This window comes from Agrobacterium sp., assembly GCF_032092815.1.
Classification (GTDB): Bacteria; Pseudomonadota; Alphaproteobacteria; order Rhizobiales; family Rhizobiaceae; genus Agrobacterium.
Map to the genome: position 1 here is coordinate 1 of NZ_DAMDBP010000027.1, position 56,286 is coordinate 56,286.

At 55.7% G+C, this 56,286-nt stretch carries 51 protein-coding genes; 22 read left to right on the forward strand and 29 right to left on the reverse strand.

The features are described 5' to 3' along the window. The first annotated feature begins 517 nt into the window (after nt 1-517). Complete coding sequence (locus RT613_RS15710) at nt 518-703, forward strand: DUF1059 domain-containing protein (RefSeq protein WP_313616795.1); 186 nt, start codon at nt 518-520, stop codon at nt 701-703. A 133-nt stretch (nt 704-836) separates the two neighbouring features. On the opposite strand, the gene RT613_RS15715 is transcribed toward RT613_RS15710, so the two are convergent. The 3 genes from RT613_RS15715 to RT613_RS15725 are packed head-to-tail and all read right to left on the reverse strand — an operon-like array spanning nt 837 to nt 3,342. Next, nucleotides 837-2,093, reverse strand: coding sequence for a CCA tRNA nucleotidyltransferase (locus RT613_RS15715; protein WP_313616797.1), 1,257 nt, complete (start codon nt 2,091-2,093; stop codon nt 837-839). Further along, the gene (locus RT613_RS15720; protein ID WP_313616799.1) at nt 2,090-2,722 is read right to left on the reverse strand and encodes a CoA pyrophosphatase; all 633 of its coding nucleotides are present in this window, start codon (nt 2,720-2,722) and stop codon (nt 2,090-2,092) included. The genes RT613_RS15715 and RT613_RS15720 overlap by 4 nt, the downstream gene beginning before the upstream one ends. Beyond that, nucleotides 2,719-3,342: a DUF1285 domain-containing protein gene (locus tag RT613_RS15725; RefSeq protein WP_313616876.1), complete on the reverse strand. Its 624-nt coding sequence runs from the start codon at nt 3,340-3,342 to the stop codon at nt 2,719-2,721. Before RT613_RS15725 ends, RT613_RS15720 begins: the two co-directional genes overlap by 4 nt. A gap of 179 nt (nt 3,343-3,521) precedes the next feature. On the opposite strand from RT613_RS15725, the gene RT613_RS15730 reads away from it, so the two are divergent. From RT613_RS15730 to RT613_RS15745, 4 genes are read left to right on the forward strand one after another with little or no spacing between them, the layout of a single operon-like run. Beyond that, nucleotides 3,522-4,532, forward strand: coding sequence for a MoxR family ATPase (locus RT613_RS15730; RefSeq protein WP_313616801.1), 1,011 nt, complete (start codon nt 3,522-3,524; stop codon nt 4,530-4,532). A 26-nt stretch (nt 4,533-4,558) separates the two neighbouring features. Further along, nucleotides 4,559-5,479, forward strand: coding sequence for a DUF58 domain-containing protein (locus RT613_RS15735; RefSeq protein WP_313616802.1), 921 nt, complete (start codon nt 4,559-4,561; stop codon nt 5,477-5,479). Beyond that, the gene (locus RT613_RS15740) at nt 5,476-8,286 is read left to right on the forward strand and encodes a DUF4159 domain-containing protein (RefSeq protein ID WP_313616804.1); all 2,811 of its coding nucleotides are present in this window, start codon (nt 5,476-5,478) and stop codon (nt 8,284-8,286) included. The genes RT613_RS15735 and RT613_RS15740 overlap by 4 nt, the downstream gene beginning before the upstream one ends. Before the next feature lies 1 nt (nt 8,287). Further along, entirely contained in the window at nt 8,288-10,357 is a 2,070-nt protein-coding gene (locus tag RT613_RS15745) for a hypothetical protein (protein ID WP_313616806.1), read from the forward strand. A gap of 92 nt (nt 10,358-10,449) precedes the next feature. On the opposite strand, the gene RT613_RS15750 is transcribed toward RT613_RS15745, so the two are convergent. After that, a complete protein-coding gene (locus tag RT613_RS15750) occupies nt 10,450-11,019 on the reverse strand; it encodes an N-acetyltransferase (protein ID WP_313616807.1) in 570 nt (189 codons plus the stop codon). 295 nt (nt 11,020-11,314) lie between these two features. On the opposite strand from RT613_RS15750, the gene RT613_RS15755 reads away from it, so the two are divergent. Continuing rightward, the gene (locus RT613_RS15755) at nt 11,315-12,307 is read left to right on the forward strand and encodes a glutathione S-transferase family protein (protein WP_313616809.1); all 993 of its coding nucleotides are present in this window, start codon (nt 11,315-11,317) and stop codon (nt 12,305-12,307) included. A 9-nt stretch (nt 12,308-12,316) separates the two neighbouring features. Here RT613_RS15755 and RT613_RS15760 read toward each other — a convergent pair whose 3' ends face one another. After that, complete coding sequence (locus RT613_RS15760) at nt 12,317-12,805, reverse strand: NUDIX domain-containing protein (RefSeq protein WP_313616811.1); 489 nt, start codon at nt 12,803-12,805, stop codon at nt 12,317-12,319. A gap of 65 nt (nt 12,806-12,870) precedes the next feature. On the opposite strand from RT613_RS15760, the gene RT613_RS15765 reads away from it, so the two are divergent. Then, nucleotides 12,871-13,821, forward strand: a complete 951-nt coding sequence (locus RT613_RS15765) for a metallophosphoesterase (RefSeq protein ID WP_313616878.1) — start codon at nt 12,871-12,873, stop codon at nt 13,819-13,821. Nucleotides 13,822-13,975: 154 nt separating this feature from the next. Here the strand turns inward: RT613_RS15765 and leuA are convergent, their stop codons facing one another. Continuing rightward, nucleotides 13,976-15,691 (reverse strand): 2-isopropylmalate synthase, encoded by a 1,716-nt coding sequence (gene leuA, locus RT613_RS15770; RefSeq protein ID WP_313616813.1) that lies wholly within the window; start codon nt 15,689-15,691, stop codon nt 13,976-13,978. A 302-nt stretch (nt 15,692-15,993) separates the two neighbouring features. Beyond that, on the reverse strand, nt 15,994-17,178 hold the full coding sequence (locus tag RT613_RS15775) for a benzoate/H(+) symporter BenE family transporter (RefSeq protein WP_313616815.1): 1,185 nt from the start codon (nt 17,176-17,178) through the stop codon (nt 15,994-15,996). 176 nt (nt 17,179-17,354) lie between these two features. On the opposite strand from RT613_RS15775, the gene RT613_RS15780 reads away from it, so the two are divergent. Next, a complete protein-coding gene (locus tag RT613_RS15780) occupies nt 17,355-17,699 on the forward strand; it encodes a hypothetical protein (RefSeq protein WP_313616816.1) in 345 nt (114 codons plus the stop codon). A 63-nt stretch (nt 17,700-17,762) separates the two neighbouring features. Here the strand turns inward: RT613_RS15780 and RT613_RS15785 are convergent, their stop codons facing one another. Both RT613_RS15785 and RT613_RS15790 read right to left on the reverse strand, forming a co-directional pair. Then, nucleotides 17,763-18,446 (reverse strand): TetR/AcrR family transcriptional regulator, encoded by a 684-nt coding sequence (locus RT613_RS15785; protein ID WP_313616817.1) that lies wholly within the window; start codon nt 18,444-18,446, stop codon nt 17,763-17,765. A gap of 152 nt (nt 18,447-18,598) precedes the next feature. Further along, nucleotides 18,599-19,180: an ATP-dependent Clp protease proteolytic subunit gene (locus RT613_RS15790; RefSeq protein WP_313616818.1), complete on the reverse strand. Its 582-nt coding sequence runs from the start codon at nt 19,178-19,180 to the stop codon at nt 18,599-18,601. 229 nt (nt 19,181-19,409) lie between these two features. Here RT613_RS15790 and RT613_RS15795 point away from each other — a divergent pair, with 229 nt between their 5' ends. Beyond that, nucleotides 19,410-19,985 carry a HupE/UreJ family protein gene (locus RT613_RS15795; RefSeq protein WP_313616820.1) on the forward strand — a complete coding sequence of 192 codons (576 nt, stop codon included), beginning with the start codon at nt 19,410-19,412 and terminating at the stop codon, nt 19,983-19,985. A 97-nt stretch (nt 19,986-20,082) separates the two neighbouring features. Next, on the forward strand, nt 20,083-20,835 hold the full coding sequence (locus RT613_RS15800) for a DUF2076 domain-containing protein (protein ID WP_313616822.1): 753 nt from the start codon (nt 20,083-20,085) through the stop codon (nt 20,833-20,835). 18 nt (nt 20,836-20,853) lie between these two features. On the opposite strand, the gene queF is transcribed toward RT613_RS15800, so the two are convergent. From queF to RT613_RS15825, 5 genes are all read right to left on the reverse strand, one after another. Beyond that, nucleotides 20,854-21,312, reverse strand: a complete 459-nt coding sequence (gene queF, locus RT613_RS15805) for a preQ(1) synthase (RefSeq protein ID WP_313616824.1) — start codon at nt 21,310-21,312, stop codon at nt 20,854-20,856. After that, a complete protein-coding gene (locus RT613_RS15810; protein ID WP_313616826.1) occupies nt 21,309-22,226 on the reverse strand; it encodes a cation diffusion facilitator family transporter in 918 nt (305 codons plus the stop codon). Before RT613_RS15810 ends, queF begins: the two co-directional genes overlap by 4 nt. 149 nt (nt 22,227-22,375) lie before the next feature. After that, the gene (locus RT613_RS15815; protein WP_313616828.1) at nt 22,376-22,771 is read right to left on the reverse strand and encodes a glyoxalase superfamily protein; all 396 of its coding nucleotides are present in this window, start codon (nt 22,769-22,771) and stop codon (nt 22,376-22,378) included. 59 nt (nt 22,772-22,830) lie between these two features. Continuing rightward, nucleotides 22,831-23,520, reverse strand: a complete 690-nt coding sequence (locus RT613_RS15820) for a TIGR02117 family protein (protein ID WP_409558835.1) — start codon at nt 23,518-23,520, stop codon at nt 22,831-22,833. A gap of 74 nt (nt 23,521-23,594) precedes the next feature. After that, on the reverse strand, nt 23,595-25,784 hold the full coding sequence (locus RT613_RS15825) for an anthranilate synthase (protein ID WP_313616829.1): 2,190 nt from the start codon (nt 25,782-25,784) through the stop codon (nt 23,595-23,597). 278 nt (nt 25,785-26,062) lie between these two features. On the opposite strand from RT613_RS15825, the gene RT613_RS15830 reads away from it, so the two are divergent. After that, nucleotides 26,063-26,935, forward strand: a complete 873-nt coding sequence (locus RT613_RS15830) for an extensin family protein (protein WP_313616831.1) — start codon at nt 26,063-26,065, stop codon at nt 26,933-26,935. A 98-nt stretch (nt 26,936-27,033) separates the two neighbouring features. Here the strand turns inward: RT613_RS15830 and RT613_RS15835 are convergent, their stop codons facing one another. Then, complete coding sequence (locus RT613_RS15835) at nt 27,034-29,235, reverse strand: TonB-dependent hemoglobin/transferrin/lactoferrin family receptor (protein WP_313616833.1); 2,202 nt, start codon at nt 29,233-29,235, stop codon at nt 27,034-27,036. 466 nt (nt 29,236-29,701) lie between these two features. On the opposite strand from RT613_RS15835, the gene RT613_RS15840 reads away from it, so the two are divergent. Together RT613_RS15840 and RT613_RS15845 are read left to right on the forward strand one after the other, a co-directional pair. After that, nucleotides 29,702-30,217 carry a TIGR00645 family protein gene (locus RT613_RS15840; RefSeq protein WP_313616834.1) on the forward strand — a complete coding sequence of 172 codons (516 nt, stop codon included), beginning with the start codon at nt 29,702-29,704 and terminating at the stop codon, nt 30,215-30,217. A gap of 274 nt (nt 30,218-30,491) precedes the next feature. After that, the gene (locus RT613_RS15845; protein WP_313616836.1) at nt 30,492-31,202 is read left to right on the forward strand and encodes a helix-turn-helix transcriptional regulator; all 711 of its coding nucleotides are present in this window, start codon (nt 30,492-30,494) and stop codon (nt 31,200-31,202) included. 153 nt (nt 31,203-31,355) lie between these two features. Here RT613_RS15845 and RT613_RS15850 read toward each other — a convergent pair whose 3' ends face one another. The 7 genes from RT613_RS15850 to RT613_RS15880 form a co-directional block, all read right to left on the reverse strand. Beyond that, nucleotides 31,356-32,474, reverse strand: a complete 1,119-nt coding sequence (locus RT613_RS15850) for a DUF2333 family protein (protein WP_313616838.1) — start codon at nt 32,472-32,474, stop codon at nt 31,356-31,358. Then, nucleotides 32,467-33,765, reverse strand: coding sequence for a DUF6638 family protein (locus tag RT613_RS15855; protein ID WP_313616840.1), 1,299 nt, complete (start codon nt 33,763-33,765; stop codon nt 32,467-32,469). Before RT613_RS15855 ends, RT613_RS15850 begins: the two co-directional genes overlap by 8 nt. Beyond that, the gene (locus RT613_RS15860; protein WP_313616842.1) at nt 33,762-35,684 is read right to left on the reverse strand and encodes an AAA family ATPase; all 1,923 of its coding nucleotides are present in this window, start codon (nt 35,682-35,684) and stop codon (nt 33,762-33,764) included. The genes RT613_RS15855 and RT613_RS15860 overlap by 4 nt, the downstream gene beginning before the upstream one ends. Nucleotides 35,685-35,688: 4 nt before the next feature. Continuing rightward, entirely contained in the window at nt 35,689-36,792 is a 1,104-nt protein-coding gene (locus tag RT613_RS15865; RefSeq protein ID WP_313616881.1) for a hypothetical protein, read from the reverse strand. Between the two features lie 69 nt (nt 36,793-36,861). Continuing rightward, nucleotides 36,862-37,950, reverse strand: a complete 1,089-nt coding sequence (locus RT613_RS15870) for a hypothetical protein (protein WP_313616844.1) — start codon at nt 37,948-37,950, stop codon at nt 36,862-36,864. 121 nt (nt 37,951-38,071) lie between these two features. Continuing rightward, nucleotides 38,072-38,524 (reverse strand): pseudoazurin, encoded by a 453-nt coding sequence (locus RT613_RS15875; protein ID WP_313616846.1) that lies wholly within the window; start codon nt 38,522-38,524, stop codon nt 38,072-38,074. Between the two features lie 109 nt (nt 38,525-38,633). Then, nucleotides 38,634-39,215, reverse strand: a complete 582-nt coding sequence (locus RT613_RS15880; RefSeq protein ID WP_313616848.1) for a thymidine kinase — start codon at nt 39,213-39,215, stop codon at nt 38,634-38,636. A 256-nt stretch (nt 39,216-39,471) separates the two neighbouring features. On the opposite strand from RT613_RS15880, the gene RT613_RS15885 reads away from it, so the two are divergent. The 4 genes from RT613_RS15885 to RT613_RS15900 all read left to right on the forward strand — a co-directional run bounded on the left by RT613_RS15885 (nt 39,472) and on the right by RT613_RS15900 (nt 43,154). Further along, complete coding sequence (locus RT613_RS15885) at nt 39,472-40,428, forward strand: choline ABC transporter substrate-binding protein (protein ID WP_313616850.1); 957 nt, start codon at nt 39,472-39,474, stop codon at nt 40,426-40,428. 48 nt (nt 40,429-40,476) lie between these two features. Then, entirely contained in the window at nt 40,477-41,376 is a 900-nt protein-coding gene (choW, locus tag RT613_RS15890) for a choline ABC transporter permease subunit (RefSeq protein WP_409558836.1), read from the forward strand. Then, nucleotides 41,373-42,419 (forward strand): choline ABC transporter ATP-binding protein, encoded by a 1,047-nt coding sequence (choV, locus tag RT613_RS15895; protein ID WP_313616854.1) that lies wholly within the window; start codon nt 41,373-41,375, stop codon nt 42,417-42,419. Before choW ends, choV begins: the two co-directional genes overlap by 4 nt. 417 nt (nt 42,420-42,836) lie before the next feature. Beyond that, entirely contained in the window at nt 42,837-43,154 is a 318-nt protein-coding gene (locus RT613_RS15900; RefSeq protein WP_313616856.1) for a metalloregulator ArsR/SmtB family transcription factor, read from the forward strand. Nucleotides 43,155-43,380: 226 nt separating this feature from the next. Here RT613_RS15900 and RT613_RS15905 read toward each other — a convergent pair whose 3' ends face one another. Beyond that, entirely contained in the window at nt 43,381-44,541 is a 1,161-nt protein-coding gene (locus tag RT613_RS15905) for a DUF3095 domain-containing protein (RefSeq protein WP_313616858.1), read from the reverse strand. Between the two features lie 263 nt (nt 44,542-44,804). Here RT613_RS15905 and RT613_RS15910 point away from each other — a divergent pair, with 263 nt between their 5' ends. Further along, nucleotides 44,805-45,911, forward strand: a complete 1,107-nt coding sequence (locus RT613_RS15910; RefSeq protein ID WP_313616860.1) for a branched-chain amino acid ABC transporter substrate-binding protein — start codon at nt 44,805-44,807, stop codon at nt 45,909-45,911. A 153-nt stretch (nt 45,912-46,064) separates the two neighbouring features. Next, nucleotides 46,065-47,759, forward strand: coding sequence for an adenine deaminase (gene ade / locus RT613_RS15915; RefSeq protein WP_313616861.1), 1,695 nt, complete (start codon nt 46,065-46,067; stop codon nt 47,757-47,759). 33 nt (nt 47,760-47,792) lie between these two features. On the opposite strand, the gene RT613_RS15920 is transcribed toward ade, so the two are convergent. Then, nucleotides 47,793-49,457, reverse strand: a complete 1,665-nt coding sequence (locus tag RT613_RS15920; RefSeq protein ID WP_313616862.1) for an alpha-glucosidase family protein — start codon at nt 49,455-49,457, stop codon at nt 47,793-47,795. Nucleotides 49,458-49,659: 202 nt separating this feature from the next. Between RT613_RS15920 and RT613_RS15925 the strand changes: the two genes are divergently transcribed. Beyond that, complete coding sequence (locus RT613_RS15925) at nt 49,660-50,580, forward strand: sugar kinase (RefSeq protein WP_313616864.1); 921 nt, start codon at nt 49,660-49,662, stop codon at nt 50,578-50,580. Nucleotides 50,581-50,688: 108 nt separating this feature from the next. Further along, entirely contained in the window at nt 50,689-51,738 is a 1,050-nt protein-coding gene (locus tag RT613_RS15930) for a bifunctional monoglucosyl/glucuronosyl diacylglycerol synthase (protein WP_313616866.1), read from the forward strand. Nucleotides 51,739-51,893: 155 nt separating this feature from the next. On the opposite strand, the gene RT613_RS15935 is transcribed toward RT613_RS15930, so the two are convergent. Next, the gene (locus tag RT613_RS15935; RefSeq protein WP_313616868.1) at nt 51,894-52,163 is read right to left on the reverse strand and encodes a hypothetical protein; all 270 of its coding nucleotides are present in this window, start codon (nt 52,161-52,163) and stop codon (nt 51,894-51,896) included. A 10-nt stretch (nt 52,164-52,173) separates the two neighbouring features. On the opposite strand from RT613_RS15935, the gene RT613_RS15940 reads away from it, so the two are divergent. After that, entirely contained in the window at nt 52,174-52,545 is a 372-nt protein-coding gene (locus RT613_RS15940; protein WP_313616870.1) for a hypothetical protein, read from the forward strand. Nucleotides 52,546-52,600: 55 nt separating this feature from the next. Here RT613_RS15940 and RT613_RS15945 read toward each other — a convergent pair whose 3' ends face one another. The 4 genes from RT613_RS15945 to RT613_RS15960 form a co-directional block, all read right to left on the reverse strand. After that, the gene (locus tag RT613_RS15945) at nt 52,601-53,209 is read right to left on the reverse strand and encodes a DUF2026 family protein (protein ID WP_313616883.1); all 609 of its coding nucleotides are present in this window, start codon (nt 53,207-53,209) and stop codon (nt 52,601-52,603) included. 168 nt (nt 53,210-53,377) lie between these two features. Beyond that, nucleotides 53,378-54,811 carry a ribosome biogenesis GTPase Der gene (der, locus tag RT613_RS15950; protein ID WP_313616872.1) on the reverse strand — a complete coding sequence of 478 codons (1,434 nt, stop codon included), beginning with the start codon at nt 54,809-54,811 and terminating at the stop codon, nt 53,378-53,380. A gap of 29 nt (nt 54,812-54,840) precedes the next feature. Further along, nucleotides 54,841-55,512: a tetratricopeptide repeat protein gene (locus tag RT613_RS15955; protein ID WP_313616874.1), complete on the reverse strand. Its 672-nt coding sequence runs from the start codon at nt 55,510-55,512 to the stop codon at nt 54,841-54,843. A gap of 191 nt (nt 55,513-55,703) precedes the next feature. Further along, entirely contained in the window at nt 55,704-56,282 is a 579-nt protein-coding gene (locus RT613_RS15960; RefSeq protein ID WP_313616884.1) for an NnrU family protein, read from the reverse strand. Nucleotides 56,283-56,286 lie beyond the last annotated feature (4 nt).

The following is a 56,286-nucleotide window of genomic DNA, read 5'->3' on the forward strand; positions in this document are numbered from 1 at the left end:
ATACGCCCATCTGAATCACAGCCGTCAGTTCAAATCAATGGGTCCTGACCCTAAAATTAGGACTTAATGAAATGCTTCAATGGTGCTAGTCTCCCTCCCAGACGTACTGGAGGAGCTATCGTCATGATTACTTCAAACAGCATGCCTTTATCCGCAGTCCCCGCAGGCCGACCGCATCCCATCGGATCTCCAGAATTGATTGATCGTCTCGCAACCGAGTTGCGTGCGAGCGGGGATCGTGACCTGCCTCATGCATTTTACGTTGAGCAGGTTAAACGGACTCTGTCAGGCGAAATCAGCCCCGAAGGCCTTATTGCCGCAAATGATGATGACGGGCATCCCCGCACCTCATCCATGTGCAGCTCTTCGGTTTTCCAGTGCTGGGCAATGCCAGAGTAAACTCGGCTAGAAAAAGCGGACCTAAATAAACCGGAACATTACCGGAGACACGTCGTTACATAACAGGCAGGGCTAAAAATCTGACATGCGTCCCTGCCTCATGAACAGGGAGGTTCAGATGCGACTATTCGAATGTGGCACACTGGTGCCGGGATGTGCATGGCACACACGTGCGGAAGACGACGCTGAAGTCGTTCGTCGTGCCGTGGAACATATGCGTGCTGCCCATGGTGAAACGGTGATCCGTGAAAACATGGTCGAAAACATCAAGACGCGCATTCGCAACGAAGCAAACGCCGCCTGATTGGCACCAAACGATTATTCGACATGCCAGATCAATGTCCCAAACCCATGTTGGTTTGGGACATAGCTTACGTCGTAACGATACTAGCGTGTCACGCTCATGCGCGAATGTCGGGGCAATTCGCTTATTCAGATTAGCCTTGCACCATGTCCTTCAATCGAGCGGTCAGCCCCGCCCGATCGAGTGCAAAGTTGCCCTCGACCCATTTGTCCTCAAGCGCGGAAAGCACCTCTCCGACCTTTGGTCCGGCCGGAACACCCTCTGCCAGCACATCGGCACCGCTCAGCGGAAACGACGGTTTGACGAAGGCATTGGCACGCGCATTGAGCGTCGACAGACGCGCAATCTTGCGCATCGCGTCTTCACCAGCAGAAACATCAGCACGGGCCGATGCCAGCGCCAACTTGAGCCGCATCAACACACCTTCCTTGCCCTGACGATAAAGCAAACGATCAAGCGCCGTTTCCGCCATGGCAGCGTCCGGGGTCGCTGCGTCAGCCCACTGGATCAGGCGATTTGTTTCGTTTTTCGACATACGCAACCGGGTTGCCAGAGCCTCTACTCTGCCCGCATCCGTCGGAATGATTGCCGCGAGGCGCAGCAGCGGGTCGATCGGCCACTGCAATGCCTGTTCGACAGCCACCAGCCCGTGAATGGCATCAATGCCCCACTTTTCGGTTTCCGGCAGCACCTGCGCCAACACGCCGGACTGGCGCATCCACAACAGCGAACGTGATGGATCAGGCGCTGACAGCAGTTTTTTCAACTCGCTCCAAACACGCTCGGCCGACAATGTGGACAGCTTATCCTTAGCCCGGGCACTTGCCCTCAGCCCATCGGCATCCGGACGTCCCGAACCGTACCAGGCAAAAAACCGGAAAAAGCGCAAAACGCGCAGATAATCTTCCGCGACACGGGTCGCCGCATCACCGATAAAACGCACGGTACGGGTTTCAATGTCAGGCAAGCCATTGATCAGATCAACAACATTGCCGTCACCATCGGCATAAAGTCCGTTGATCGTCAGGTCACGGCGTTCCGCATCAGCCTGCCAGTCGGTCCCGAAGGCAACTTCGGCGCGGCGCCCATCGGTCGTCACATCACGGCGCAGGGTGGTGACCTCGTAACCTTCACCATCGGCGACCAGCGTCACCGTGCCATGCTCGATGCCGGTTGGCACGGCCTTGATGCCAGCCTCTTTGGCGCGTTCAACCACATCCTGCGGCAGAAGTGTGGTGGCGATATCGATATCCCCCACCGGCATATCCATCAGAGCATTGCGGATGGCGCCGCCGACAATCCGTGCCTCGCCGCCATCGGCGTTCAACAAGCCAAGGATGCGCTGAAGTGCAGGTTTGGAAAACCAGTCCTGCCCGGCAATGCTGTTCATGCGTAAAGCCTTTCATAGATCATGCGGACAATGCCCGCCGTAATGCCCCAGATGTACCGTTCGCCATAGGGCATCTCGTAAAAATGTCTCTCATGACCCTGAAACACCCGGCTGGCAAGCACGTGATTGTCCGGGTTCATCAGAAATGACAAGGGCACCTCGAATACCTCATCCACCTCAGCAGGATTGAGGATCAAATCAAAACCGGGTTTGACCACCGACAAAACCGGCTTGATGCGAAAACCTGTGCCGGACACATAGTCCGGCAGCACGGCAAGCGGCTCCACAAATGACCGCGCCAGCCCTATTTCTTCTTCCGCTTCCCGCAGTGCGGCAATTTCGGCGTTCTCATCTTCCTCATCAATGCCACCGCCGGGAAAGGCGATCTGGCCGGAATGTTTGCGCAGCGTCGCGGTGCGCTGCGTAAAAATCACCCGCGCTTCATCGCCGTCATCGACCACAGGCACCAGAACGGCGGCATCCTTCAGCTTCACACCATTCATTGAAAAACGGACCGCCGGGTTAAGGCGATGGTCGCCATGCACGCCAGCCGTCTCGAATGCGTCGTCATTCATGGAGAGCACGCGACGGCGAAATTCGCCCGCGGAAAACTGCATCACATCACTCATTTCGACAACATATCCAGTTCATTCATCGGCATGACTGGAAAAACATCGTCACCTGATCGAACGCAGAACATCGCGATACCGTCGATGTCTATCGCCTCTCCTAGTGATGCCAGATCATACATAACCGCTCTTGAAACCAGGGCTTCAAGCCGGCCTCGTACCAGCAGATAGGGTTTCAATTCGTGATTTGCACCATGGATTTCAAAACGGAGCGGATTATCTTTTCCAACTGCCACCACATCCCCCACATTGGTCCGGAATGTCAGTTGCTGTTTGCCCCCCTCTATCGTCACCATCATCTCGACAGCAAGAAACGGTGCATCCACCACCTTGATGCCGACTTTTTCCACAGGCGTCACAAGATATGTTTTACCATCTTCGTCTTTTCGCAAAACAGTGGAAAACAGCCGTACCAGCGGCGCCCGGCCAATGGGCGTGCCCATGTAAAACCAGGTGCCATCCGCCCTGATCTCCATATCGAGATCACCACAAAATGGTGGATTCCAGCGCTCGACAGGCGCCGGACCGCGCGGTTTGTCACCGGTTTGTTCGGCCGCGCGGGAAATCAGGGCGGCAAGACCTGCCGCATCCCGGGCTGAATTTATCGTTTCGCTTGCCATATTCGAGTCCCGCTTTACACGTAATGGAACATGAGTAACGAGATAGTCATTTGAATCATGCTTGTCAGCCGCCACGATGACAATAAGCTATATGCAGTGCGGAATCCGCTTTAGGGCCACGATTCGCAAGGACCGCAGGATGAGCCGACCGGTTCGATGAAAATATTGAGGAGAGCGACATGGGCATGATGAACACCAGCGAAGCCCTCGATGAAAAGGCGATCATTGCCGCAGCCGAAAAGGCGCTGGCCGATATCGCAGCCATCCGTGCAGATGTTTCCAAGGTTATCTTCGGCCAGGAAAAGGTCGTGCAGAACACGCTGCTGGCCATTCTTTCCGGCGGCCACGCACTGCTTGTCGGTGTTCCGGGCCTTGCCAAAACCAAGCTGGTGACGACGCTCGGCACAACACTCGGCCTTGATGCCAACCGTATCCAGTTTACCCCTGACCTGATGCCGTCTGATATTGTCGGTTCGGAAGTCATGGATCAAGATGACACCGGTCGCCGCTCCTTCCGTTTCATCCAGGGACCGGTCTTTGCCCAGCTGCTGATGGCGGATGAAATCAACCGCGCCAGCCCACGCACCCAGTCCGCCCTGCTGCAGTCCATGCAGGAATACCACATCACGGTCGCTGGCCAGCGTTATGATCTGCCCAAACCATTCCACGTTCTGGCCACCCAGAACCCGCTGGAACAGGAAGGCACCTATCCGCTTCCCGAAGCGCAGCTTGACCGTTTCCTTCTGCAGGTGGATGTCGATTATCCAGACCTTGCTGCCGAGCGTCAGATCCTGCTCGATACGACAGGCACCACATCAGGTGAGGCACGCCGCGTGATTGACGCAGAACGCCTGATGGAAATCCAGACCCTCATTCGTCAGATGCCGGTCAGCGACAAGGTCGTTGACGGAATTCTCTCTTTGGTGCGTTCGGCGCGTCCAGGCCACGGCAATGCCTTGACGGACAAGAACGTCGCCTGGGGTCCAGGCCCACGTGCCGGCCAGTCGCTGATGCTGACAGCACGTGCACGCGCGCTTTACGAAGGCCGCCTCGCCCCGTCTCTTGATGATGTTTATGCCCTTGCGGAACCCGTTCTGGAACACCGCATGGCCTTGACCTTTGCCGCGAGAGCGGAAGGCATGTCGGTTCGTGATGTGATTGCAGGACTTGTGGCGCAGGCCAAAGGCTGACCCTTCAGGGCAGAAAAGGAGCGCATGTGGCATCCATTGGTCAGATCGTAGAGAAGACCCCGGGTCCTGACGTCTTGGCGCGGGCGCGCCAGCGCGCAAGTCTGGTGCCGGACTGCATGGTCGAAGCAAAACGTATTGCCAACACGGTAATTGCCGGGTGGCATGGCCGCCGCAAACGCGGCATTGGTGAGAACTTCTGGCAATTCCGCCCCTATGCCGAGGGTGAAAGCCTGTCGCGCATCGACTGGCGGCGCTCGGCTCGCGACGATCATACCTATGTGCGTGACCGCGAATGGGAAGCGGCCCACACCATCTGGTTGTGGGCGGATCTGTCTCCGTCGATGATGTATAAATCAACCCTTTCCCCGGTGTCCAAGGAAAGCCGCGCACTGGTGCTGATGTTGGCACTGGCCGAAATTCTGGCGCGCTCCGGCGAACGGATCGGGTGTCCCGGTATCATGGAACCGGTTTCGGCGCGGAATGCGGCCGAACGATTGGCGACAGCGCTGATGCATGCCCCGCTAAGCGGTGGTCTGCCGGACACTGGAATGATCAAAGGTGCTAGCGATATCGTGCTGATCGGCGATTTCCTGGACGACGCCGCCAATGTCATGGAGCGCATTTCGCCACTCGCACGCCGAGGTCTGCGTGGCCATGTGGTTGAAATTGCCGATCCGGCAGAGGAAACCTTCCCCTATAGCGGCAGAACAGAGTTTTCGGATCCGGAAACAGGCGAAAAGCTGGTGTCCGGCCGCGCAGAAACCATCAAGCAGGATTACACCCGTGCCTATTTCGCACGGCGTGATGCGTTGGGATCAGCGCTTCGTCGCATGGGCTGGAATTTCGTGTTTCACCGCACGGACCATCTCGCCTCCGAAGCACTGGTGACAATGCATATGTATCTCTCCGGCTCTCCGGCCGGTACAACAGGTGGAGGAGCCTCATGAGCGCCCTGCCTTTCATTTTCACCAATCCCTATATCCTGATTGGTCTCGCAGCCCTGCCCGCCATCTGGTGGCTGTTGCGCCTGACCCCGCCGCGACCGAAAGCCGAGGTATTTCCACCGCTCAAGATCCTTGCAACGGTATTGAAGCGTGAGGAAACACCGTCGAAAAGCCCGTGGTGGCTGACCCTGCTGCGCATGGTGCTGGCGGCTCTGGTTATTCTGGCGCTCGCCGATCCTGTGCTTAATCCACGCAACACCTCCGTGGCCGGTGGCGGTCCACTTGTATTGGTTGTCGATAATGGCTGGGCGACCTCCATTGACTGGGATCGTCGTGTGCAGACCGTATCGGCCATTATTGACGATGCCGAACGGGAAGATGTGCCAGTTTCCATCAGCTTTACTGCTGAGACGACAAATGATGCCGTGCCGGCAACCGCAGCCGTGGCGCGTGAAAAACTGGCAGCGGCGAAACCACGTCCGCTGGTTCCAGACCGCGTTAAAACAGCTGAATCGATCATTGAAGCATTAAATGGCACGCCGCCAGGCACGCTGGTTTTTGTCGCCGATGGCATTGCCACAGCTGGTGATCAGGATGCATTGGCCGATCTCGCCAGCCTCTCTCCTTCTGAACTGCGCCTGATTGAAGGTGACGGCAAGCAGATTTCCGCCATCACCTCCGCCACCAATGGTTCAGATTCCATGTCGCTTTCCATTGCGCGGCTCAACACCACGGATGCAGAAAATCTGACGGTGAATGCGCAGGACAGTCAGGGTCGCACGCTCGGCACCGGAACGGCTGCTTTTGCCGCTGGTGCTGATGAGGCCACCGGCACCATCGAAGCGCCGTTTGAACTGCGCAACGACTTTGCCCGTCTGTCGATTGAAGGCCTGTCGACCGCAGGTTCCGTCCATCTGCTGGATGATGGTTTTCGCCGTCGCCGCGTTGCGCTTCTTGCAGGCGATACCGGAAGCGATTTCCAGCCACTGCTGCTGCCACTGTTTTACATCAGCCGCGCTCTGCAGCCCTATGCCGACCTGATCGAGCAGAGACAGCCAGACCTTTCGGTGGCCATTCCGGAAATACTGCAGGCCAATCCGTCTGTCATCGTCATGGCAGATATCGGGCGCCTGCCGGCTGAAACCTATGAGCCGCTGCAACGCTGGCTGCAGCGTGGCGGCACCTTGATCCGTTTCGCAGGCCCACGCCTTGCCGCAGCCCCGGCTGACGATCCGCTTGTACCGGTCACGCTTCGTCAGGGTGAACGCACACTTGGCGGCGCCCTGTCATGGGCAGAACCACAGCCACTGGCTGATTTCCCGAGTTTCGGTGCTTTTGCAGGCATGCCGAAGGCCGAGGGTGTATTGGTCAAACGTCAGGTATTGGCAGAGCCAACGCCTGATCTTGCCGAACGGACATGGGCAAGCCTTGCTGATGGTACACCGCTGGTAACCACCCGCGAGAATGGCGCTGGCCGCATCATTCTGTTCCACATCAGTGCGGAAGCCACATGGTCCGACCTGCCGATTTCAGGCCATTTCGTTGAAATGCTGCGTCGCCTCGTGCAGCTGTCGAAAGCCGCTGGCGCGGCCGCCGAAGGCAGTGCCGTTGGTAGCCTTGCCCCTTATCGCCTTTTGATGGCCGATGGGACGCTGACCACCGAAACCGGCACGGCAAGACCACTGGAAAATCGTCCGGGTCAGACACCACTCGCAAATTTCGAAACCCCACCCGGTCTTTACGGTACGGAGGACGGCTTTGTGGCGCTCAACCTTCTGCCCGCAGGTGCAAAACTGGAACCACTCGATGTTTCGCTGGCCAATATCCCCGTGGCACGCGAAGGCCTGATCGGAGAAACGGCTCATTCCCTGCGCCCTGCTCTTTTCATTACAGCCTTCCTGCTGCTGATTGCCGACAGCTTGATCATCCTTTTCATGAATGGCGCTTTCGCCCGTCTGCCGCGTGCCAGAGGCTCGGCAGCTGCCGTGATGCTCGCAACCATCGCCGCCCTGTCATTGCTGACACCGGATACCGCCCGTGCCGATGACCCCAAACCCGGCGATGAGGCGATTTTCGAACGCCTCGACACCACCCATCTCGCTTACGTGATCACCGGCGAGAATGATATCGATGATATCTCGAAGCGCGGCTTACAGGGTTTGAGTGAGTTTCTGACCTGGCGCACCACGCTGGAACCCGGCGCGCCGGTGGGTCTGGATATTACCAAGGATGAGCTATCCTTCTATCCGATCATCTATTGGCCGATTTCCGCCAGTGCCCCCATGCCATCCAGCGCCGCAATCTCGCGCATCGATGCCTATATGCGCGCTGGCGGCACCGTGCTGTTTGACACACGCGACCAGTTCACCTCTCTCGGCAACGATGGTGGCACCAGCGCCAATGGCGAACGCCTTCAGGTCATTCTCGCCAATATCGACATTCCGCCTTTGGAGCCGACACCGGAAGACCATGTGTTGACCCGCTCCTTCTACCTGCTGACGAATTTTCCGGGCCGATACAATGGTAGTCCGCTGTGGGTCGAATCCCGGCAGGATTCCGGCAAGACCACATCAGGCCTGTCCTCATCGGGTGATGGCGTGACGCCTATTCTGATCACCGGCAATGATTTTGCTGGCGCATGGGCAATTGACGACAATGGAGCGCCGTCCCTGCCAACCGTTCCGCCGGATGAAGTGCAGCGCGAACATGCGTTCCGCTCCGGTGTGAACATCATGATGTATATGCTGACCGGAAACTACAAGGCAGATCAGGTCCACGTGCCTGCCCTGCTGGAAAGACTGGGGCAATGATATGACACTGACCTTTGCACCTTTCCTCCCGTGGGTCGCCATCATCATCCTGGCCGTTGCAGCCCTGTTGCTTTTCGTGCTCGGACTGTGGCGTGGTGTGCGCGGCGCATGGCTGCGCGGCATCGCACTTGCCGCGCTATTGCTGGCTATCCTCAACCCGTTGTTGACGCAGGAAGAGCGCGAGCAGCTTTCCACTATCGTGCCCGTCATTGTTGACCGTTCGCAAAGCCAGGACACGGCTGAGCGCAGCAAGATGACCGACGATGCGCTGGCGCAGTTGCAGGATCGCCTGTCGCGCTTTCCACGCATCGAGCCGCGTGTCATTGAAGTCAGGGATGATGGCACCAGCGACACACCGTCAACACGGCTGTTTTCCTCGCTCAACTCGGCCATTTCAGATGTGTCGCCATCGCGGGTTGGTGGCGCCATCTTCCTCAGCGACGGCCAGATCCACGACATTCCAAATCCCGGTCAGGACCTAGGTTTCAAGGCACCGATCCACGGTTTGATCACCGGCAAGGCGGACGAGTTTGACCGTCGTATCGAAGTGGTTCGCGCTCCGCGTTTCGGCATCGTCAACGAAAACCAGCAGCTGACCTTCCGTGTATTTGATGATGGTCGTAGCCAGGGCGGCCCGGCTGAAGTCACCATTCGCATGAATGGCGAGGAACTGGCAAAGGTACAGGCAACACCCGGCCAGCCAACACCCTTTGATTTCAAGGTGCCGCGTGGCGGCAACAATGTCATGGAGTTCTCGGTTGCAGAGCTACCGGGCGAAGTCACCACAGCCAATAACCGTGCCGTTCACTTGATTGAAGGAATCCGCCAGAACCTGCGTGTTCTGCTGGTATCGGGTGAGCCCCATGCCGGTGAACGCGCATGGCGCAACCTCTTGAAATCCGATGCATCCGTCGATCTCGTGCACTTCACCATTCTGCGTCCACCGGAAAAACAGGATGGCACACCGATCAACGAACTGTCGCTGATCGCCTTCCCGACCCGCGAATTGTTTGTCGAAAAGATCGAGGATTTCGACCTCATCATCTTCGACCGCTACCAGCACCGTGGCGTGTTGCCGATTCTCTATTATGATTACATCGCGCAATATGTCGAAAAGGGTGGCGCGCTGCTGATTGCGGCTGGACCAGAACATGCCGGTCAGGATTCGATTGCCATGACGCCACTTGCCAGCGTCCTGCCAGCCAACCCGACCGGGCAGATGCACAATTCCGCTTTCTACCCTCGCCTGTCGGATGCTGGCAAAAAACACCCTGTTACCCGTGGTCTTGAAGGTTCGACACAGGACCCTCCAGCCTGGGGTCGCTGGTTCCGCACGGTCAGTGTTGAGCCTCCGGCCGGCCAAACCGTGATGCTGGGCGATGGGCAGGATCCGTTGCTGGTGCTGAACCGTCAGGGCGAAGGTCGCGTGGCCATGCTGCTGTCCGATCAGGGCTGGCTCTGGGCGCGTGGTTTTGAAGGCGGCGGCCCGCACGTGTCGCTTTACCGGCGCATTGCCCACTGGCTGATGAAAGAGCCGGAGCTTGAGGAAGAAGCCCTCACCGGCCGCGCCAATGGCCGCACACTTGAGGTCACCCGCCAGACGATTGGCGATGATCCCGGTCAGGCAACGGTGAAGTTCCCATCCGGCAAGACCGAAACCATGGCGTTTACCGAAGCTGGTCCCGGCCTCTACAAGTTGGAACAGCGCATGGATGAAACCGGCCTGTTTGAAATCACCAATGGCGAATTCACCACGCTGGTGCATGTCGGTGCCGTTGATGCGCCTGAGTTCAAGGCGATGATTTCGACCACCGAAACCCTTGCACCGCTGGCTGCCGAAACAAAAGGCAGCGTGCACCGTGTTGCGGATGAGGACGGTCGCCTCAACCTGCCAGATATTTTGCCCGTTCGTGGAGAAATTCGCGTCGCAGACAATAACCGCATGCTGATCAGCATGACCAATGAAACTGTGCTGACCGGCGTCAACACATTGCCGCTGTTTGCCGGTTTTGCGGGATTGGGCGTGCTGCTGTTTGCCTTTGCCGCCGTGTGGTGGCGTGAAGGTCGCTGATAGCTGTTTCAGCACATATCGACATCAAAGAAAAAGACCTGACAGACACTCTGTCAGGTCTTTTTGTGATCATTCAAATTGAGAACGGGAGATCAGGCGAAAGCCCGCTGCGGCTCCTCATAGGCCTCTTCCTCAGCGTCCTGTAATTCCACGACGGCGTCACACTGCCGCCAGCCAATCACGCCCTTCAACCGGGCATGAACATCTTGGCCAAGCGGAACAACCAGCACACGATTGGGGTCAACAGGTCCCGGAAAATCCAGCGCCTTGTAAGCGACCTTCTCAAATCCGAGCGGCATATAATAAGGCGGGTCACCAATCAGGATAACCGCTTCAGAACCCTTGCGTTTTGCCGCTTCGATGGCAATCCGCACCAGTTCCCGGCCAATGCCCATGCTCTTGTGCGAAGGCCGCACCGCAAGTGGTCCCAGCATATGTCCTTTGACACCACCAGCCAGCACCGGTGTCATCCGCACGGAAGCAATGGTTTCACCGTCATCGGCACAAATGAAGGACAATGTCCGGTCATGAGGCCCCTGCTCGCGAATGCGCGCTGCCGCACGGGTGTGACGACCCGGACCAAATGCTTCTTCGTTGATGATTTCGATGGCAGCATCGTGAGATGCGTGCTCGGTAAGGTAGACCAGATCGTGCTTGGACATTAAAAGACCCGAACCAAAAAGCGGACATGACAATAGCGACAGCTACGCCTCAAGAGGCGTTTAAGAGCGTCAGCGTCGTCGGAGCATCCGTGGTTCAGTCATTGATATCAGTCAATCCTTAGAGTTGGTTTTGCCTGATATCAGGATTCCCAGGAAGCGTCCAGCCTTTATTCTGACGACGCAACAATCACTGTTGTGAACGATCCAGAACGCACTGTTCACGATTAAGCTATCGATTACACCAGGAAATAGCCTATCTTGTGACCTCAGAAAAATTGAAACAGGAGGTTGCACCATGGGTATGCTGGTGGAAGGTGTCTGGAAAGACGTTTGGTATGACACGAAGGAAACCCGTGGCCATTTCAAGCGCAGCGCCTCGCAGTTCCGCAACTGGATCACTACAGACGGCGAGCCCGACCCATCCGGCAAGGCCGGCTTCAAGGCGGAAAAAGACCGTTATCACCTCTATGTGTCGCTGGCCTGTCCCTGGGCACATCGCACACTGATCTTTCGCAAACTGAAGAAGCTGGAAGATCTGATTTCCGTCTCAGTCGTTGATCCGCTGATGCTGGAAAATGGCTGGGAATTCAAATCCGAGGCCGACCGCACACCGGCAGCGACTGAGGATCATCTGTTCGGCTCGTCCACGCTGTGGCAGGTCTATGTCAAAGCAGATCCAAACTATTCCGGTCGCGTCACCGTGCCAGTCCTCTGGGACAAAAAGACCACCACCATCGTTTCCAACGAATCGGCGGAAATCATCCGCATGTTCAACAGCGCCTTCAATGACCTTACCGGATCGCAGGAAGACTTCTATCCGCAGGCACTGCAACAGGAGATTGATGATCTCAACAGCCTCATCTACGACACGGTGAACAACGGTGTTTACAAGGCCGGTTTTGCAACCACGCAGGACGCCTATCAGGAAAACGCCATCAATGTGTTTGAAACGCTGGATATTCTGGAAGCACGGTTGAAACAGCAACGCTTTCTGTTTGGCGCAAAACAGACCGAGGCTGACTGGCGGCTGTTTACCACGCTGGTGCGGTTTGATGCGGTTTATGTCGGGCACTTCAAGTGCAACATTCGCCGCATTGCTGACTATCCCAATGTGAGCGGTTATCTACGTGATCTCTACCAGACGCCTGGTGTCGCCGAGACAGTCGATATGCGCCACATCAAGGAACATTATTACCGCAGCCACACGATGATCAATCCGACGGGCATTGTACCGGTAGGTCCAGCCATCAATCTCGAAATGGCCCATAACCGGCAGGCATTGGGTTAATCCCCGCGCCTACCAGTAATCGGAGACGGTGATCTCACCCTTCAATTCCTGAAGACGGCGGCGCGTTGCCGCCGTTGCATCCTCGGGCAAATTGTCCGGATCAAAAAATCCGCTTTCCTTGATTTCCCAATCCGCCAGCCGTGGCGCCGTCTGTTCGACATTCAACCGGTAGAGCACGACATGGTCGCGCCTGCTGGCCTTGTTGTTGAAATAGACATGGAAAATCTCCGGCGTGCTGGTCGCCGTCAGATTGCCCTCCTCGCGAATTTCCTTGTGCAGCGCCTCAATCACCGTTTCGCCGCGCTCAACGCCACCACCGGGCAGATACCAGCCCGGCAAGTAGGAATGGCGCACCAGAAACACCCGACCTTGCGCGTCAAAACAGGCCGCCCGCACCCCCATTGTCATGCCACGCGTTACCAGGAACACCGCATGCAGGATGCGTGTCACGAACCACGTCAACAAACCTTGTTTTTCGGGGGAACCTTTTTCGTTCATTCTGCCTTTCCGATCATGGCCAAAAACAATTCCGTTTCATGATCTTATGCGATATGTCTGCCACCATGTTCAAACTCGCGCATATCTCAGATGTCCATCTTGGACCCCTGCCCAAGCTTACATTCCGTGAACTGGCGTCTAAACGCATTACAGGATTTGTGAACTGGCATCGCAACCGTCGCAAGCACCTTTTCACAGATACACTGGAAAAACTGCTCGATGATCTGGAGGCGAAACAGCCCGACCATCTGGCGATAACCGGTGACCTCGTCAATCTTGCGACCGGCATTGAAATTCGCGCCGCCGCCGACTGGCTGGAAGAAGTAGGCGAACCATCGTCTGTTTCAGTCGTCCCTGGCAACCATGATGCCTATGTCGCTGGTGCGCACGACAAGGCCATGAATGCGTGGTACCCCTATGTGCGCGGCGATGGCGACCCCGAAGAATGGGATGAGGATCGCAAGATTTTCCCCTATATGCGCGTTCGCGGCCCGGTCGCTTTGATCGGCTGCTCGACATCGATTGCCACCCCACCCTTTTCAGCGACCGGTTATTTCGGCCGCAGGCAGGCGCGTGCGACAGCCGAACTGCTGAAAAAAGCAGGCGAAATGGGCCTGTTTCGTGTGTTGATGATCCATCATCCGCCGATCCGTGGCGCAGCAGCCACCCATAAACGCATGATCGGCATCCGCCGTTTTGCCGGCGCTGTCGCAACCGGTGGCGCTGAACTGGTGTTGCACGGCCACACCCATCTCAACACGGTACATTGGCTCAACACCCACCACGGGCTCGACCATATTCCGGTGGTTGGCATCGCCTCGGCCTCGCAAGGTCCCGGCGGTAAAAAACCACGTGCCGGTTACAACCTGTTCAACATCTCAGGCGAACAGGGCGCATGGAATGTCACCTGCGAGCGCCATTCACTCAATGAGACGGCAACGGCTATCGAATTTGAGGATGTCAGAGTGTTCTACGAAAATGGCCGCGTGATCGGTTTCGCACCACCGGACGCGTAAGCACCAAACAGCAATTGGCTTGTTTGCCGATCAGCGCCCGCGCGGCGCGGTACCTTTACGTCTGACTTTAAGCTGGCGATTCAATACCTTGAATCAAGCCAGGTTTGTCATGCCCGAGACTAGACCGGGCATGACATCTTGAGGTTTAAAAGCCTCAGGCTTTTTTGGCGCGCTCTTCCAGAACGCGGTTGGCAGCCGAAACGATCGCTTCCAGCGATGCCGCGACGATGTTGGTGTTGACGCCAGCACCGTAGAGCTTGCCACCATCATATTCAGCTTCGACATAGGCAATGGCCGATGCATTCGAACCATGCTGCAGCGAATGTTCGGAATAGTCGTTCACCGAGAGGTCGATGCCCAGATAGACAGACAATGCGTTGATGAAGCCATCAATAGGGCCGGTGCCCTTGCCTTCAATGCGCTTGACCTCACCGCGGTCCATGATCTCGGCCGCGACCACACGCACGCCCTTGAAATCACCGGCCGGATAGGTGTGATGGTCAACGAATTTCAGGCGGGCATCAGGCTGGGTCACGTAACGCTCGATGAACCGTTCGTAGATGCGCTTGGCAGGCAGCTCCACACCTTCTTCGTCGGTAATGCGCTGAATGTCCTCGCGGAACTCCACCTGCAGATTGCGCGGCAGGTTGATGCCGTAATCCTGCTGCAGAATATAGGCGATACCACCCTTGCCCGACTGCGAGTTGATACGAATGATCGCCTCGTAGGAACGACCAACATCCTTCGGGTCGATTGGCAGGTAAGGCACCTCCCAAACACCGGTATTGGACTGCTTGATTGCCTTCATGCCCTTGTTGATCGCATCCTGGTGCGAGCCGGAGAACGCGGTATAGACCAGTTCGCCAACATAGGGGTGACGCTCAGGAATCGCCATTTCGTTGGAATATTCATACACCGACTTGATGCGTTCGATGTCGCGGCAATCCAGTTCCGGATCAATGCCCTGCGTGTACATGTTCAACGCCAAGGTCACCAGGTCGACGTTGCCGGTGCGCTCGCCATTGCCGAACAAAGTGCCTTCCACGCGGTCAGCGCCAGCCATCAGACCCAGTTCGGTTGCCGCAATGCCCGTGCCACGGTCATTATGCGGATGCAGGGAAATGATGACGTTTTCGCGATTGTCGATGTTGCGGCACATCCATTCGATCTGGTCGGCATAAACGTTCGGAGTTGCCATTTCGACCGTCGAAGGCAGGTTCAAAATCAACTTGTTGTCTGCAGTCGGCTTTACCACTTCGATCACCGCGTTGCAGATTTCCAGCGCCACTTCCAGTTCGGTGCCGGTGAAGCTTTCCGGAGAATATTCAAAACGGTAACCGCCACCGGCCTTCTCGGCCATGTCGGTGATCATCTTGGCCGCGTCGACCGCAATCTGCTTGATGCCGTGCACATCCTTGCCGAACACCACGCGACGCTGCAATTCCGATGTCGAGTTGTAGAAGTGGATGATCGGTTTCTTGGCACCAACCAGAGATTCGAACGTGCGGGTAATCAGTTCCGGGCGGCACTGCACCAGCACCTGCAAGGATACATCGTCAGGCACACCGGCCTCTTCCACGCACCAGCGTGCAAAATCGAAGTCGGTCTGCGACGCCGACGGGAAACCGATTTCGATTTCCTTGAAACCCATTTCCAGCAGCAGCTTGAACATGCGCGCCTTGCGGTCATGTCCCATCGGGTTGATCAGCGACTGGTTGCCATCGCGCAAGTCAACCGAACACCAGATCGGTGCCTTGGTAATGGTCTTGGATGGCCATGTGCGGTCAGGAATATTGATGGTTGGATAGGGACGGTATTTCGCAGCTGCGTCAGACATGCCGTTTGCGCTGGTGATGATTTTCGAGTCCATGTTACTTCCTCCTTGCGCATCCGTGGCTTGGGAACCAACGTGAGATGCGCGCCCTCAAGCGGGCAAAAAATCCAGTATGTACAGAAATTTCGTATGAGGAGCGTTTGCGCCAGCGGGCTTTCGGCCGCCGGGCGCTCCTCACTGGACCCGGCAACCGCGTGTAAGGTCGAGGCTAAGAAGCGAGAGTGCACCGCATGGGCAAGCGTTCGCAGAAATCTGCGCATTCATGCCGGAAAAGGTTGCGGAGCAAGTAATCATGCGTTCGCTTATAATTGCCGAAAGATTCTGATGCAAGCGCATCTTTAATTTTTCATTCGTTTCACGAAACGCGTCAAAACCATCATCAGGCCACCCGCCATCAGCCCCCAGAAAGCACCGGAAATGCCACCGAATGACAGGCCGGACGCCGTGATCAGGAAGGTGATTGCTGCAGCTTCTCGCGTGTCAGGTTCCTTGAAGGCCGCAACGGCCGAACCCGAAAATGCACCAACCAGCGCCAGTCCGGCCACCGCCTGAATGAGAATCGGTGGAGCAAGCGCCACAAAGGCCGTCACCACACCGGCCAGCAGACCGAGAATAATATAACCAACCCCGCCAATGATCGCCGCCCAGTAACGGCGCTTCGGATCGGCATGGGCATCCTCACCGGCACACATCGCAGCGGTGATGGCGGCAAGATTAACGGCATGACCGCCAAATGGCGCGGACAACAGCGAGAAAAAGCCGGTGGTCGCGAACAGTGGACCGGGCTGCGGGTCATAATGATTGACCTTTAACACTGCGATGCCCGGAATGTTCTGCGATGCCATCGTCACGATGAATAACGGCAAGGCAATCGAGATCAGCGCCTGCAGATTAAATGATGGCGTTACAAATTCCATGGGCGGTTTCAGCGATTGTGAAATGCTGTTCAGCGCGCCAGCGGGAATATCGACACCAAAAACCATCACCAGCACAAAAGCCAGAAGGGCAGCCGGCACGGCAAACAGCCGCTTGAATGCCCCGACCACGATCCAGACCACAATGATGGGAAGGCTGAGCGCAGGATTGAAACCGATGGCCTTGATCGGAGCAAAACACAAGCCGATGATGACGCCGGATAACATGGCATTGGCTAGAGGTGCTGGAATGGACGCAACAGCGCGGCCGAGCGGCTTGAAAAGACCGGCAATCATGATCAGCACGGCGCATATGATGAAGGCACCGACAGCAGCCGAAAAACCGCCCTCAACCACGCCTGTCGTCGCCAAAAGTGCGGCACCGGGCGTCGACCAGGCAATACTGACCGGCAATCGCGTGGCGACTGACAAGACAATTGCGCACAGTCCCATCGATACGGAAAGCGCCATCAATCCGGACGCCGCCTCGAAATCCGTGGCGCCAACGCCTTTTAGACCCTGCAACACAACGGCAAAGGAACTGGCAAAGCCGACAAATGCCGTAAGGCAGCCCATGAACAGGCTTTGGACGGAAAAATCTTTCAACATGGCGGGGACTCGAAGGTGGATGACAGCGTGTGATTGCACCTATCACAGATCAAAAAAACGCAGGAGACGCAAGGGAGCCCTACCCGACGAATGAAACGGAAACAAAAGCTGGGCTACGGGTACCTTAATTAATACACCCTAGAGTACCCTTATACAGGCACAAATCAGAGGGCATTATGGTAGGGGCAATTTCCAGCGTTTCGCTCGTCTCATCCACCAGCACATCAACCACAACAAGCAGTTCAAGCAGCTCCAGCGTCTCAGATCTGGAAGCAGCGCTGGCCGCCAAGCAGAGCGAGCTTTCCGAAGCGGAAAGCGAAGACGACAAGGCGGAGATCAACGCCGAAATTTCTGCCCTCAAACAGCAGATTGCAGCGGCCAAGGCTGCCGAAAGCAAGAGCACGGAAACTGCCAGCAAGCCTGCAGCCCAGGAACAGAAACCGCAGGTCGAAGAAAGCAAGATCGGCACCAAGAACTTCACCGATGGTGACGAATTCGGCGACCGCGAGATGTGGGTCTGATCCAACCTAACGTGGAGGCTAAACCGCCTCCACGCCTGAATTTTTATCCTTGAAGCCGCGCACTCACACTGGCGCGGCAACACCGTGCACGAAAATGCGGATGCAGCGGCGCAAATAGGCTTTGCGATCTTCTAGCCCCGGCCATTCCGGCCCGCTTCCGGTTTTGCTGACCACCGCACCAAAAGCCATATCCATCAGGATCTGCGCTCCGCTTTTCACATCATCGATTTGCAAGCGCCCACGCGACCTTTGCCTCTCCAGCCACTCCGCCAACAGGCTTTTTGCGACATCGGCACCAAGCCGGCCCATCAACTCGCCAACTTCGGGAAACTGCGCCGCCTCGACAATGATCAGCCGGAGAAAAGCCGCCCGCTCCGCGTCACCCTTCTCATCAATGTCGATGACGAAAATCTTCTCCAGCGCCTCGGTCAAAGGCAGGTGATCATAATCACCCGGCAAGGCCAGCATGCTGGTACGATGCAAAGCAATCACCGCTTCCAGAAGCTCCGTCTTGCCCGGAAAATGTTTGTAGAGCGTGCGTTTGGAAACCCGGCAGGCGGCAGCGACATCATTCATGGTGGTGCCCCCATATCCCTGCTGTAAAAACAGCTGGCGCGACGTTTCCTTTATCTGCGCGGCCTGTTCGGCATCGGACAACAATTTGGGCCGCCCACGGCTGCGAGCAACAGCAAGCTCAACTGCATCATCGTTCGCGACCAGCCTATTGCCATCATCCTGAGTTGCCATAATCCCACGTCCGCTTTTGAAATACTCGAAAGAATCGAATTTAACGGTACCCGAGGGTTTCCCAAAAAGCACCAAAGGGATTTCAATGACATGAAAAAAGCCCGCGCGGCTTGAAGCGGCACGGGCTTTTAAAAGGTCAACAGTCGAACAGATTACAGTTCGGACTGGTTTTCCACGATCCGACTGGTCAGACCGTAGGCCTTGGCTTCTTCAGCCGACAGCCAGTAATCGCGGTCGATGTCCTTGGCGATCTTTTCTTCCGTCTGGCCGGTGGCCTTTGAGAAAATCTTGATCAGACGCTGGTTCATCTTGATGATTTCGCGTGCCTGGATTTCGATGTCCGATGCCATGCCGCGTGTGCCACCGGATGGTTGGTGAAGCAGAAAGCGGGTGTTTGGCAGGCAAAGGCGGCGTTCTTTCGGCACAGACACATAGATCAGTGCACCAGCCGATGCGACCCAGCCGGTACCGATGATCCAGACCTTCGGCTTGATGAACTTGATCATGTCGTGGATGCTGTCGCCAGACTCCACGTGACCACCTGGCGAATTGACGTAAACGCGAATGTCTTCGTCGCTGGCTGCGGCAAGTGCCACGAGCTGCGTGCAGACCTTCTGCGCCAATTCCTGGGTAATGCCGCCATAAATGAAGATAGAACGCGACTTGAAAAGATTCGCTTCCGTTTCCTTACCGATCGGCAGTTCCTTGCTCTTGTCGTCGTCTTCTTCGTTCATTCACGGATCTCCAACGTAATTCTTCTGTCTTTCGGACATAGTGTGATTTGTGTCGTAAAACAATGAGCGAAAAAGACAAGGCGCAGAACTGTATAATAAACAGCACACCGGTAAATGGCGGATAGACAGCGACTTCACGCTTACGATATCGTTAAAATCGCGTCGCAAGCTCTGGATCGGGAGGCTCTTCGGGACTGTGTCGCTGCAATAAAAATTTCGAGAGGGAACAATGTTCAAACGTATTTCAATTGCCGCCGCCACACTGGCTGGCACCACCCTTCCAGCCTTCGCCCACCTGAACCCGGAAGAACACGGCTCGTTCATGGCCGGTTTCTCTCATCCGCTTTTCGGCGCAGACCACATTCTGGCCATGGTGGCTGTTGGCATCTGGGCAGCGCAGATTGGCGGACGCGCACTTTGGGTCGTGCCATCTGCCTTCGTAGGCACCATGGCAGTCGGTTTCCTGATGGCACTCGGTGGTATTGATCTGCCCTTCGTTGAACCGGCAATTCTGGCATCTGTGATCGCCCTTGGCCTTCTGGTTGCCATGGCAGCCCGCCTCCCCGCTTCGGCCGCAGCCGCCGTGGTTGGCGTTTTTGCGCTGTTCCATGGCCATGCCCATGGCGGCGAACTTGGCAGCGCCGGTGCCCTCCAGTTCGGCGTCGGTTTCGTCATCGCAACGGCCTTGTTGCATGTCGCAGGCCTTGCGCTTGGCCTTGGCATTGCGCGTCTTGGCATGATTGCCAGCCGCGTCATCGGCGCCCTCACCGCTCTTGCCGGCCTGTCGCTGGTTTTCGGCGGTTGATCCATTACCAAAATTTAAAATTCCGGCAGCTTTGAAAAGCCGGATTTAGCACCTACCTCCTTATCGGCATGTTTCTTTGTTCGGTAAGGAGGCACTCATGTCACCGGAAGAAACCAGACTTCTCACTGCCCTGTTGGACAGGACAAGATCAGCCGCATCGACACCGCGAGACGGCGACGCGGAAATGCTGATTGAGCGCGCCATGCGCGACCAGCCCTCCGCCCCCTATTATCTGGCACAAGCAGTTATCGTGCAGGAAAAGGGGCTTGAAGCCGCCGCAGCCCATATCGCCCGGCTTGAAGAACGTATTCACCAGCTTGAGGCTGGCAATGCCGATCCCCATCACACCGCCCAGGGTGGTTTTTTAAGCTCGATCTTCGGCTCCAGCCAACAACCGCCCGTTCCGCAAACACCAACCCCAGCAACCCAGCCCTCCGCTGCAAGCTACCGCACAGATACGATAGGAGCAGGCCCGTGGGGTCGCGCCCAACCACAACAACCGGCAGGTCCGTGGAACCCGCAGCCCGCAGCCCAGTCAGCTGGCGGCGGTTTCCTGCAAGGCGCGCTCGGCACCGCGGCCGGCGTGGCAGGCGGCATGTTGCTCGCCAATTCCTTGAGCGGGATTTTCGGAAATCACATGTCATCTCTGGGCCTCGGATCGCCCGTCACCGGCAACGCACCGGTCGAAGAAACTGTCGTCAACAGTTACTATGGCAATGACACACCAGATCAGACCGCAGGGTCTGACAACACCGGAAATGACATACAGTCAACCGATGACGACAGCGATAATGATGACGACAGTGCAGACATGGATTTTGATTCAGGCGATGACAGTTCATTCGCCTGAATCAGCCGTGTCGGTCCGTCAGCCACGACCGCGATAGGTCGGCACGCCCTGATCCGGAAGCCAGACACCTTCCGGTGCAGCGCCCGTCTGCCAGAACACATCGATCGGAATACCGCCACGCGGATACCAGTAGGCACCGATGCGCAGCCATTTTGGCTGCAGCAGATCAACCAACCGCTTGGCAATATAAACCGAGCAATCCTCATGGAATGCACCATGATTGCGGAAGGAATGCAGGAACAGCTTCAGTGATTTCGATTCCACCAGGAATTCACCGGGAATGTAATCAATGACGATATGTGCGAAATCCGGCTGTCCGGTCATCGGGCAGAGCGATGTGAATTCTGGCGCCGTAAAGCGCACCACGTAATCAGTGCCGGCATTGCCGTTCGGCACCTTTTCCAGCACGGCCTTTTCTGGGCTTTCCGGAGTGTCGACCTTAGTGCCCAGCTGCGACAGACCTGAAACATCGGTCATATTTTCTCTCCTTTGCGAACTTTTACCATGACGCCATGCGCCTTCTCGCCTTCCGGCTCTACATGGATAGCGAGGCTGGCCCCCGGTATCACCGCACGTATGGCATCTTCAAGGCGGTCGCAAATTTCATGTGCATTTCCCACGCTCATTTCGGCAGGTACCACCAGGTGGAAATCGATAAAGGCTGCAGCACCTGCCCGGCGTGTCCGCAAATCATGCACACCGACAGACCCGCTCGCGTTGGCAGTGATCGCCTGTTTGATTTGCTCCTCTTCTTCCGGTGTCACGGCCCGGTCCATCAACCCACCGATCGAATTGGAGATGACCTTCCAGCCTTGAAACAGAATGTTGATGGCAACCACGATCGCAAGGATCGGATCAAGAATGGCGTAACCGGTAAGGATGGCAAGAACCAGACCAATAAGAACACCAATCGACGTCACCACGTCAGACATGATGTGGTGACCATCAGCCTCAAGGGCTGGCGAGCGATATTGTTTGCCAACACGGATCAGGATGGTGGCCCAGACAGCATTGATGACACCGGCAGCAGCATTGATAGCAAGACCAAGCACCGGCGCTTCCGGCAGACGTGGCGCGAACAACCCAGCCCAGGCTTCTTTCACAATCAACAATGCGGCCAGCACGATCAGCACACCCTCGACAACCGCCGACAGATACTCCGCCTTGTGGTGACCGAACTGATGGTCTTCATCCGCTGGCTTTTGCGCGTAACGAATGACGAAATAGGCAATGAAGGCAGCCACCACGTTGACGGTCGATTCCAGACCGTCAGACAACAGCGCAACTGAGCCGGTCACCCACCATGCCAGCAGCTTCAGTCCAAGCACCCCGATTGATAGCGGAATGCCCCAGAACGCCAATGTTCGAACCAGCCCCTTGCCGTCGCTCATGATCATAACCTCGTGCAGATGCGAGCGAATTGCAGAAAACTCGCCCCTGAAACGCCAAACCGCGCGCACGGGGTATCGTGCACGCGGTTCAGATTTGCTTTTCTATCGTTCAATCGACAGGCAACGTCAAGTATGACGGCTCGTTGCCGTTAATCATCTTGTTCGCAAAACCGTATTCGGTTGCTGAAAGGATCAGTGACCTCCATCTGCAATCCCCAAGGCAAGGTCTCTACGCCCGGTTTCAGATAGGTGTAGTCTTTTGCGACCAGATCTTTCTGATAGGCCTGAACACCTTTCATGACCACGAAAGTGTTGGAGCCGGGTGAGGCATCGCCATGATGGCCACTCAAATGCAGAATTAGACCGGCACGGGACACCTGCATGTAGAGCGGAAAATTGTCGCCAAAACGGTGTTCCCAATCAACCTGAAAACCAAGGAAGTCCACGTAGAATTCTCGTGCCTTGTCTTCATCAAAAATACGGATGATCGGGCATGTGCGCTGAAAGGAGATGGCGGACGCACTGTTATCAGCAATGTCACTCATCGAGTTCCCTCCATTATGCTCTGGGCCACTTTGACAGGCAGCAAACCTTGGTATGATGTTTATTGCGCAGGCAAAACCGAAACATCATTATGCAAGCGCAGCGATGTTATCAGCAAGGGTGGCAGCGGTGTCCACCATCCGGTTTCCACGCCAGCGGCACGCAAGGCGGCGGCCGTCCAGGTATTACAGCCCAATAGAGCGTTGAAATAACCATTGGCTTCGAAAAACGCATCATTGGAACTGTAGGATTTCCCCAAAAGCGGTAGCGGCTTGCCTTGCGGCCTCGCAAAACTGCCGTCGATGAAATCAATCAGCGCGCGGTAACCGTCACCAGAAACGCGCAGAGGGGTAATGCTCTCATCGGAAAGCGGAATATCGCCGGCCAGCGCAACATGCATGACCGAGTGATCAAGCGTAAAACTTTTCAACACCGGCATTGGCTTCAAATCCGCCCAGGTCGGGGTTTCCGTATAAAACGACCGACCGCCCCAACCGATGACCAGATAAGCAAGACCGGGGTGATCGATATCGAGATCACCGTTCCGCAGGAAGGAAAAGCGGGTCAGCAGATCCGCATCAACCGGTATGGCAATGTCGGTGTGGATAGGATTTTTCAGCACCAGAATGCTGCGTGAATTATCCGCGCGGTCAGCGTTGTCTTTTGTGTGGCCCCTCGAAAGAACTGTCCCCGCAGTGACAGCCACAACGCCGAGGATGATCGCGATAAAGACATATCTGAGAAATTTCACGATTGTGCATCACCGATTGGATTTGCAAACAAAAACGGCGGCGTTTCATCAACGCCGCCGATATTCGAGCAGCATCAAGCCGCCTTGATTTTGGAGCGCCGCGCCAGATGCGCAACCACGTTCTCTATCATCCGCATGCCTGCATCCTGCCCCAGCGTCATGATCGATTCCGGATGGAACTGTACAGCTGCAACCGGCTCCTTGGCATGTTCAATGCCCATGATCGTGCCATCTTCGCTTTCTGCGGTAATGATGAAATCACGGTGCAAGGTCGCAGGATCGGCAAAGATCGAATGGTAACGACCAACGGTGACCTCCTTGCCAAGACCGGAAAACACCAGACCTGGCTCCAGCACACGAATGCGCGATGGCTTGCCATGCATCGGCACGGCAAGCTGTCGCAGTTCGCCACCATAGGCTTCGGCCAATGCCTGCAGACCAAGGCATACACCAAAGATTGGCAGTTCGCGGGCGCGCGCCGCCTTGATGGTTGCCTTGCAATCGAAGTCGCTTGGGTTACCCGGTCCGGGTGACAGCACAACCAGATCCGGCTGGAACCGGTCGAACACTTCAGCGGGCACCGGCGTGCGCACGGTGGAAACCGTTGCACCGGTCTGGCGGAAGTAGTTGGCAAGCGTGTGCACGAAACTGTCTTCATGGTCGACAAGCAGGATTTTGACACCCGTGCCAACCTTTGCCGTATCACGCTTCGAGTTGGAAGAATTGGCAGCCTTGGCATCTCGGATCGCCGCAATCATCGCCGACGCCTTCAGTTCGGTTTCAGCTTCTTCTTCCTGCGGGTTGGAATCATTGAGCAGTGTTGCCCCTGCCCGCACCTCGGCAATACCGTCCTTGACGCGAATGGTACGCAGGGTCAGACCGGTATTCATGTCGCCGTTGAAACCAACCATGCCGATGGCACCACCATACCAGGCACGCGGGCTCTTTTCATGACTTTCGATAAAGCGCATTGCCCACAGCTTTGGCGCACCGGTAACCGTCACAGCCCAGGCGTGGCTGAGGAAGCCGTCAAACGCATCCATGCCATCACGAAGGCGTCCTTCAATATGGTCCACGGTGTGAATAAGCCGCGAATACATCTCGATCTGGCGGCGACCGATGACCTTGACCGAACCCGGTTCACACACACGGCTCTTGTCGTTGCGGTCAACGTCCGAGCACATGGTCAGTTCGGATTCATCCTTCTTGGAATTGAGCAGCTTGAGGATCTGCTCGGAATCGGCAATCGGATCGTCACCACGCTTGATGGTGCCGGAAATCGGGCAGGTTTCGATGCGGCGGCCCGAAACGCGAACGAACATTTCAGGCGATGCGCCGATCAGATATTCCTGATGGCCGAGATTGATGAAGAAGGAATATGGCGACGGATTAATGGCTTTCAGACGACGCGACAGGTCGGATGGCTTGCTGTCGCAACGCTCCATGAACTTCTGACCCGGCACCACTTCAAACAGGTCACCGCGACGGAAGCTTTCCTTGGCCTTCACCACCAGTTCGGAATATTCACCAGGGCGATGATCGCCCCTCGGCGGAATTGTATTTGTCGGCTTGAAAGGTTCAGACACAATGTCTTCGGCCTTGCCAGCCGTGGTTAGTCCGCCCTTTTCGAAATCGTAGCGGTCAATCCAGGCCTTGGCCGAATAGTGATCCACCACCAGAATTTCATCCGGCAGGAACAGCACCATGTCGCGCTGATCCTCAGGGCGCTGCAGCGACAGCTTTATCGCGTCGAACTGGAATGCAAGGTCATAACCGAAGGCGCCAAACAGGCCGATGGCTGAATCTGCGCTGGAATAGAACAGCTCGACAATGGCGCGCAGCGCAGTAAAGACCGTCGGGATTTTCGAACGTTCTTCTTCGGTAAACACGCGGTCCGGTTCGTTGACCACCAGATCAAGGCGACGCGCACTGGAAGCACCCAGGGTCAGATCAGGCGTAGCGGCCAGCTTTTCACGGATGAAGGACAGCAGCACCTCACCGCGCTCATTATAGGCTTCAATCCACATGGTGCGGCCAAAGCAGGAAATGCCAAGCGGCGGGTCGATAATGGCGGTATCCCAACGGGTGTAACGACCGGGATATTCATAGTTGGAGGAGAAGACCGCACCACGGCGTTCATCAAGCCGTTCAATGTAGGAGTCGATTGCACCGGTATAGTCGGCTTCACGACGCTGGCGTGTCACTTTCACGCCGCCCTTGGTCTCGTATATTTCCGCTCCATCATCCTGAAGGATCGTTACCATTTCTTACTTCCCCGTTAGTTCAGACCCGATGGCAGGCGGCAAGATAACAAAAAAGCCGCCTGAGATTTCGGGCGGCTTGGTCGTCGTCTGAAGACATGACTGGTCAAGGCCGCATTTAGCTGCCCCACCACCAGTTACCGATGTTCTTCGACATTGTGTTCATGGCGGTAATAGTTAGCCTGCACCAAACCATATGGCAAGTACTTAAAAGGAGCGAATGAACCGGAATAAGGGCAAAGGCGTTCACCCTTCACCGATACGAAGGAGTGCCCGGCAAAATGCCTCATCGTTTTGTTATTCTGGTAGCAAGCCTGCTGCTGATTTCAGCCTCTGAACCACCCGATACCGTTCCCGTTCCGCAACAAAAACCTGCTTCTGAAAAGACAGAAGAGAACAAACCTGCCGGGGTACCGGCAGAAGCTGAGACACCGAAACCGCAACCCAATCCAGAAAACAACAAGCAGGAAGAGAATAAGCCGGAAGGCGACAAGGCAACGACGGCCCCCTCGACCGAAGAGGAAGACAAGTCCGACGACAACAAACGGGACACCGAGGAAAAACAGGAGGGCGTGATCCCGGTGGAGCAGGAAGATCCTGCGGAATTGCAGGCCTGCATAACTGAGCTAAAAACACTGGGTGCAGAGTTCAAGACGCTTGATACCATCAAAGGCGCAGAAAATGGCTGCGGCATCGCTTCGCCAATTGAACTGTCATCCGTCGGTCAGGGCATCAAGCTCAATCCGGCGGGCCCAATGCGCTGTGAAACGGCGCTGGCGCTTAGCCGCTGGGCAAAGGACATGCTGGTACCATCAGCCAGACTGTCGATGCCCGAGCGAAAAATCACCGCACTTGCCAATGCTTCGACCTATGTCTGCCGCAACCGAAACAGTACAAAAAATGGCAAGATCTCCGAACATGCCAAGGGCAATGCCGTCGACATTTCATCCATAGCCTTTGACAAGGGCGATCCCCTGATCATGAAACCACGCGATGAAGATGGTTCGGTTGAAGGCGCTTTTCAGCGCACCATCACCACGGCAGCCTGCCTGTTTTTCAAGACCGTACTGTCGCCTGGCAGCGACGCGACCCATCAGGATCACCTGCATCTGGATGTGCTGGAGCGTAAAGGCGGATATCTCTACTGCCGGTAAAGTTCGGGTACTGCCCGCGTCCAGAATAAAAAAGTTTAAAAGCCAAAAAGGGCGGCACTCTCGTGCCACCCTCGCCCGGCCCCCCGCCAGTTTTAGGATTAGAACGTCTTCGTCAGCGAAATTTTGAAGGAGCGACCAACTTCCGAATAGAAATCGACCGGCTGGTTGCCACTGGACTGCGACAGCGGGTTCACGTCCCGCACAGCAACAGCGTTCCAGTATTTTCTGTCGAAGATGTTATATACGCCGGCCTGAATGCGCAGACCGTTGAGCTGTTCTGGCTCCCACCAGCCTGTGAGGTTGGCGATGCCGTAACCCGGCGCGTCAAAGGTGTTTGCATTGCCGTCATCTCTCATTCCGGCAGCAAAGATACCCGAAAGTTCGGTTCCCCAGACATCCTGGTCGTAGCCAACACCGACAATCGCCTTGAGCGGCGAAACAGACCGCAGATTGGCATCATCCGTCTTGTTCTTGCCATAGGCATAGGCAATTGAACCATTCAGGAAGAAGCCGTTTTCAAACTCCTGACGCCCCTTCAACTCGATGCCCGAAATCGTGACCTTGTCGATGTTCCTCCAGGACATGACCAAAGGCGACGTCGTGACAGTGTAGTCTTCGATGAAGTTCGAGTACGTGTTGTGGAACGCAGTTACCTTGCCGGAGAAACCGCCACTTTCGTAGTTTGCGCCAACTTCAAAGCCCTGCCCGGTTTCAGCCTTTAGGGAGGAGTTGCCCTGCACCGTATAAAAAGTGTTCGGGAAGTAGGTGTAGAGCTCGTCAATGGTCGGCGCACGGTAAGTCATCGAATACTGCGCAAACAGTTCGGTTGCCGGTGTCAGCTGGTAGGTTGCCAGCAGCTTTGGCGAAATACGCGAACCATCTCTTGATGTCAGTGGACCAGCGTAACCGGTCGTCGACTTGGGGCTGTAATCATACCAATCGAAACGAACACCCGGGGTCAGGGCAAAACCGCTGTCACCAAAGCTGATGCGATCATCAAGATAAACGCCAACCTTCTTGCCGTGAACGTCGGGCATATCAGGCTTGTTGACCGCAGCACTTGCCGGAAGACCTGCAAGATACTGCTCGGTACGGAAGAATTGCAGCGTTCCTCCGAGGCGAACTTCGTGATTGAGGTTGCCGGTCTCAAATCTCGAAAGCACATTGCCGGTCAGGCCGTAGGAATTTTCCTCAAAATCATTGTGGCGCAGGTAACGCACCGCACCGCTGGTGCGAATGCCGTCAGAACCGGCTTCCTTCGTGGTCTTCTGCCAGAACAGCGTTGCTGTCGCTGCATCGATCAACGAATCCTCGCTCTGGGACTCGTAATTGTAATCAAGAGAAACGCGATCACGGTGGGTGTCTTCGACACCCCACCCCTGATCCGGCAGATACGTGGTACCGGACACGACAGTGGCGCTCTGCATAGTCTTCAGGGCGAAATCGGTGTCCAGATCATAACGTTCTGCCGTCACGCCAATGCGATGACCACCTTCCAAATCCTGACGAACCTTTGCCATGAGGTTGTTCTGGTCAAAGTCGGTCGGATTAGGCTCGGTGCGACGGAAGCCGTAGATATCGGCCGTTCCCTTGTTGTCGCGCTCATGACCCTTCTTGTAGGCACCCTGGAAGAGAATAGATGTGTTTTCGATCTTCTTGGCAACGGCAACAGAACCGCCGATGCTCTTATCAGCACTGTCATAACCAAGCTTGACGACACCGCCCCAGTCTCTGCCCTGTTCAATCAGTTCTTCTGGCTCGAGCGTGCGCAGCACCAGCGCGCCAGCAAGTGCACCCGAGCCGAGACGACTGGAATCCGCACCACGCACCACGTCAACAGCTGACAGTGAGGAAAAATCGAAAGCATTGGCAGCATCGCTGAGGCCGGTCGTTGGCGACGATGCGCCAGCACGAACCAGATTGCCGAACGACGAAATCGGGATACCGTCCACCAGCGTTGCGATGCGGTTACCACCGAGACCACGAATATAAAGACCGCCGACCTTGCCCGGTTTGCTCTCGGAGTAATCAACGCCTGGCTCTGTTGTGTTACCGAGATCACGCGCACTGGAAATTTCCTTCTTGCGGATCTGGTCGGCCGTTGTCTGGCTTGCCAGCGGCGTGTCGGACGCGGCGTTGGCAGCGGTTGTGCGCTTGCCCTTGACCACGATCCTGTTGAGAACTGTGCTATCTGCCTGCGCCGTCTGAGCCGCGTCCTGTGCGTATGATGTCCCCGTGCCAGAAAGCAAAACCATTGCCGTGCAGACAAGAAGTGCTGATCTGGAATGCCCAATTATCATGTACGATCCCCTTTATGCAGGCATGCGGAAACAGTCGCCGCAACGATGGCGCAACGCTCTCATGACCCGATCGGATATGCTGAAATATGACGGCTAGGCCGTAAGAGGAGGATTAAAAAACATGACTATATCAGTCAATATAAAAAACATGATCAAAAACATCATGATTAAATCGCGCAATATATGTTGCCAAAACACAACAGATCAATGAAAGACATTTTTCATATTAGCAATACATCAAAAATCCACTTCAGGTGCATTTACTCACGCAACACAACCAAGAGACAAGATAAACACCAAATAGTTTATTTAAGACATCTAAAAAACACGGACAGATCAACAATGCCCATGCTGCTTATCAATTTTTTGACCGCAATACTTGCGCCCTCACCACACCAACCTTAAATGCCCGCACAATATTGAAAGACAACATACTTCAGCACCAAACAATCAGCGGAAACCCTGCATGAAATCGCTCGAACTGATCGTAGAACGCATCATCCTCTCCAGCCGTTGGTTGCTGGTGGTCTTTTATCTCGGGCTTGTTGCTGCCTTGGGCGTCTACGCGTTTTCTTTCGTGTTGAAGTTTCTGAAAGTTGCCAAGAACGTCTTTATCTATGACGAAGCGGACATGATCCTTGCGATGCTTGGCCTGATCGATGCGGCTCTGGTGGCAAGCCTCATCGTCATGGTGATGATTTCCGGCTATGAAAACTTCGTCAGTCGTTTTGATGAAGCCGATGCGGAAGTATCCTTCCTCGGCAAGCTGGATTCCGGCAGCCTGAAGATCAAGGTTGCATCCTCCATCGTGGCAATCTCCTCCATCCACCTGCTGCAGATTTTCCTGAATGCCAACCAGTACAGCGACAGCAAACTGATGTGGTTCACCATCATTCATCTGGCCTTTGTGGTGTCAGCTCTCATGCTTGGTTTCCTTGAGAAGATCATGGCCAAACCGAAAAGCGACACGCCGAAACCTTAAGGGAATGAGATTTCGTTCAGCGGCACATTCATGGAATGATTCCTCATTTTTGCGCTGCTGGGCGCCGGCATTGGGCCAGAGATTTCAAAACCGGCAACAGTGGAAAATCTGTCAGACCAATTGACGTCTGATAACGCTCTGATATACCACAACAAATAAATTCCATTTAAAACTGTGATTAGACCATCAAATTTATTAGTAGCGTTTCGGTGCATTTCATATATTTGTTACCGTTAACATATCAGGCAATTGGCCCACCAAAGAAACCTTTTTAATGGTACTCATCGAACGGCAATCGCTATTGAGCGAAGAAATATCAGCAGCCGACAGTCGTCCGGCTTGGCTGCTTGCCGTTCATAAAGTCGCCAAACAATTCGGTTTTGCCCACGTGTCTTTGATCCGTTCACCGGCGATCAATGATCTGTTATTGGCACCACTGGTTGCAGAAAGCACAGTGTCGGCGCGCTTTGTTCGTGAAATCGATGCTAACCAGTTCTTGCCCCTCTGTCCGGTCATCCCGCGCCTCAACAGATCGCTTCTGCCGCAATACTGGGCAATCGACGGTTACGAGCCGCCGTTCCCGACCGAGATGAAGCGGATCATGCGCGACTATGGCGTTGTTGCCGGCGTCATGATCCCGATAAATTGCCCTTCAGGTGAACGTTACATCATGCGTTTTGACGGTGATGCGCAGCGCCCAAGCCAAAGCATGATGAATGAACTGGCAATGATCGGGCTTCACGCCTACGACGTCTATGACACGATGCGGCGCAACGAAATGGCCCCTGTCCGCACATTGACCAAGCGGGAGCTTGAGGTCATCCGCTGGACAGCTCAAGGCAAGACATCGGCCGAAATCGGCCAGATACTCTCGCTGTCCGACCACACAGTGAATGCCTATATGAACAATGCCATCAAGAAACTGGATTGCGTCAACCGCACGCAACTGGTGGCCAAGGCTATTCGCTCCAAGCTCATTAGCTGAAACGCCCTTTTAATCCCGGCAAGCCCCCTTCGTCCGACAAGCCGATGTGTGTGGCTGCAAGACTGTGCCTGCTAGCACTGGTCGCGGCAGGATTTTGTGGCTTCCGAAACCGTTCTTGCGATCTCGGAAACCAGCTTGTTCAAAAGACCAGTCTCAACGATCCAGTACGGAGCGCAGCTCAACAAGGTTCGAACGTACGCGCAACACGTAAAAGCCCATCGTTGCGAGATGCGATGGCATGAGCCAGCCGCTTTCCTCGCCATTGGAAATGATAGCAGGCTGAATGCGCAGAGCTGCGCGGGTCTGAGACAGCGTATCATTCCACAGGTTCGTCAGGTTGCGCTCGCGGATCACCTGCGAGAAGTCGGCACCGGCAGCAGACAGTACGCCGTAATAACCGTAGAGCTGGCCATAGGCGAACCAGAAACGGTCATCGGCGCGGGTGTCAAACCAGCCGCCATTGTAGTTTTCGGAACGCTCTCTCAGGATCGCCGAGGTCGAACCGATGTCGCCGGCAATACGATCGATAAACTGGATCAGGTTGTCGGCGCGGCCGTCAAATACCGCATTACACGCCACCAGCTCTGCATTGAATACCTGGAAGCTACGCATCGCGGAGCGATAATAACTTGGTGTCGGGCTTTTCGGACCAAACGGATCAAGGCCAAAATACCAGGAATATTCGCTGAACTGCATGTTGCCGCGCGCTTCCTGGAGATTGCTGTTGATGCCGGATGTACCACGCACGCGACCCAGCGTATCGACAAGCTCGACGGACGTACGACGGACCGCCTGGTTGATACCACGCTGGAACGAGGCCTTGTTGTCGAGGAACGGCGTATTGTCCCAATCAAGTCCAAACAGGCCCATACGGTAGAGCAGCATGGAGGAAATCCACGCATTCTGGTTGACGTTGAAATCCGTCAGGTCGGAGGCAACATCGACAATTGCCGAACGCTGGCAGGTTTTGGCCGCACCGTCGGTCGCAGGCAACTCCTGTCCGGCCGGAACAGTTCTCTCGGCGAACTTGTAGGCCGCGATGTAGTCCGGATCAAAATTGGTCCAGCGCTGGGTCTGAATGATAAAATAACCGTAGGACACCACCAGTACCGCCAGAACGGCAAGCACCACGCCTTTGACGGTCCAGGTGCGTTGATTGTACCAGCCATGCGCAGCCATGAATGGCCACAGCAACCATGCAACAGCAATACCGACCCCCCGACCTATGGCGCTGAAAAGCCGCTGGAAGAACGTGATGATCGGATCAAGCATGGTCATCTTCTCCTATGCCATAAAGTCTGTGGCGGAACTCTTTTTTGTCTTTCAGATATGTGCCGGTCAACGTCGATACAACATACTCACGAAACTTTTCCGAATATCGCTCGTAAGAGGCGTAGAAACCCTGCTTGTCGAAGATGAAGCGAGACACGAAGTCGGCAGGCACCATCTGCGAGATCAACCGGTTGACCAGCCACTGGTCCGCATGATCGGTCCGTGCTCGCACCAGCATGAACCGCCATTCCGGTTTGACGTCCTCCATGCGGATGCTGCCGGTTGCGGCAATCCTGCGCATGGTGTCCTGTAAAAATGGATAGGCCCCGTCACGGGTGATACGCGCACTGTTCATGTGCAGCCATGTCTGCATCCAGATCGGATCGGCCATCAGCGTTCCGGCATCAGGGGCCGCATCATTGACCAGCTGTTTCAGGATCATCTCGCTGCGATGCCGGAACAGGCCCGACGCCTCCACCCAGCTGGCGCGTGGCAGCTCGATGCGACCACTCTGCGCCAGAAAATCATAGACCCGCTGGTGATCATTGATCGAGATGTAGCTGACCTGCCATGGCCGTGAACGCCGGAACCCCGGTGCATTGGCATCACAAATCACCGTTGTGTTGCGCCCGTCGAGGAAGATGAACACCCCGCCAAAATGATTGGCCCAGAAGGCATCATGGCGAAACACCAGCTGATCCGGCACCAGCGTGTTCTGGCGAATATCGCCGGTCAGTTTGGCAAGCTCGACCATCCGGTTCAGCATGGCATCATCACGCCAGGCGTTTTCATCGGTTTGCAGGCGGTCAACGAGCTGGCGTAGTTCTGCCGCGCGATCAAGCACATTTTCAGCCGAAAACACGCGAAACCGAACTTCATTGATCGACAGAAGGTCTTCCAGGCTTTCAACCGTCGCAACACTGTCTTCAATCTCGCCAAACAGTGCATCCTTGATGGTGATGGCATTGATGGCGCGGGCATTGGCCGCGAAAAATTCATGCATCAAACCAGCCGTGTTGGAAAAACTGGTATGCACCACCGGCAGATTTTCCTGCTCTGGCGTCATGATGATGAAACGGCGGTTGACCCGGTCGGGATCAAGATAATCCTTGTCTCCCAGCTCGTAGGCGATTTGCGGCGAAAAACCCGTCATGTCGATTTCGAAACTGGACAGCTTGGTTTTGCGCAAACCAAACCCTTCAAGCGCCTTGTTGTAGCGGTCGATGAGATGAGGCTCGCGGATTTCCAGCAACCGGCCGTAAATCAGTTCCGTTTCCAGCAGGCGGTTCATTGCTCCCACCGTCCGTCGCGTTTCATCGCCTCGATTTCGCCAACCGCCTTCTCACGCTGCCGTTCGCGGCGAATGATGTCGGATACGGCCGCATCATCTGACTTGTCGGTGTAGCGGAATTCGCTGTCGGCGTAGCGGTTGATCTCCTGCAGGATCATCTCCATGGTCACCGGACCACGCAGCTCGGCAATCATCGCTTTTTTATCGTCATAGGATTTGTGCATGAAGGCCTCAGGCGTCTCAAACCACGCATCCGGCAGTTCCACATCCATTGCCCGCATCTTGATGGCATCGGTAATGTTCTTGATGGCACGGCCGGTAAAGCGCGGCTCCGCCTCCTTGATCATGTGCAGATAGGCACCAATATCCGCCAGCGTTTCAATGCGGCCATGGCGACCTTCGTAGCGCTCCCACACGGCGATCAGACCGTCTTCCTGCGGTCGGCTGTGTTTTTCATAGGAACCGGACACCGCCTTCTTGATTTCCTGATCGGCAAACAGCGCGTGGTCGCCAAGCGGAATGGAGTGGTTTTTGCCCACCAGCAACGAGAAGATGTCGATATAGTCGTGCTCGGTCTGTGGTCCGTCCACCAGCCAGCGCGCCCCTGCCCGCTGACGAAGCGCATCATCGACATTTTCCGGATAGTTGGAGAACATGCCGAAAGAACAATTGCCGCGAACCACAGTCGAGGCACCGGCAAAACTTTCCATCAACACCGCCGTCACTTCATGCTGACCGGCAGAAGCACGATCATCCGAACGCTTGGCCGCTACCTGATCGACATCATCAATGGTGCCAAAACCAATCGCCCGAGGGTTCATGACGTTATTGATAAAGGCCTTGGCATTCTGCCCTGATTTGCCCTGGTAGGACGAAATCTGGTCGACGCCGAAATTCTCATAGTGGAAGGCATAACCGGCCACCTGGCAATAATCATTCAGCATGCCGGCCAGCATCTGGATCAGGATGGTCTTGCCCGTTCCCGGCATGCCGTCACCAATGAAGGTGAACAGGAAACCGCCCAGTTCCACAAACGGGTTCATCTGTCGGTCAAAGTCATAGGCCATCATCATCTTGGCCAACTTCAAGGCCTGATATTTGGCGATGTGGTTGCCGATGATCTCTTCCGGTTTCTTGAAGCTCATCGAAAGCGGCTTGCGCTTTTCACCCGGCGCAACATCAAAGCCGTCCAGCGTGAAATCATCCTGATCCACGCGAATATGGCTGTTCTCAAACACCGAAAGTGCCGTAAAGCGCGCTTTGCGGGTCAAAAGACCCTGGATCGCATCACGGGCAAAAGCGCGCGCACGCGCCACAAGCGTCACATCATCAGCAGCACCCGCCAAGCCGGCATCAAGACCCGCCAGCATGCTTTTCATCGCATCTTGTGGCGTATCGAACAGGAAGTCCGGTTCCTTGCTGTCATCAACCGGCTCGCCATCGCCGGAAAGCGTTGAGACGAGATAAGCACCCAGCGTGAATGCCGAGATATAGGCACTGGCAGAAAGAAGCGCCTTGAACTGATCTGCCTCCGCCGCCGCAAGCGGAGCGGTGCGGTTGCGGGCCTGCAATTGCTCAAGTGCCGTCTGGCGCGCAAACACATCAGCCACCGCCAAGGCGATCTGCACACCGCGTCGCGCACGGTAAAGAACCGTGTGCTGCGTGGGGGAAAGCATCGGGTCAGATGGCCGCACAGCCTGTATGGTTCGCACCAGCTCCACTTCGCGGGTGCTGCGCACCGATCCGGTGGACACCGTCGACACGAACCGCCGACCGGTCCCAGCCAATGCTGCACCGCTGCCCTGCCCGTTGCCACTGTCGAGCACGATGAATTTCGTCACCAGACTTTGGGCAACCGACAGGTGGCTGGCAATTTCGTCTTCATGAATGGTCGTCAATCCGGCATTCAAACTGTTCATCGCATCAAACCTCGCTGACCACCTGGCGGCCGGAAATCACATGTACCTTGTAATTGCCGAAGATCGCCGTTGCCTCACCCGCGGCATAAAGCGCCTGATAGGCCTCGTGCGGCACCAGTGCATGTTTCTCATAGGCACTCACGCCCATGCGTGCGGCCTCAAGATCATTGGTTTCGATATGGAATTCCTGCATGGCCGGGGTCGATGAGAAAAAGCCTTTCGTCGCCGGCCGCTCTTTTTTCGAGAAGACTTCCTGCATCGTCCAGCTCATCAGCCAGGCATTTTCGTCCTTGCGAACCTTGGACAGGATGTCATTGACCCGCGCATTGTTCTCCGTGATGCCCGAGGAATAAAATGGCCCCAGCACGATCCGCCGCAACATCTTGGGATGCAGCGTCTCGAAATCCTTGTCGAGATTGGCGGCAATGGTGGCAGGCGTCAGCCCATAAGCACCATTCCTGACGATAAAATCGTCAAAGCGCACGGCCAGTTCAGGGTTCAACAACCCACCGACGGGAAGTGGAATGTCCACATCATCCCGCAGGTTGCCGGCCGGCCCCACCAGCAGACGGCTGACATTTTCGGACGAATCCTCAATGGTTGCCACATAGATCATCGGCAGTGTCTGCGGCCCATCAAACACCCCCCAGGTCACCACATAGACCGGTCGGGAATTCTGCGGATTGACGGAAACATGAATGGTTTCCGGCAACACGAAGGGGGAAAAGATTGCCCCGCGGCGAATTTGCTGCAGGTAAAGCCGCTCAGCCATCTGCGTTTGCAGGGCCGATGGAAACTCTCGGTGGCGCAAAATGAAATCGGCCATCTCGGAGCGTAGAACACTGGCTTCGGGAAGCGAGGCCAGACGTTTTTCCGCGCCGTTACGGTCATTTTCCAATTCCAGAACACTCTGGAAAACAGGAAAACCACTTTCGGCCCGCGAAATACGAAACTGTTCCATAAAACCGATGCGGTTTTGCCAACAGCTAAACGAGTTTCGCAACCGCTCCATGTAGGGAAGCAGCAGCCGTCCCGCCAAACCGCTGCCGGGCAACATCAGGTTCGGTTGCGAGAAATAGATATCCATGCCAGCCAAAGCCGCTGACATGGTGTTGAAATATTGCGTCACTGCGGCATTGTCGGCGGTCGGTGTCAACGGAGAACTCCGGTCGTTGTCTTACTGCTTCACGTAGTTCGCCGCATTGTGCTTGTCGAGAACCGTCTGGAAACGACGTGAAAACGCCTCGTCGGCCAGCTTCTTGCGACGCTGAATGTCCTGCGTCGACAACATATTCTTTTCGTGCAGTTCCAGCAGGTCGCCGATATGGCGCTGTGCGGCAGAACCGATGCCCGCCATCGTCTCTTCTGCGGCAGTGTCCACCTGGGAGCCAAGTGTGTTGATCTTGTGTGCCACATCCTGCTGGGCGGCCGTTTTCAAGCTGTCTTCCAGCGCCTTGTAGAGCACGATGCGCTGTTCGGTATCGATGGTCAGCTTGTTGATCAGGGTGTTTTGCGCCGCGATCTGGTTGTTGAGCGAATCCACGAATGTCTGGAACATCGAGGTATAACGCTCCAGCGTCTGGCTTTCGGCCAGAAGTTCCTGTTCCTTTGCCTGTGCCAGATTATATTCGGTGGCAAGTTTGGAGCGCTGGCCTTCCAGCTCGGTGCGCTGCGACTGGTCAGTCGAGGCTGCGATCTTGTTTTCAAGATCCAGCAGCGCCGGGTTCAGCTGTTCGATCTGCTTCTGGGTCGCTTCCAAAAGGGCAGTTGTGCTCTTGCGTCGTTCAATCACCTTCACAAGGCTGGTTTCGGACGAGGAATAGCGCTGGTCGAGAACACCCTTCTGTTCTTTCAGAATGCCGACAATGCTGTCGGACTTCGACAGAAGTTCCTGAAGATTGCCAGCCAGCGACATGTTGCGAACACGCTCCGTGCGCATGCGCTGTGCCTTCTGCTTGGAGAAGATACCGACGAATTTTTCATACCCTGTGTAGTTCTTCATGCTTTCGAATTCGGTGCCGAAAACATTGGTGGCATCTTCGAGGCCGATGATGAGGTCAGCAATATTGGCCTCCATCACCTTCTGCTGGTTCAAAACGTCCTGAATGCGGGCATTTTCAATATCGAAATTGACGTCACCAAGCTTGGTGTCTGCCTTGGAGAACTGATCCAGCACCGTGCTCGACTGCTCCAGTTTCGTGGGCATTTCATTGACTGCCACTTTTGTCTTCTCGATTTCGGTATCGAAGGATTGCAACGTAGCCATATGAGTTTCTCTCCCCAAACAATGAACAGCAAAAAGGCCGCCTTTCAGAATGAAGGCGACCTTATAGAAAATATCAGTTTTGGAAACCGCAAATTCAAGAGATTGCAGTTAAATCACAAACTTAGAGGCCCAGATTTGCTATTTCGGCATCCAGACGTTCGCGGGCCTTCTTTGGCAGCTTGCCCGTCTTGATTGCATCGAGATTGACAGGTGCACCCTCACCGGCCACAACCAGCGCGATCATGCCCATACCAAGATGTGGAGTGCATTTGACGACGAATGCACCTTCCTTGTCGATGGTCACTTTCAGCGTCTGGTTCATCTTGCCCTTGAATTCGTCAGACCCTTCCGGGATCATGCCCTTCACGGCAGCCGCATCATGGCCCTTGTCAACCGGCACGAACACAATGACATCGCCGACATTGGCCTTCACGGCGGCAGGTTCAAACACCATGGCGTCACCGTTGGCGCCCTTGTTCAGCATCTTCACCTCGATTTCAGCAGCCAAGGCCGGAAATGCGAACAAGCCGGCAACAGCAACGGCGCTGGCAAGACGAAGGAATTTGTTTGGCATCTTTTGCACTCCTGAGCGAAGCCGCACCCTGCGGCGTTGAGTGGGTGATACCGCGAAGATGAACTGCACTCTTTGACCAAAATCAAACACGGAAAACTATCCGCTGCACTCAGCTTTCCTTGACGGTTTCAACCCAGTGCCGGCGGCAGAACGAGACGTATTTCTCATTGCCACCGACGTCGATCTGCGCACCTTCCTTGATGACATTGCCGTCGGCATCATAACGGGCAACCATCGTTGCCTTGCGGCCGCAATGGCAGATGGTGCGGATTTCACGCAGCTCATCGGCAATCGCCAGCAATTCTTTAGATGCCGGAAACAGCTTGCCCTGAAAATCGGTGCGCAAGCCGTAGGCCATCACAGGAATGTTCAGCTTGTCGGCAATGTCGGCCAGTTGCCACACATGATGTTCGGAGAGAAAATTGGCTTCATCAACGAAAACACATGCCACCGCATCGTCCGCATGCAGCCGTTTCACCTCATCGAAAATATTGGTTTCCGGGTAAAACAGCAGCGCATCTGACGACAGGCCGATTCGCGACGCAACGCGCCCGACACCCGCCCGGTCGTCAAATGAGGCGGTAAAAATCAGCGTGCGCATGCCGCGCTCGTGATAGTTATAGGAGGCCTGCAGCAACATCGTCGATTTGCCAGCATTCATCGCGGCATAATTGAAATAGAGCTTGGCCATGTCGCCTCCGGCTTAACTGTAAGAAGGCGCGCCCACGCCAGATATTCGTATGCGTAAGGCTTGTGGCGCCCCTCAACCGCAATGGGAAGCATAAAGCAGCACAAACCACAGGATTTATCGGCCGGATTTGTGAGCAAGGCGTGATGCGCGGCAAATCATGTCGCAAATGAAGTGAGCCCGCACGCAAATGCACATGAGTTGATTGTGTCGGGCATATATTGATAATGACACGGGAACAAAAAACAGGGAGTACACAATGCTTGTCAACAAAAGGCGCTGTCTTGCCCTCGCGGCAGCGGTTTCAATCACGGCCTTTGGTCTCTCGGGTGCCCATGCGGCAGAGCCGGAAAGTTGCGCAACGGTTCGTTTCTCCGATGTAGGCTGGACCGATATCACCGCAACGACAGCCACGGCGTCCGTCATCCTCAAAAGCCTCGGCTACCAGACCGATGTTAAGATTCTCTCCGTGCCGGTGACCTATACTTCCTTGAAAAACAAGGACATCGACGTATTTCTCGGCAATTGGATGCCGACCATGGAGGCCGATATCGCGCCTTTCCGTGAAGACAAATCAGTAGAAACTGTTCGTGAAAACCTGGCTGGCGCAAAATATACCCTTGCCACCAATGCCAAGGGCGCTGAGCTCGGCATCAAGGATTTCAAGGACATCGTGACCCACAAGGACGCACTGGAAGGCAAGATTTACGGCATTGAACCCGGCAATGACGGCAACCGCCTGATCCTCGACATGGTCGAAAAGGACACGTTCGGGCTCAAAAGCTTTGAGGTCGTGGAATCCTCCGAACAGGGCATGCTGTCTCAGGTCGCTCGTGCCGACAAAGCAGGTGAACCGATCGTGTTTTTGGGCTGGGAACCGCACCCCATGAACGCCAATTTCAAGTTGACCTATCTCTCGGGCGGCGATGATGTGTTCGGTCCCGATTTTGGTGGCGCAACCGTACATACCAACGTGCGGGCCGGCTACACGACAGAATGCGCCAATGTCGGTACTTTGCTGAAAAACCTGCAATTCTCCTTGCCAATGGAAAACGAAATCATGGGCAAGATCTTGAATGACGGCACGGAGCCGGAAGCAGCAGCAACCGCATGGATGAAAGCCAATCCGGCAGCAATCGAGCCTTGGCTGGCAGGCGTCAAAACCTTCAAGGGTGAAGACGGACTACCTGCAGTAAAAACGAGCCTCGGCCTCTAAAAGACGCTGGTTACAAATCCTGTCGAACCTATAACCGGCCATCGCGGCATGGCCGGGTTTTTATCAGATATTTTATCACGAAAAGGCTGTCTTTCTGTGGAATGGATCAGTGCACCTGAAAATCGTCTTCCGGTCGGACGCTATGCAAAAGACGCGATTGACTGGCTGACGACCAATCTGGCTTTCTTTTTCGACTGGTTGTCTTTCATTTTAAAGACAGTTGTCGATGCTCTGCTTTATGTTCTGCAAACACCGCATCCTCTGCTGGTCATCGCCATCATTACCGGCCTTTCCCTGTGGCTGCGCCGCGCGATTGGCGTGCCACTGTTCACCGCGCTCGGCTTGCTGCTCATCGTCAACCTCGGTTACTGGAAAGCCACGACCGAAACGCTGGCACTTGTTTTGGCTGCAAGTTTTGTCTGCATGAGCATCGGTGTGCCGCTCGGGATTCTGGCCGCTCGCCGCAAATGGTTTTATGTCTTTATGCGCCCAGCACTGGACCTGATGCAGACCATACCGACCTTTGTTTATCTCATCCCAGCCCTGATCCTGTTTGGGCTTGGCATGGTGCCTGGTTTGATCGCCACGGTTATTTTCTCCATTCCAGCGCCCATCCGCCTCACCCGTCTTGGCATTATCTCAACCCCACCGGCTCTGACTGAAGCCGCTATTGCTTTTGGCGCGACACCGGCGCAGGTCCTTCGCAAGGTGGAGCTGCCCTTCGCCATGCCTCAGATCATGGCGGGCCTGACGCAAACCATCATGCTGTCGCTCTCCATGGTCGTGATCTCAGCACTCGTCGGCGCCAATGGCTTGGGTGTTCCGGTTGTCCGCGCGCTTAACACCGTCAATATCGCCATGGGTTTTGAGGCAGGCCTTTGTATCGTTATCCTTGCCATCATTCTGGATCGAATGTTTCGCATTCCCGGCTCGGAGGATGAGGCATGAGTGACGCAATCATCTTCGGTAACGTTGATATCGTCTTCGGCAACAAGCCCGAAAAGGCTCTACCGCTGATCGATCGAGGCAAGAGCCGTGACCAGATCAACCGCGAAACCGGCCTTGTACTTGGCGTTGCCAATGCCTCACTGACGGTGCGCGAAGGCGAAATCCTGGTACTGATGGGACTGTCGGGCTCTGGAAAATCAACACTGCTGCGTGCCGTCAACGGTCTGGCGCCCGTTGTGCGCGGCAATGTTGGGGTCCGCACATCAGGCGGTTTCGTCGATCCTTACAAGGCATCATCGCGTGCTCTACGCGCCTTGCGCACCGACACGGTCTCCATGGTATTCCAGCAGTTCAGCCTGCTGCCATGGCGTAACGTTGCCGACAATGTGGGTTTTGGTCTGGAGTTGGCCAATGTGCCGGAGGCAGAACGCAAGCAGCGCGTCGCCGAGCAGCTTGAACTCGTCAATCTGTCCCAATGGGCAAACCGGAAAGTTAGCGAATTGTCCGGCGGCATGCAGCAGCGCGTCGGCCTTGCCCGCGCCTTTGCCACCGGCGCACCGATCCTGTTGATGGATGAGCCGTTTTCGGCACTCGATCCGCTGATCCGTAGTCGCCTGCAGGATGAGCTACTCGAATTCCAGAGCCGCCTGAAAAAGACCATCCTGTTTGTCAGCCACGATCTCGACGAAGCATTCCGCATCGGCAACCGCATTGCCATGATGGAAGGTGGTCGCATCATCCAGTGCGGCACCCCACAGGAGATCGTCAAAAACCCGGCCACCTCTTATGTCGCCGACTTCGTGCAGAACATGAACCCGATCTCGATGTTGACCGCAGGCGACATCATGAAGCCTGGCATATCGGAACAGACAGGAAAACGCTCGATCTCCGGCACGGCCCGCGCCTCGGTTCCGCTTATCGATATTCTCGATGCTTTGAGCAAACATCCCGGCATGATTGGCGTGGTCGAAAACGGTGCGATCATCGGCACCATATCCGCCGATGACGTGGTCAGCGGACTGACACGCCACAGAAATCGCTGATTCTGGCATGTCGATTTTGCACGGATTTCGAATCAGGAATTGAAATGAATCTTCTTCCCTCGACATGTCATGTTTATCATTAACAAATGGAATATACGCGAAAATTTGCAGTTGTAACGTTTCAGTAGACAAATGGGACGAGCGACCAAAAATTCGTGAAAGTTGGGTATCACGCTCACCAATTCCACTCGACGCCGCAAAAAACAGCGGATTCAAGCCGAAAACCGACAAAATCAGTACGATTTTTTAATAAAATTTCAGGATAAACTATTTTTACATGATAATATAAAACAACACTAATAAAGTGGCCTTATACCTTAGATTTAGGTATATACAAAATTGTACCCGTGTTGCTAAATTGGACACATCAAACCTAAATTCGCCAACGAGACGACCGTTCGCAGGAGAGCCGAGCATATGAATACCCAATCTCTATCAGAGCAATCCAACGCGGCTGCCGGACTGTTGTCTGCAATGGCCAATCCCAAGAGATTGATGATCCTTTGCAGCCTCGTGGAAGGCGAAGTTCCTGTTGGCGTTCTGGCAACGCAGGTTGGCCTTAGCCAGTCGGCTCTGTCCCAGCATCTGTCCAAACTGCGCGCCCAGAGACTGGTAAAGACCCGTCGTGATGCGCAGACGATCTACTACTCCAGCTCCTCTGAAGCTGTGAAGAAGATCCTCGCTTCCCTCGAAGAGATTTATTGTCAGCCGCAGAGCAACAAGTCTGCCGCCTGAATGATAGCGCGAACATTGCAGGCTTCCCGTGAAAGAAGTCTGCGAAAAAATTGCGCGAAATAAGTGCAATTCTGTCAAAGCGGTCATTTTTAATGGCCGCTTTTGTCATTTATATCCTTTCGCAGAATAAATATTCATTTCAATCGATATAAGTCGTATTTTTTACTTCACGTTGCGTGAAGTGCAGCCCCGTTTTTGACCGGGTACCCACCTATGAAAGCAAGTTTCAAGACATCTGTGCCTTGAGACGGGCGGCGGCAGTTGCGTATCCACCCGAGGCACCATCTACGAAGTGCATGTGATCATGGCTGAGCGCCGTCGGCACGATGCAGGTCATCAGTGCCGCATCCTGTTCATGCAGACCGTAATAACAGACACCATCTGCTGAAGCCTTTTCAAGAGCAGACTTGATGCGCAGCAATCTGGCGGATGACACATCGACAGTCATCTTCAAACCGTCGTCAAATTTCCGGAAATCGGTGTTGCTTGCCACTTCACGTTTGTAAATGGCGGCATTGAAACGCCCCAGCGACATGCCAGCCGCGTAGAGAATGCGTACCAGAAACACTTGTCCGAGGATGGACAGCGAGCGACGCAAGCGCATCAAAAGGTCGCCGTAGCCCGCTTGCGCCTTTGCCTCCATGCCAAGCCCTTCGCGCACAAAGCCCAGTTCAGGCCCATCAACAGGTACCGGGTGTCCTCCCCGGCCATCTTCATTGGCCAGCATCACCACATCGGCTACCAGCTTGCGAAAAGCACGACCATTGCCCGACGGACCTGGAATGGCGATGATCGACACAATCCGCCCATGGTTGGACTGGATCGGGTTCCAGCGACAGGAAAGCCCGGTCAGATCAGGACGTGCCCCGGAGGGCGCCGCCTCCACAGTGTAGACCCCCTGCTTCATACGAGCCTCTGCCCAACTGTTTCCACCACCGGAAAACATGGCATAGGTCGCATTTTCACTCGCCCTGTAGCGGGCAACACGCACATCCAGCCCATTGGCGCGGATTTCCGACACTGGCACCAGTGCGGCACGCAACTGCATATCCATATCGTCCTGCACCCAGCTTTGTGCGCGGGCAAGCGCATCGCGTGCCTGGTCGAGACCGTCAGGTGGAATAGCAACCACCGCACCATCGCCGCCAAATACAAAGGGCAGGTCCGCCTTGCCGAGCACATTGGCGATAGCAGAAATAACCCCGGCACCGGCCATGTTGACGGCCTTGTAACGCCCGCCTTCAATGGCCCCGGTAGAATCGACAATATCGGCCACCGCCAGCGCCCAACCATCTGGCAATGGCAGGTAGAGGGACGGGTCGGCAACATCCTCGAATTCGAGAATGACGGGCAGCTTTTCAAGGAAATCGTCGTCGGCTTGGCTCATGATTAAAATATCTGTTCATTCGTGTTTAAAAACCAGTGGCTGATCGTGAATATTTCCATTGCATGCACCACGAAATATGCTGTCTCGGATCACACAAGCTGAACAATAATTGGCACGAAATACCTTGTGGAATCGTGGCCTAATTTCCTAGAGTGAAATCAGGATGCTGCCGGACGCGACAATGAACGGCGCCGCCGATGTCTGATGGCGTAAAGCCAGCCAGACCACAAACGGGCGAAAAGCCCACCCCAAGGAGACACCACATGAAAACCAAGTTACTGGCAAGTGTTGCACTCGCCGCTTCGTTCGCGTTTGCACCTCTGGCACATGCGGAAATCGTTATCGGCCTCATCGCTCCGCTGACCGGCCCGGTTGCCGCTTACGGCGATCAGGTCAAGAACGGCGCACAGGTCGCTGTTGATGAAATCAACAAGAAGGGCGGCATTCTGGGCGAGCAGGTCGTCCTCAAGCTGGCTGACGATGCCGGCGAACCAAAGCAGGGCGTTTCTGCAGCCAACCAGCTCGTTGCCGAAGGCATTCGTTTCGTTGTTGGCCCGGTAACCTCGGGCGTTGCCATCCCTGCCTCTGACGTCTTTGCTGAAAACGGCATCCTGATGGTGACGCCGACTGCAACGGCACCTGATCTGACCAACCGTGGCCTCACCAATATCTTGCGCACATGCGGTCGTGACGACCAGCAGGCCGAAGTTGCTGCGGCTTACGTCGTCAAGAACCTCAAGGACAAGCGCGTAGCCGTTCTGAACGACAAGGGCGCATACGGCAAGGGCCTGGCAGACTCCTTCAAGAAGACCCTCAACGCCGGTGGCGTGACCGAGGTGTTCGATGACGCCCTGACACCGGGTGAAAAGGATCTGAGCGCGCTGGTTTCACGCCTGAAGTCTGAAAACGTTGATGTCGTTTATTTCGGTGGTTACCACCCGGAAGCCGGCCTGCTCGTTCGTCAGATCAACGACGCTGGCGCCAAGATCACTGTCATCGGTGGTGACGGCCTGTCCAACTCCGAATTCTGGAACATCGGCGCTCAGGCTGCCGCTGGAACAGTCTTCACCAATGCTGCCGATGCACTGAAGAACGCGGACTCCAAGGCTGCGGCTGATGCGCTTGCTGCGGCCAACATCCCGGCTGAAGCCTTCACGCTGAACGCCTATGCCGCTGTTGAAGTTCTTAAAGCCGGCATCGAAAAGGCTGGTAGCGCAGAAGATTCCGAAGCTGTTACCACAGCTCTGAAGTCTGGCGAGCCAATTGCAACGGCTATCGGCTCTGTCACTTACGGCGAAGCCGGTGACCTGACCTCGCAGGCTTTTTCGCTCTACAAGTGGGAAGACGGCAAGATCGTTCCTGCTGAATAAGCAGCGACATCCTGTTGCACGAAACAGACCGAACCGGGTGTTGCAAAACGCCCGGTTTTGTTTTTTGAGTTCGCAAATAATCAGGCTGGACAATTACTTGCCCGGTCTGGCTTAATCCTGACCCAATGCAAATCGAACGAAATGAGGCTTCCCGTGACCGCTACTCTTGAAAACAGAATCGATCAGGGCACAGGCCGCCAGCCGGCAGATATCGTTCTGAAAGGCGGGCGTTTCTTCGATCTGGTCACCGGTGAACTGGTTGCCTCCGACATTGCCATCTGTGGCGATACCATTGTCGGCACCTGCGAAAACTATGTCGGAAAACAGGAAATCGACATTACCGGAAAGATCGTTGTTCCCGGTTTTATCGATACCCATCTGCACATTGAATCATCACTGGTCACACCGCATGAATTCGATCGTTGTGTGCTGCCCTATGGCGTGACAACGGCAATCTGTGATCCGCATGAAATCGCCAATGTGCTGGGCACCGAAGGCATCCAGTTCTTTCTGGATTCCGCGCTGCAGACAATCATGGACATTCGTGTCCAGCTGTCGTCCTGCGTGCCCGCCACCCATCTGGAAACCGCAGGCGCAGATTTGCCGATCGAGCGACTTTTGCCATTCCGCAGCCACCCCAAGGTCATCGGCCTTGCCGAATTCATGAATTTCCCCGGCGTCATTCACAAAGACCCGGTCTGCATGGCCAAACTCGAAGCCTTTCAGGGCCAGCACATTGATGGCCACGCCCCCCTTCTGTCCGGCACGGCCCTTAATGGCTACCTCTCGGCCGGCATTCGCACCGAGCATGAATGCACCAATGCACCCGAGGCTTTGGAAAAGATCCGCAAAGGCATGCATATTCTGGTGCGCGAAGGTTCGGTCTCCAAGGACCTGCACGCGCTGATGCCAATCATTACAGAGCGCCTGTCGCCCTATCTGGCGCTCTGCACGGATGATCGCAACCCGCTTGATATCGCCGAACAGGGTCATCTCGATTACATGATCCGCACAGCCATTACCCATGGCGTGGAACCTCTAGCCATCTACCGCGCCGCCTCCATTTCTGCAGCACGGGCTTTTGGCCTGCGGGATCGTGGCCTTGTTGCGCCGGGCTGGCGCGCCGATCTGGTGGTGCTGGACAGTCTTGAAAGCTGCAAGGCGCAGCTTGTATTTGCCGCAGGCCGCCAGGTCACCGACGCGTTGTTTGGCACCCGTAAATCCGTAGAGCCGGTTGGTCTGGATAGTGTGAAGGCAAGACCAGTTCTCGCCGCGCATTTCGGCGTGCCAGTTAGTGAAGGGGAAACACCTGTCATCGGGGTCATGCCCGGCAAGATCATTACCGAACATCGCCGTTTTCGCCTGCCCTCCTTTGGCAATCAGACGTCCGTTGATCTCAATCAGGATATCATCAAGGTCGCAGTGATCGAGCGTCACGGCAAGAACGGCAACCATGCCAACGGCTTCGTGCAGGGTTTTGGCCTGAAAAAGGGTGCCATAGCCTCCACCGTCGGCCATGACAGCCACAATATCTGCGTGGTTGGTGTCAATGAGGATGACATGGCGCTGGCCGCCAATCGGCTGGGGGAAATCAAGGGCGGTTTTGTTGTGGTCGCGGATGGCAAGGTCACCGGCGAGATTGCCTTGCCCATTGCCGGTCTGATGAGCCTGGAGCCCTATGAAAGCGTGCGCGACACGTTGCACACATTGCGCCAGGCGGCCTATGCGCTCGGCACAACGCTGGAAGAACCCTTCCTGCAGGTGGCGTTCCTACCGCTGCCGGTCATTCCGCATCTGAAAATCTCAGACAAGGGCATGGTCGACGTAGACAAATTTGCGCTGATTTGATGGAGCGAGCGAAAAGGCCTTTCGCTCATCCCTTTATTTCAACACGGCAGCAAAACCGTCCAGAGCGTCCAGCTTGACGATCTGCTGGTGTAGCGGCGCGGCAAATCCGGGCATTGGCAGAACATCCTTTACTGCCAGTCCCTTCGGCAGCAGGTAATCAACCGGCTTGCGGGTCAGGTTGAACACGAAAAGCAGCTTTTCGTCACCCTTGCTGCGGACAAAGGCCAACACATCCTGATTGCTGTCCAGAAATGCCATTTCGCCATCGATCAAGGCGCCATGGCTTTTGCGGAATGCCAGCATGTCCCGATAGTGATGCAGCACCGATGCCGGCTTGCGCTCCTGCCCATCCACTGCCAGCAAACCATGATCATAGGGAACAGGCAGCCACGGCTTGTCCGCACCGGTAAAGCCAGCATTGGCGCTGCCAGTTTCCCACACCATCGGCGTGCGGCATCCGTCACGGCCCTTAAAGGCTGGCCAGAAACGAATGCCATAGGGATCACGCAAGTCCTCAAAGGCAAGCTCGGCCTCTGTCAGGCCCAGTTCCTCACCTTGATAAAGGCAGATCGAACCACGAAGGCTGGCAAGCACGCAAAATGCCAGCTTGGCAATGTGCTCGCGCTCCGCACCATGTTCGGTAAAGCGGCTGACATGCCGAATGACATCATGGTTTGAAAACGCCCAGCACACCCAGCCATCCGTGACAGCCTTCTGAAACCCTTCCACTGAATTGCGGATATGCTGTGCCGTAAAATCCGGCCCCAGCAGGTCAAAGGTATAGCACATGTTCAGCTTGTCATTGCCTGAAGTATAGGCCGCAACGGTTTTCAGCGAACGTGCGCCGTCGCCAACTTCACCCACCGTCATGCGACCATCATAACGGTCCAGCAAGGCGCGAAACCGCTTGAGAAACTCGACGTTCTCACTCTGGGTTTTGTCATAGAGATGGTTCTGCATGCCATAGGGATTGACGTCAGGCGCATCGAGACCAAAGGCACCCTCCTCATCCAGCGGCGGGTTGTTGCGCAGCGCCTTGTCGTGAAAATAATAATTCACGGTGTCCAGACGGAAACCATCGACACCACGCTCCAGCCAGAACCGCACGGTTTCCAACAGCGCGTCCTGAACCTCCTTGTTATGGAAATTGAGGTCAGGCTGCGATGCCAGGAAGTTGTGCATGTAATATTGCTTGCGAACGCCGTCCCATTCCCAGGCCGGGCCACCAAACACTGACAGCCAGTTGTTGGGTGCGGTTCCATCCGGTTTTGGATTGGCCCATACATACCAGTCTGCCTTGGCGTTGGTGCGGCTGGCACGGCTGTCCACAAACCAGGGATGTTGATCTGACGTGTGCGAAATCACCTGATCGATGATGACCTTCAGCCCCAGCCTGTGCGCTTCGGCCACCAGCGCGTCAAAATCATCAAGCGTGCCGAACATCTTATCAACGTTGCAATAGTCGGACACGTCATAACCCATGTCGGCCATGGGCGAGGTAAAGAACGGCGACAACCAGATGCCATCGACGCCAAGGGAGGCAATATAGGGCAACCGTTTGGTTACACCGGGTAAATCGCCATAGCCGTCATTGGTCGTATCCTGAAAAGAGCGCGGATAGACCTGATAGAGAACCGCTCCCCTCCACCAGTCTGCATTGATAACGGGCTTGGTGGTGGCAGCAATCGGTTGCGTCATGAAAAGGCTCCCTGAAACAGTGGAGCAACGATATCGCGGCAGTTTTGATCCGTAAACCACAGATCACGGCCTTGTTTGCCAAGCCGTGGTAACAATGTGCCAAAAGGCCACCAACACCGCACCATCCTGTTATGTTGCCCTTGTCAGGCGCATCAAGGCGTCGTAATGGCCACACGGTCAACAAATGCGGGAGGACATGGATTTGGGCGGACGTTTTCTTTCAATCGGCGAATGCATGGTGGAGCTCTCGCAGGCTGGCAACAATCTGCTGCGCAAGGGATTTGCCGGAGATACGTTCAACACCGCATGGTATGCCCGCGCCTGCCTGTCCAAGGATTGGTCTGTCGATTATTTCACCGCGCTGGGTGATGATCCCTTGTCGGAAGAAATGCTGGCCTTCATCAAGCAGGCCGAAATTGGCACTGACGCGGTAACCCGCATTCCCGGCGGCACGCCAGGCCTTTATCTGATCAATCTCAAGAATGGCGAACGCACCTTCAGCTACTGGCGCGGCATGTCCGCAGCCCGGCAGCTCGCCGCAGATGCAGACCACCTGCGCCGCACCATGGAAGCCGCCGACCTCATCTATTTCTCGGGCATCACGCTCGCCGTCTTGGCAACTCCTGCCCATGTGGACACCTTCCTGGCCGAGTTGCGCCGCGCCCGCGCCGCTGGCAAGATCGTCGCCTTTGACCCCAACATCCGTCCGCGCCTGTGGGCCAACAAGGATGTAATGCTGCAGACAATCACCGATGGTGCACGCGCGGCCTCCATGGTCATGCCAAGCTTTGATGACGAAGCCACCAATTTTGGTGACGCATCGGTGGAAGCAACGATTGAACGCTACCGCGGTCTCGGCGTTGCCAATATCGTCGTCAAGGATGGCGCGGCAGGTGCAACACTGGACTTCGAAGGCGTTCGAACCTTTGCCCCTGCCCATCAGGTCAGCGATGTCGTGGACACGACCAGCGCCGGCGACAGCTTCAACGGCGCCTTCCTTGCACGTTTCCTCGCTGGCAGCACACCGCAGGATGCCGCGACATTTGCCGCCAAGGCCGCAGCCACTGTTATCGGCCATCACGGCGCACTCATCAGCCCTGATCTTCTGCCACTGGTGGGCTAACAAACCTGCCTGCTGCCCTGACATGATCCTGTAACACGCGCACGCCATAGAGGGGTTAAATCCCGCAGGCGGATTCGCAAGCGCGGGTAAAACAGGATCGGCGCAGCAATGACGAGAATTACCATTGTCACGGATGCCTGGCACCCGCAGGTCAACGGTGTGGTCCGCTCGATTGAAAACACCAATGCGGAACTACAGCGCATGGGTATCGAGGTGTGCATGGTCACACCGCAGAGCTTTCACAGCGTGCCCTGCCCGACCTATCCGGAAATTCGCCTGTCCGTGACAAGCTACCGCCACGTCGCGCAGCAAATCGAAAAAAGCCAGCCATCCTATGTGCATATCGCCACTGAAGGTCCGCTGGGTTTTCTGGCGCGCCGCTGGTGCATCAAGAACCACATGCGCTTTTCCACCAGCTACCACACCCGGTTTCCGGAATATGTGGCAGCACGTTTCCCCGTGCCGGAAAGCTGGCTTTATGCCTTCGTGCGCTGGTTCCACAATGGCGGCAATGCCTGCATGGTGGCCACGCAAAGCCTCGAAACCGAACTGGAAGATCGCGGCGTCCGAAATCTCAAGCGCTGGAGCCGTGGCATTGATCTGGCACAATTTCACCCACGTCAGCGCAGCGAAGCCCCGTTTGATCTGCCACGCCCGATCTTCATGACGGTTGGTCGTGTCGCGGTTGAAAAAAACCTGCCGGAGTTTTTGAAACTTGATCTTCCCGGCTCCAAGGTGGTGGTGGGTGATGGCCCTGCCCGCGCTGATCTTCAGGCGCAGTTCCCGGACGTCCATTTTACCGGCACCAAGACAGGTGAAGACCTGGCGGATGCCTACGCGCAGGCTGACGTCTTCGTGTTCCCGTCCATAACCGATACGTTCGGCAACACCATTCTGGAAGCACTGGCCAGCGGCGTCCCGGTCGCCGCCTATCCGGTCACCGGCCCGATCGACATTATCGGTCCCAACTCCAAGGCCGGCGCGTTGAACCGCGATCTGCGACAGGCCTGCCTTGATGCGCTGAACTGCTCGCCAAAAGATGCGATTGCGCTTGCCAGAACCTATTCCTGGGAAAAGGCATCCAAGCAGTTTCTGGACAATGTCACGTCAGCGGCCAACAATTGCCTGCCGGATTTCCGCGCCACACCGGCGCTTTAAAGCCGGACATTAATCCCATTGGCGATATCACCAGGCTTTTCAAAATGAAGTGCTGGACGAAACGCTTGCGGGCTGTCACAAGACGGGCTGGACGCGACTGCCGTTATTGAGAACGGGGTCGGGCTGCTGATTGACGTCAGGCGGCTGCCACGAGATCACGATGGCCGTCCACCTTTATTTCCCTCCCCACCAGCTCCTTCATTGAAAGCCGTGGCAGAGCCCGCCCCATGTTGATGGTGCTGGATCTGGCCAATACTGACAGCGTCAACCGCGCCGTCACGGAGATTTGTGACAACAAAGCCTGCGTGGATATCCTCATCAACAATAGCGCCATGTGGCTGGAACACGTTGACAAACCGCACCCTGCCGATGCCGTGCTGACCACCCACCATCAATGCCGCAGTCACCGGCACGTTCCAACTCATCCAGAGCCTGTTGCCGCGTCTGCAGCTTTCAGACAGGCCAGATGTCGTGACGATCGGTTCAATCAGCGGCCTGCCCAATACCGCCCTGCAAAGCGTGTCCGTGCCATTTTATGCCGCCAAGCGTGGCCAAGCAGCTCTGGCCGATGGTTTCAGACAGAGCTTTGCCGGCACGAAAATTCGCTCGATTGCCGTCCACCCGCCCTATCTCGATGATATCAGCCCTGATCAGGACGATTGGCAGCAGGCAGCCGAGCGCCAGAAGGGCGAACGCGGCACCAACCGTGATGTGGTTGAAGCGGTGCTATTTGCTGTGACAAGACCGCGTCATGTCACGTTGAACATCACCATCGATGCCGATGATGGCGGTCTCTATCCCGCATAATCACGAGATCATAACAGATGCGCGCCGTGTGATTGAAAAAACGGCGTGCTGATGACTACCAGGCGCCGGTCAGCGCATTTCCGGTCAGCGGAATGGTCTGCGTTTCATCCTTGTGATTTCTGGTCGAAATCGAGGTCTGCATCTGCTTAGGCGATTTGCGGAACCAGGTCGCAGCAATGCTGGCCAGATCACCGATCATCGCGTGTTTGTGCCAGTCCGCAAAACGTTTGGCAGTCGCATCCGGCTCCGACTGGTAGAAAAAGTCGCCGGACTGGTTCAGATCGTTGATGGATTGCGCCATAGCCGTTAGCGGTCGCTGAAACATCTTTGGCGGCAGAGCAAGTTCAGGCGCAGCCTGCGGAAAGGCTGGCGCCATGAAATCAATGGCCCAGCCATCTGCCTCCACCCAGCAGTGGAAGTTTTCACCGGCACCGGTCACATAACCATCTTCGCGGTGATCGGCAAACAGCAGCAGCGTGCCACCCAGATTATAGGCGGCAAGACCACCCTTCGGTTTGGCTTTGATCTTGAACTGCTGCTCGAGAATGAAAGCACCAAAGGTGCTAAAATACATCGATGCGGATGCCGGATTGGCATTTTCGTTGATCAGCAGGCTGTTGATGACACGGTAAATCCGGTGATAGTCGCTCTGCTTGATCAGCATTGTCTTGTCTTCCGTTAGAATGGGACGGTCGGTTTGATCGACCATCATCCCCGACCCGTCGCCGGGGTTTTGTCATCGCCATAGAGAAAACCACCACCAATCTGCGGGTCTGAGCCCGCAGATGGCACTGAGTGTCTAGCATGCCTGTCGTTTAAATGAAGCGGCAGATTACCGCTTCTTTTTCGCCTTGTGCTCAAACGGGTTGTCCGAACCCCGGTAATGCACACGGATCGGCACACCAGGCATGTCGAAGTCATTGCGCAGGTTGTTCACCAGATAACGCGTGTAGGATTCCGGGATCGACTCTGGTCGCGTGCAGGAAATCATGAAGGCAGGTGGACGTGCCTTGACCTGCGTCATGTATTTCAGTTTCAGACGACGGCCGGAAACTGCCGGCGGCGGGTGATGCGTTGTCTGCGAATCCAGCCAGCGGTTCAGCTTGGCTGTCGAAATACGGCGGTTCCAGACCTTGTCCGTATCAACGATGTTCTGCATCAGGCGATCAAGTCCGTAACCGGTCTGACCGGAGATCGGCACGGCGCGAATGCCACGCGCCTGCGGCAGCAGCCGTTCAGTTTTTTCACGCAAGTCGGTAAGATAGGCCTGCGGATCTTCAACAAGGTCCCACTTGTTGAATGCCAGCACCGCTGCACGACCTTCGCGGATAACGAGGTCAACAAGCTGCAGGTCCTGTTTTTCAAATGGAATGGTGGAATCGAACACGATCACCACGGTCTCGGCAAAACGGATGGAACGCAGGGAATCGGCAACAGACAGCTTTTCCAGCTTTTCCGTGACCTTTGCTTTGCGGCGCATACCCGCTGTATCGAACATCTTGATCCGACGACCGCGCCAGTCCCATTCAACAGAAATACTGTCGCGGGTGATACCGGCTTCCGGGCCGGTCAGCAGGCGGTCTTCGCCGAGGAAACGGTTGATCAGTGTGGATTTACCGGCATTCGGACGACCGATGATCGCAACACGAAGCGGCTTGGTTTCATCGTAAACCGGCTCTTCTTCATCCTCGTCCTCATCTTCACCGCGCTCAGAACGTGGAATAACGACGTCGGTTTCCGCCTCGTCATCTTCCGGCGGGAATGCCACGTCTTCGCCAAGTGCAGCAACGATTGCATCTCGCAGGTCATGCATGCCCTGCCCATGTTCGGCAGAAATCGGTGTTGGTTCACCAAGGCCGAGTGTGAAGGCGTCATAATAACCGCCATCCGAACCACGGGCTTCCGATTTGTTGGCAACCAGCACCACCGGCTTGCCGCGACGACGCAGCATGGTGGCCAGCGTTTCATCGGCCGGTGTCAAACCGTTCTTGGCATCCACCAGAAACAGCGTGATGTCAGCTTCTTCGATAGCGGCCTCGGTCTGCGCCCACATGCGACCCTGTAGGGTCTCCGGGCCTGATTGCTCGAGACCAGCCGTGTCAATGATCGTGAAGCGCAGATCATCCAGCCGTGCCGCACCGGGCCTGCGATCGCGGGTCACGCCGGGCGTGTCGTCCACGAGCGCCAGCTTCTTGCCAACCAGACGGTTGAAAAGCGTCGACTTTCCGACATTGGGGCGCCCTACGATGGCGACGGTGAAGGTCATGGTGCGTTCTTCCTTGGGGTATATGTCTCTTACGGCGCCTTACCGGACGCAGCAATATTATCGAGCATGATCTGGGCGCGGTTGGCAACATTGCGCGGCGCCTGTGCATCCGTGGTGATCTGCTGGAACCAGTCTCTGGCCTTTGCAAAGTCGCCAGCCTTGTAGGCAGAAAGCCCAAGTGCTTCGCGTGCAGAACTGCGGAATGCCTGGCCTTCAGTGGACAGGACTTCAACCTCTGCCGATACCTGCTCATAGCTACCATTGTCCACCAGCAACCATGCAGCGCGAACCTTGGCGGCATCACGGAAAACCTGCGGGGCTGATGTGTCATTGCCAATCGCCGTGAAGGCAGCAATAGCAGCGGCGGCGTCACCCTTCTGGGCCTGAAGCGTTGCCGAGCGGAACTTGGCAAGAACAGGATAAGAGCCGTGACCGGCAGTTTCGAGTTCATTCAGGGCAGCCAGCGCATCATCAGGCTTGTTTTCAGACGCCAGCTTCATCGCGGCGATAAACTGATCACCGGAATTCGAGGCACGGCTGCTGTTCCAGTATTCGTAAATACCGGCACCGGCAGTCCCCAGCACGATCAGCAACGCGCCGCCAACAACCACGATGCCGTACTTGCTCCAGAAATTCGTCATCTTCTCCGAACGAAGCTGCTCGTTCACTTCGCGGATGAAGGTGTCATTTTCATTTGCCATCGAATTCTCCGTAGCCGCATACCCGCATCGATATCCATCGAGGAGGATAAACGGTTATGACTTCACGCTGAAACTTGCATGCCGGGCACTGAACCGCAGGCATTTGTTCGGCCTTCTAGCGCATTTTGCCTTTTATGTAAGGGGGAAAGCGTCACTTTCCTGTCAGTGACGCCCCAAACAGTACATAGATTTTATAGTGCAAGCGGTTGAACGCCTATCAACCATTCATGCAACTTGAACAGGAACGCTGCCCAAAGGGCAATTCCGCCGACCACGGCAACCACATCATAACGTGCAGAAACGAAGGCTGGACGCAGCAGCAGACCCGCCCGTTCGCGCCGTTTCAGCGCAATGCGCATCACCACACCCCAGGCCAGGAAAGACGCAAACAGGATGACAGACGAGGTCTCGCCATTGGCCAGAAGGTGGGACAGCGCCCAGATTTTGACCGACAACACCAGCGGATGTTTGGTTTTTGTTGCAATGTGCCCCGGCGGTAGAAGGCTTGCCACAAGACAGATCATCGCCACCAGCATCAGCGTCAGGGCAATATGGCTCATCCAAACAGGTGGATAATAAAGCATGCCAGTGACCTGCCGGGCCTGACCAAAGGCATAGACCACCAAGCCAAGTGTGATGATGCTGGCAAGGGAATAAAGCCCCTTCCACGGCCCATCACCCACCCTGGCAATGACGGCTTCGCGAAAACCGGGCGCCACGATGCGCACCAGATGCGTGGCAAAAAACAAGCAAAGACAGAGTACGAGCAGAAAC

What these genes read in the sequence shown, in the direction of transcription:
- RT613_RS15810 (WP_313616826.1), bottom strand. Translation starts at nt 22,226, where the DNA reads ATGAGCGACGGCAAGGGGCTGGTTCGAACATTGGCGTTCTGGGGCATT.
- RT613_RS15760 (WP_313616811.1), bottom strand. Translation starts at nt 12,805, where the DNA reads ATGAACGAAAAAGGTTCCCCCGAAAAACAAGGTTTGTTGACGTGGTTC.
- RT613_RS15830 (WP_313616831.1), top strand. Translation starts at nt 26,063, where the DNA reads ATGCCTCATCGTTTTGTTATTCTGGTAGCAAGCCTGCTGCTGATTTCA.
- RT613_RS15935 (WP_313616868.1), bottom strand. Translation starts at nt 52,163, where the DNA reads ATGAGTTGGAACGTGCCGGTGACTGCGGCATTGATGGTGGGTGGTCAG.
- RT613_RS15835 (WP_313616833.1), bottom strand. Translation starts at nt 29,235, where the DNA reads ATGATAATTGGGCATTCCAGATCAGCACTTCTTGTCTGCACGGCAATG.
- RT613_RS15745 (WP_313616806.1), top strand. Translation starts at nt 8,288, where the DNA reads ATGACACTGACCTTTGCACCTTTCCTCCCGTGGGTCGCCATCATCATC.
- leuA (WP_313616813.1), bottom strand. Translation starts at nt 15,691, where the DNA reads ATGGACTCGAAAATCATCACCAGCGCAAACGGCATGTCTGACGCAGCT.
- RT613_RS15875 (WP_313616846.1), bottom strand. Translation starts at nt 38,524, where the DNA reads ATGCCAAACAAATTCCTTCGTCTTGCCAGCGCCGTTGCTGTTGCCGGC.
- RT613_RS15945 (WP_313616883.1), bottom strand. Translation starts at nt 53,209, where the DNA reads ATGCTGATCAAGCAGAGCGACTATCACCGGATTTACCGTGTCATCAAC.
- RT613_RS15710 (WP_313616795.1), top strand. Translation starts at nt 518, where the DNA reads ATGCGACTATTCGAATGTGGCACACTGGTGCCGGGATGTGCATGGCAC.
- RT613_RS15800 (WP_313616822.1), top strand. Translation starts at nt 20,083, where the DNA reads ATGTCACCGGAAGAAACCAGACTTCTCACTGCCCTGTTGGACAGGACA.
- RT613_RS15715 (WP_313616797.1), bottom strand. Translation starts at nt 2,093, where the DNA reads ATGAACAGCATTGCCGGGCAGGACTGGTTTTCCAAACCTGCACTTCAG.
- RT613_RS15765 (WP_313616878.1), top strand. Translation starts at nt 12,871, where the DNA reads ATGTTCAAACTCGCGCATATCTCAGATGTCCATCTTGGACCCCTGCCC.
- RT613_RS15910 (WP_313616860.1), top strand. Translation starts at nt 44,805, where the DNA reads ATGAAAACCAAGTTACTGGCAAGTGTTGCACTCGCCGCTTCGTTCGCG.
- RT613_RS15865 (WP_313616881.1), bottom strand. Translation starts at nt 36,792, where the DNA reads ATGTCAGCGGCTTTGGCTGGCATGGATATCTATTTCTCGCAACCGAAC.
- RT613_RS15750 (WP_313616807.1), bottom strand. Translation starts at nt 11,019, where the DNA reads ATGTCCAAGCACGATCTGGTCTACCTTACCGAGCACGCATCTCACGAT.
- RT613_RS15720 (WP_313616799.1), bottom strand. Translation starts at nt 2,722, where the DNA reads ATGAGTGATGTGATGCAGTTTTCCGCGGGCGAATTTCGCCGTCGCGTG.
- RT613_RS15855 (WP_313616840.1), bottom strand. Translation starts at nt 33,765, where the DNA reads ATGAACCGCCTGCTGGAAACGGAACTGATTTACGGCCGGTTGCTGGAA.
- RT613_RS15785 (WP_313616817.1), bottom strand. Translation starts at nt 18,446, where the DNA reads ATGGCAACTCAGGATGATGGCAATAGGCTGGTCGCGAACGATGATGCA.
- RT613_RS15905 (WP_313616858.1), bottom strand. Translation starts at nt 44,541, where the DNA reads ATGAGCCAAGCCGACGACGATTTCCTTGAAAAGCTGCCCGTCATTCTC.
- RT613_RS15955 (WP_313616874.1), bottom strand. Translation starts at nt 55,512, where the DNA reads ATGGCAAATGAAAATGACACCTTCATCCGCGAAGTGAACGAGCAGCTT.
- RT613_RS15870 (WP_313616844.1), bottom strand. Translation starts at nt 37,950, where the DNA reads ATGGCTACGTTGCAATCCTTCGATACCGAAATCGAGAAGACAAAAGTG.
- RT613_RS15825 (WP_313616829.1), bottom strand. Translation starts at nt 25,784, where the DNA reads ATGGTAACGATCCTTCAGGATGATGGAGCGGAAATATACGAGACCAAG.
- RT613_RS15885 (WP_313616850.1), top strand. Translation starts at nt 39,472, where the DNA reads ATGCTTGTCAACAAAAGGCGCTGTCTTGCCCTCGCGGCAGCGGTTTCA.
- RT613_RS15900 (WP_313616856.1), top strand. Translation starts at nt 42,837, where the DNA reads ATGAATACCCAATCTCTATCAGAGCAATCCAACGCGGCTGCCGGACTG.
- RT613_RS15920 (WP_313616862.1), bottom strand. Translation starts at nt 49,457, where the DNA reads ATGACGCAACCGATTGCTGCCACCACCAAGCCCGTTATCAATGCAGAC.
- RT613_RS15815 (WP_313616828.1), bottom strand. Translation starts at nt 22,771, where the DNA reads ATGAGTGACATTGCTGATAACAGTGCGTCCGCCATCTCCTTTCAGCGC.
- RT613_RS15880 (WP_313616848.1), bottom strand. Translation starts at nt 39,215, where the DNA reads ATGGCCAAGCTCTATTTCAATTATGCCGCGATGAATGCTGGCAAATCG.
- choW (WP_409558836.1), top strand. Translation starts at nt 40,477, where the DNA reads ATGGCCGGGTTTTTATCAGATATTTTATCACGAAAAGGCTGTCTTTCT.
- RT613_RS15725 (WP_313616876.1), bottom strand. Translation starts at nt 3,342, where the DNA reads ATGGCAAGCGAAACGATAAATTCAGCCCGGGATGCGGCAGGTCTTGCC.
- RT613_RS15740 (WP_313616804.1), top strand. Translation starts at nt 5,476, where the DNA reads ATGAGCGCCCTGCCTTTCATTTTCACCAATCCCTATATCCTGATTGGT.
- RT613_RS15840 (WP_313616834.1), top strand. Translation starts at nt 29,702, where the DNA reads ATGAAATCGCTCGAACTGATCGTAGAACGCATCATCCTCTCCAGCCGT.
- choV (WP_313616854.1), top strand. Translation starts at nt 41,373, where the DNA reads ATGAGTGACGCAATCATCTTCGGTAACGTTGATATCGTCTTCGGCAAC.
- RT613_RS15795 (WP_313616820.1), top strand. Translation starts at nt 19,410, where the DNA reads ATGTTCAAACGTATTTCAATTGCCGCCGCCACACTGGCTGGCACCACC.
- der (WP_313616872.1), bottom strand. Translation starts at nt 54,811, where the DNA reads ATGACCTTCACCGTCGCCATCGTAGGGCGCCCCAATGTCGGAAAGTCG.
- RT613_RS15860 (WP_313616842.1), bottom strand. Translation starts at nt 35,684, where the DNA reads ATGAACAGTTTGAATGCCGGATTGACGACCATTCATGAAGACGAAATT.
- RT613_RS15755 (WP_313616809.1), top strand. Translation starts at nt 11,315, where the DNA reads ATGGGTATGCTGGTGGAAGGTGTCTGGAAAGACGTTTGGTATGACACG.
- RT613_RS15780 (WP_313616816.1), top strand. Translation starts at nt 17,355, where the DNA reads ATGGTAGGGGCAATTTCCAGCGTTTCGCTCGTCTCATCCACCAGCACA.
- RT613_RS15730 (WP_313616801.1), top strand. Translation starts at nt 3,522, where the DNA reads ATGGGCATGATGAACACCAGCGAAGCCCTCGATGAAAAGGCGATCATT.
- RT613_RS15790 (WP_313616818.1), bottom strand. Translation starts at nt 19,180, where the DNA reads ATGAACGAAGAAGACGACGACAAGAGCAAGGAACTGCCGATCGGTAAG.
- RT613_RS15930 (WP_313616866.1), top strand. Translation starts at nt 50,689, where the DNA reads ATGACGAGAATTACCATTGTCACGGATGCCTGGCACCCGCAGGTCAAC.
- RT613_RS15850 (WP_313616838.1), bottom strand. Translation starts at nt 32,474, where the DNA reads ATGCTTGATCCGATCATCACGTTCTTCCAGCGGCTTTTCAGCGCCATA.
- RT613_RS15845 (WP_313616836.1), top strand. Translation starts at nt 30,492, where the DNA reads ATGGTACTCATCGAACGGCAATCGCTATTGAGCGAAGAAATATCAGCA.
- RT613_RS15775 (WP_313616815.1), bottom strand. Translation starts at nt 17,178, where the DNA reads ATGTTGAAAGATTTTTCCGTCCAAAGCCTGTTCATGGGCTGCCTTACG.
- queF (WP_313616824.1), bottom strand. Translation starts at nt 21,312, where the DNA reads ATGACCGATGTTTCAGGTCTGTCGCAGCTGGGCACTAAGGTCGACACT.